The following is a 57,671-nucleotide window of genomic DNA, read 5'->3' as shown; positions in this document are numbered from 1 at the left end:
TTCAGGTTCTGACTTTGCTAACACACCGTTAAGAAAGATATCAGCAATCCCTTCTGCCATCTCTTTCATCGCGTGAGGCGGTGCATCGGATTCGACAATGGTATCGTTAGAAAATCCAGCAATGGTAAACATTCCTAAAAAGACTTGTGCTACTACTCTCGGGTTCATCCGACGATAAATCCCTCGTTCCATAGCCGTTTCAAAGAAGGCTTCTGTCACATCTGTCATTTTGGAAATTACTTCCGACTGGATACGTTCCCTCAGTTCTGGATGAAATTGGGCTTCAAAGAAACAAACCCTTAATAATTCCCCATTTTCATGCAGTCGAAACATCCGTCGTCTCATCACTTGGGCAACCGCTTTATAGCTTCCCATTTCACTTAACTCGGTGAGGAGATCGGTTAAAATTTCAATCCAGCCTTGAGTGGCGACTTCCACTAAGATTGCCTTTTTGTTCTCAAAATGTCGAAACAGTGTTCCTTCAGCAATTCCAGCTTCCGCTGCTAATTCTTTAGTCGTGGTTGCATCATAGCCACGGTTCGCAAAGAGACGCTGCGCTGTTTTGAGAACGCGATCGCGCACACTGGCTTCAGAGGGCGATTTTTGAGCAGAGGAGGCAGCTTGGGGACGGAACACTTGCATAAGACTTCGATCTGTGGCTTATCATTGATAGGGTAGCTTTGATCCACTAAAAAAGTTGACGATTTTCAACAAAATGTAACAGAAGTTTGCATTTTAGTTAACGGATCGATACGAGTAAATTCTAGAGGAAAATTGTGTTACGACTCATCATTACTATTAGCTGTCTCTTCCTATTTTGGGGTAGCCCAATGATTCCCTCTGCACAAGCAGAGAATCAGTCATCGCAGATTCAACCTTATCTGGAACGGGTTAAGGACCGTATTACAGAATATGAACTGGATAATGGGATGAAATTTATCATTCTTCCTGAAGAAGAAGCCCCGGTCATTTCCTTTGTCACGTATGCTGATGTGGGTGGCGCTAATGAAGAAGAAGGAAAAACGGGTGCCGCTCACTTTTTAGAACACCTTGCCTTTAAAGGAACCAGCGAAATTGGTACGAAAAACTACCAGCAAGAAAAAGTTTTAATTGAGCGTTTAGACCAAGTGCATCAACAATTGGAAGCTGCCCAAGAAAAGAAGAATCAAGAACAGGTTCAAGAACTACAAACCAAGTTTCAAAAATTGCAATCAGAAGCGGCTGAATATGTTGAGCAAAATGAGTATGGAAAAATTGTTCAAGCTGAAGGGGGTGTGGGCTTAAATGCTGCTACATCCGCTGATTATACCGTTTATTTTTATAGTTTTCCGGCGAATAAACTCGAACTTTGGATGTCTCTTGAATCGGAACGTTTTTTAGATCCGGTATTTCGAGAATTTTATAAAGAACAACAAGTCATTCTCGAAGAAAGACGACTGCGAACTGATAATTCCCCTGTGGGAAAAATGATTGAAGAATTTTTAGGCGCTGCGTTTACAACGCATCCCTACCAACGTCCGGTCATTGGTTACGAAGAAGATATTCGTAATCTCACTCGGGATGATATTCGTAATTTTTTTGAAACCTATTATGTTCCGGAAAAGTTAACAGTTGCGATGGTTGGCGATGTTGATCCAGAAGCAGTCAAAGCATTAGCTGATACTTATTTCGGTCGTTTTTCACCGCAGCCCGAACCCCCACAAGTAACAGCAGTCGAACCGCCGCAAAGTGAAACTCGGGAAGTGAATTTAACCCTTAATTCTCAACCTTGGTATTTTGAAGGGTATCATCGTCCAGCTATTACCGATGATGATCATGTGGTTTATGAAGTGATTTCTCGCTTACTCAGTGATGGTCGAACCTCGCGGTTATACCAATCACTTGTGCAAGATCAACAAGTTGCCTTATCCGCAAGAGGATTAAGTAGTTTTCCCGGAGATAAGTTTCCAAATTTGGTTCTATTTTATGCCTTAACGGCACCGAATCATAGCTTGGAAGAAGTTTCTGCAGCCCTAACTTTAGAAATTGAAAAATTAAAAACAGAGCCCGTTTCTGAAACAGAATTAGAACGTGTGAAAACGCAAATGCAAGCCAGTTTGCTACGCAGTTTAGACTCGAATAAAGGGATGGCACGACGCTTGGCTGAATATGAAGCAAAAACTGGCAGTTGGGAAAATTTATTTACAGAATTAGAAGCAATTAGTGCTGTCACTGCCGATGATATCCAGCGCGTGGCAAAAACGACGTTTACCGAAGATAATCGCACCATTGGACGAATTATTGCACAAGAATAAGCATTGGGAAATATGAAAAGAACTCGATTAAATATGAAGGCGATTAAATGGTTCGGGATTGGAATTTGTGTGGCTTTATTTGTGGTTTTAGGCAATAGCAATTTATTTGCTAAAGCAGCAACTACAGAAGCTAAGCACTACACTGAATTAGAATTTTCTGCTCCCCCAGAAGTGACCCTTCCTGAGTACGAAACGTATCAGTTGGAGAACGGTTTAAAGATTTATTTAATTGAAGATCATGAATTCCCTTTGGTTAGGGGAACGGCATTGTTTCGTACCGGATCGCGCTTTGAACCTGCCGATCAAGTTGGACTGGCTTCCCTAACGGGAACTGTGATGCGCAGTGGGGGAACCCAACAGCATCCAGCGGATGAATTAAACCAAATTTTAGAACAACGAGCGGCTTCCATTGAAACGGGAATCAATACGACTTCTGGAAGTGCTAATTTTGACTGTCTAACGAAAGACTTAGCTACAGTTTTTAACTTATTTGCAGAAGTGATTAAGACACCTGCCTTTGCCGAAGATAAAGTTGCTTTAGCCAAACAGCAGGCAAAAGGGGAAATTTCTCGCCGGAATGATGACCCAGGAGATATTGCCGATCGCGAGTTTCAAAAGTTAATTTATGGGGAAAGCAGTCCCTATGCCAGAACCAAAGAATACGCCACCTTAGCTAATATTGCACGGTCAGATCTGGTTGATTTTTATGAAAGTTATATCCGCCCGGAAGCAATGTTATTAGGCATTGTGGGTGATTTTGATGCGGCAGCGATGCGCGATCGCGTTGCAAAAGCCTTTGCAAATTGGCAAGTTTCAACGCCAAAACCCAACTATGATGTTCCCCCTGCTGAACAAGCCAAAACAGAAGGCATCTATATGGTTGAACAACCGCAACTGAGCCAATCTTATGTGGAATTAGGGCACCTGGGCGGGACCCTCGATAACCCGGATTATCCGGCTTTAAGAGTCTTAAATGGCTCGCTCAATGGCTTTGGCGGCACCTTAATGAATGATGTGCGATCGCGCGAAGGTTTAGCTTATTCAGTTTATGGGGTATGGAGTGCCCGTTACGATTATCCTGGCTATTTTATTGCCGGCGGACAAACCCGTTCTGAGGCGACGGTTCCCTTTATCCAATCCGTAATGGATGAAATTCAAAAAGTGAGAGAAACCCCACTTTCTGATTCTCAGTTGCAATACGCCAAAGAATCCATTCTCAACTCCTTCATCTTCAATTTTGAACAGCCTTCCCAAACCCTTTCGCGGTTGATGCGCTATGACTATTATGGCTATCCGGCAGACTTTATTTTCCAATTTCAAGAGGGGGTTAAACAAACCACTAAAGAAGATGTCCAACGGGTAGCCAACACTTACTTACAACCGGAAAAAATGGTGAAGCTAGTCGTTGGCAATTCCGACGGAATTACACCCAATCTCAGTCAGTTAGACGAAGACGTAACCACCGTTGATATCTCGATTCCCCAACCGATCTCAAAAAAACAACTGTTACCGACCCCAGAAAAGATCGATTAAAATTAAGTGGAACTTAGCTTGCTTGGTCGCGGAGGGTTAAAGCATTGGATGAACTGAGAACTGCTTTGGAACTTGCCACAGAAGACGAACTCCAGCAAATCATCGACATTTTATTCTGCCGTCGATTTAATCCCCTAGATTATTTTGGCACCCCAGAACCCGCAGAAATTTTGAGTAAAGAACATGCTGCTTGCTTAGACGCGATCGAGCATCGCTTTCGTTTTCTGGCTGCCGATGGGTTTACTGTTTTGCGGCAACGCAGCCAAGAGTTAAGTTATCGTCAAATCTTAGTTCGGGTTTGCAGTTACCTCAAACTCTCTTTCTCTCGCGACCTTTCCACCACTGATCTCGAAGCGGAAATTTTCCTCAATTTGATGACTCGGGCTTGGCAAGAGCTTCCTGACCCAGAAAAAGCCTCAATTACAGCCAAAGTTCAAGACTCTCTTGCCCAAAGCAAAGCCCCAGCCCCCCTGCCACCGCAAATTCAAAATAACCCCATGAGTTTTCTCCTGAAAGGCGGTAGTGTGGTTGCGGTGAGTTCTATTTTGCGTCCTTGGCTACTGCAACAGATTGCTCGTCAGTTTGCCTTCCACTTTGCTCGTTATCAAGTGGCAAAAAATGCGGTGATTCGGGGCGGAACGGCAGCAGCAGCCCAACTTCAAGGTCAAATTGCCCTGAAAAGCGCTCAGCATGGTATGGCACTCAGTGCTGCCCGGTATGGGGCAGTGCGAACTGTCTTTTCGTTTCTCGGACCCATTTTATGGGGCTGTTTAGCAGCCGATCTCGGGTGGAAAACGATTGCCACCAACTATGGGCGTATTATTCCCACCGTGTTTGCTTTAGCACAAATCCGCCTCCTCCGGGAAGATGACGCGAACTGGCAATTGGTATAAATGCTTTTTTCTGAACGTTGCCCCCAGTTATGGTATTGGGGACAAATCTTTTTTTTAATCTTGCCCTTACTCCCGACTTGGGGCTCACTTGGGCTGCTCGCGATCGCGCTCCTTGCGATCAAACAAGCCCCTCGAGAACTACTGAAACGGGGGTTGACTTGGGGATTACTCGCCCTATCATTTTGGCTATTGTTAACTGCTGCCGCAGCAGAACATCCCACAGAAGCCTGGTTAGGAGTTGCCAATTTTATCCCTTTTTTTATTGTCTTTCTCGGCTTTAATCTGCTCTTAGAAACACCTCGTCAGTTACGACGATTAGCCGAATTAGCGGTCATCAGTGCGGTTGTCGTTGCCGTTTTAGGGATTGGACAAGTGAGGTTCGGTTGGCACACCTCAGATGCCCTACAACCTTTTTTGGGATGGGTATTAATGCCGGGAGGACATCCCTCGGGTCGCTTAGCCTCTGTATTTATGTATACCAATATTGCCGGGGCTTATTTATTAGTCATGCTAACTTTGACCATCGGGTTATGGGTTGAGGTCTATCGCTGGCGACGACAACAGGTGTGGCGCTGGTTCGGATTAACCGGCGCCATAATCTTCATCGCGATCGCGCTTTTTCTGACCGCTTCTCGCAACGCTTGGGCACTTGCCTTGTTCGTGATAATCGTTTATGTCATTTACTTGCGATGGTACTGGCTACTAGCAATGGGAGGTGTAATCCTCAGTGCCGTGCTGGGCGCAGCTTTTGCTCCTTCTCCCCTTGATCAAGGGTTACGGCAAGTGGTGCCGCGTTCGATTTGGGCTCGTCTTAACGATCAAATGTATGATCGCCCGCTTGCGACCCTCCGCACTACCCAATGGCAGTTTACCTGGGACTTAATTCAAGATCGTCCTTTACTAGGCTGGGGATTACGCAATTTTACTCCTCTTTATCAAGAACAAATGGGAATTTGGCTGGGACATCCTCATAACTTCCCCTTAATGTTGATTGCAGAAATCGGCATTCCGGGGGGGTTATTGTTGTTTGCCTTAATTGGCAGTATCATTACTCGTGCCAATATCCTACTGAGCATTTGGCATAAGCTTACCCCCACTCCCGGTGCTGAGCAATGGCAAAAAGACCAGCTTATTTTCTTGACCTTCATTATTGCCTTTTGCGCCCTTAGCCTTTTTAATTTACTCGATATTACCCTCTTCGATCTCCGCTTGAATCTTTTCGCATGGCTCCTCTTGGCTGGAATTGACGGCATCAGCCATCATTATCGTCAGTTACGATGGGGAGTCAAACTAATACGCTAAGCGATTTTGAATGGCCCAGCGTGCGAGTTCAGTGCGATTATGAAGTCGGGTTTTATTCAACATATTAGAGACATGAGACTCAACCGTGCGTTGGCTCACATTGAGCTTTTCTGCAATTTCTCGATTCGCTAATCCTTGGGCAACAAACTGGACAACTTTCGTTTCAGTACGGGTGAGAGTAACATCTGCCGGGACTTGAATTTGTTCCCCCTGACTCCCATTAATCCCCCCGCCACTTTTCTCCATGAGACGTTGCGCTTGCTTGAGGGAAGATTCCACCTGAGCGACTAATTCTTCTGGTTCAAACGGCTTAACTAAATAAACATCCGCACCTGTATTTAAACCCTTGACCCGGTCTGTGGTTTGTCCTTTTGCTGATAAAAAGAGAACTGGAATCCAGCTAATCCGATCATCTTGGCGAATTTGTTCTACCAATTCATACCCATCCATCTCAGGCATCATAATATCACAAATAATGAGATCCGGAGTCTCATGTTCTAAGATAGCAAGAGCATCTTTTCCATTATCTGCAGTGAGCACTTGATATCCTTGAAATTCCAGATAGTCTTGTACTAAAAGGATTAAATTGGGATCATCGTCAATGAGGAGTAGCTGCTTGGTTTCGTCATCTACGTGGTTATCTTTCATTTGTACTTGTTTCATTTGTATCATTTGTACTTGCCAATTCGTAGGAGTAGATTTTTCAATTTAATCGAAAAAAGTCGCAAACGTCTCTAAGTATTTTATCGCAAATCATCTCACATTTCTTGTTGCATAATTCACATTTTTTAATTCGGTGTTGGTAAGGCATGATTGAAAAACAAATGGTCTTCCACCACTTGATTTTTCAGTAAATGTTCTTGAATGATCCGCTCGATCGCGCTGGGAGTTACGCGATGATACCAGATCCCATCCGGGTAAATTAACAAAATCGGTCCCGAACAACACACCCGTAGGCAATTTGCTTTAGTCCGAAAGACCAAACAAGATGAATCCGCCTTGGGATCATCTAATCCCAGTTCTTGTAACCGTTGCTTCAAGTAATTCCAAGTAGCTAACCCCTCTTCACGAGAACAACACTTCGGCTTCGTTTGGTCGGCACATAAGAAAAGATGCCGTTGAATTTTTTGCAGTCCTAAACGCTCCACTGTTGTTTGTAGCGTTTCTAGACACTCCTTATTCACATTTGCTGTTTCTTCCATTATTACTATCCCAGGGATAATCCCCAACGAGTATATTTAATCACAAGGTGAACCGATCTTACTCAGGAATATCTTAACTAGAAAAATTAGGTACGGGAACCCACACTCACCCATTAGTTGCCAAGCATCAGTTACTTCGGCTAAATTAGCACTCAGAACTAGAGAGTGCTAAAAACGAGGAAATTAATTTATGGCAACTGTATCCCTTAGTGTTTCTACTGTCAAACCCCTTGCAGACCGCGTCTTTGTCAAAATTAGTCCGCAAGAAGAAAAAACGGCCGGCGGTATTCTTCTCCCTGATACCGCAAAAGAAAAGCCTCAAGTTGGAGAAGTTGTGCAGGTCGGTCCTGGCAAACGCAACGATGACGGTAGTCGTACTGAACCGGAAGTCAAAGTTGGAGACAAAGTTCTCTATTCCAAGTATGCAGGAACCGATATCAAACTCAGTAATGAAGATTACGTTCTCCTGAAAGAAAGCGACATTCTCGCCATTGTTAACTAAGTCAACCATTAAGGATTAATCAAAAGGGAAACTACTATGGCTAAATCCATCATTTATAACGAGCAAGCCCGTCGCGCTTTGGAACGTGGTATTGACCTCCTCGCTGAATCTGTTGCTGTCACCCTCGGACCTAAAGGACGTAACGTGGTTCTCGAGAAGAAATTTGGCGCACCGCAAATTATCAACGACGGTGTAACGATTGCCAAAGAAATCGAACTGGAAGACCATGTTGAAAATACGGGTGTCTCTTTAATTCGCCAAGCGGCATCCAAAACCAACGATGCTGCGGGTGACGGAACCACTACCTCAATCATCCTTGCCCATGCTTTAGTCAAAGAGGGGTTAAGAAACGTTGCTGCTGGTGCCAACGCGATTTCTCTCAAACGCGGTATTGATAAAGCCGTAGCCTTCTTAGTGGAAAAAATTAAAGAACACGCCACTGATATCAGTGATCCGAAGGCGATCGCGCAAGTGGGAACCATCTCGGCTGGTAACGACCCAGAAGTCGGTGAGATGATTGCCCAAGCGATGGAAAAAGTGGGCAAAGAAGGGGTCATCTCCCTCGAAGAAGGGAAATCCATGACCACCGAATTGGAAATCACAGAAGGGATGCGCTTTGATAAAGGCTATATCTCTCCTTATTTCGCCACTGATACTGAGCGGATGGAAGCCGTTTTAGACGATCCTTATATCCTGCTCACCGATAAGAAAATTACCGTTGTTCAAGACATTGTTCCCGTTTTAGAACAGGTTTCTCGTTCCGGTAAGCCCTTACTGATCATCGCTGAAGATATCGAGAAAGAAGCGCTTGCCACATTAGTGGTGAACCGTCTCCGTGGTGTCTTAAACGTTGCTGCTGTCAAAGCGCCCGGATTCGGCGATCGCCGTAAGCAAATGTTAGAAGACATTGCCGTCTTAACCGGTGGTCGAGTCATTACCGAAGATGCAGGCTTGAAACTGGAAAACACCACCCAAGATATGCTCGGAACCGCTCGTCGGATCACGATTACCAAAGACAACACCACAGTTGTCGCTGAAGGGAACGAAGAAGCGGTTAAAACCCGTTGTGAGCAGATTCGTCGTCAAATTGAAGAAACTGAATCCAGCTACGACAAAGAGAAGTTACAAGAGCGTCTGGGTAAACTCTCTGGCGGTGTTGCTGTGATCAAAGTGGGAGCAGCCACCGAAACGGAAATGAAAGATCGTAAGCTGCGCTTAGAAGATGCGATCAACGCCACCAAAGCGGCGGTGGAAGAAGGAATTGTTCCCGGTGGCGGTACCACTTTAGCCCACCTTGCTCCAGACTTAGAAAAATGGGCCAAAGACAATCTGACGGGTGAGGCTCTCACCGGTGCCATGATTGTCATGCGCACCTTAACGGCTCCGCTCAAACGCATTGCGGAAAATGCCGGAGCTAATGGTGCAGTGATTGCTGAACGGGTGAAAGAAAAAGACTTTAACGTCGGCTACAACGCTGCTGATGATACCTTCACTGACTTGTTAGAAGCAGGAATTGTTGACCCGGCAAAAGTCACTCGTTCTGCCCTGCAAAACGCTGCCTCAATCGCATCGATGGTTCTCACCACTGAGTGCATTGTTGCTGATAAACCTGAGAAAGAAAAAGCAGGTGCTGGCGCTGGTGCTGATGATTTTGATTACTAAAATCTAACACCACTCATTCATTAAGAGTAGGGTAGGGCATTGCTCTGCCCTGCTTTGTTGTTGATTGACCAAGCATTGACTTAACTGTAAGACCAAAATCCACTGAGTTGACGGAGGCAAGATTCAGCCCAAGAATCCAACTTCTTCAGATTTTGGAGCGTCAAGAATCACTGCACTGATGAACGCGCCGTAGCTTGAGCACATCACTCATCTGCTTAATTTGATTAAAGGAGTGTTGCATTTGCTGATGATCCTTCACTTCAATGGAAAGGCTAATTAAGGCAGGTTTGCCTTTACCCGTTTTCACACTGGCATTACTAACATTGATATGTTGATCGCTCAAGCGAGCCAGAATATCTCGGAAAATCCCAACGCGATCAATCACTTCTACTTCTAAATCTACCGTATAAGTGGGAGCACGACCCTGATCATTGCCATTAATGGGATTCCAATCAACTGGAATGACACGATTGCTATCTATGTTTTCCACATTTGAGCAATCTTGGCGGTGAATCGTTACGCCCTTAGTACGGGTTACGACACCGACAATCGGTTCTCCAGGTAGCGGACAACAACAGCCGGCGCGATGATACATTAAGCCTTCTACACCAGCAATCGGCGACTTACTGGCTTTGGGCGAAGACGTTTGACGAGAAGTAGTTGTCGGTAGGCTTTGAACTGCTTCTTCTCCTAAATGACCAATCCCTTCAGTTTTCCCTAATTCTTCTTCCTGTAACGATTCTTCTCGTAGCTTGCTGGCAACTGAATTGGTTGTGATTTCACCATAGCCAATGGCAGCAAGTAAGTCGTCCACACTTTGATGATTACATCGTTCTGCAACCCGCTGCATTCGCTCGGATTTCATTAAGGAGTCCGAACCGGATTTCCCGATCACTTTCTCCAACATACTGCGTCCGCGAGCAATATTTTCTTCCCGATGGGAGCGTTTATACCATTGGCGAATGCGGTTTCGGGCACTGGGCGTAACCACAAAATTCAGCCAATCTAAACTGGGATGGCTATTTTTGCTGGTGATAATCTCAACAATATCGCCATTGTGTAACGGTGCATCTAAAACGGTCCACCGTCCATTCACCCGCGCCCCTTTCATGTGGTTTCCCACTTCGGTGTGGATATGGTAAGCAAAATCAACAGGCGTCGCCCCACGGGAAAGGGCGACCACATCCCCTTGGGGGGTAAAGACAAAAACATCATCTTCAAAAAGATTATCCCGGATGCTTTCGATGTATTCTTGGGCATCTTTAAGGTCGTTTTGCCATTCCAGAAGTTGCCGTAACCAGGTAAATTTTTCATCTTCGGCAGTGGGCTTAAAGTCGCTAGATCCCCCGGTTTCTTTATATAACCAGTGGGCGGCAATCCCGTATTCGGCAATGTGGTGCATTTCCAGGGTCCGAATTTGCATTTCGATGGGCTTGCCATAAGTGCCAATCACTGTGGTGTGGAGGGATTGATAGCGATTTGGTTTCGGTAAGCCAATATAGTCTTTGAAGCGACCGGGAATGGGTTTAAAGGCATCATGAATCACAGCAAGAGCGCGATAACAATCTTCTCGCGTCTTGAGAATGACTCTCACCCCAGCTAAATCATAAATTTCTTCAAAGGCCTTTTGCTGCTGCTGCATTTTCTGGTAAATGCCATACAGGTGTTTGGGACGACCTTTCAATTCTTCAACTTCAATCCCGGCTTGAGCAAAGCGTTGGTGTAGAATTTGGATCACGTTTTCGATCCGGGCTTCGCGATCTGCGCGTCGATCAGCCACCAGTTCTCGAATTTCCTGAAAGGCTTCTGGTTCGAGATATTTGAAGGACAAATCTTCTAATTCCCATTTAAAACGCCCGATTCCTAAGCGGTTGGCAAGAGGAGCAAAAATTTCTCGGGTTTCGAGGGCAATTTGTTTCTGTTTTTCCGGTTTCAGGTGTTCTAGGGTTCGCATATTATGAAGTCGATCAGCGAGTTTCACCACAATCACCCGAATATCTTTTGCCATTGCTAAGAACATCCGCCGGAAGTTCTCTGCTTGGCGTTCAGTTTTACTGGAAAAGTTAAATTTAGAGAGTTTAGTCACCCCTTCAACGAGATGACGCACCCCTTCCCCAAATTTTTCTTCAATTTCCTCGCAGGTAATTTCCGTATCTTCCACAATGTCATGGAGGAAGCCAGCGGCTATCATAGCACTACCTCCCCCTAGGTCCCGAATTAAACCGGCAACCGCTACTGGATGAGCAATGTAGGGTTCGCCCGAACGGCGATATTGACCCTCATGCAGTTGGTAAGCAAACTGAAAAGCATGAGCAATCAGTTGGGCATGCTCATTCTCTTGACTCGGATCATTCGCAATTTCAATGCAATCTGCTAACCACTGCGGTAAAGGTATGTTATATTCGGTGGGGGTTTTTTGCGCGTAGAGCAAAGCTCGTGTCGAAGACATCGCGTCCATAATTGGGTTCGCTGTTCGTGTTCTACAAATAGGGTGTGACTAAAATTGAAATGGCTCCAATGACCAAGTTTCCTTGGTAACTGGCTTCGGAAAGGGCAATTTAACCTGCTTGGTTTTTCGGCAGTCAACGAGCAAGCCTAATTTAAAAGAAGGCAAGCGTCCTGACTGTTACGCAAAAGTTAAGTTAAGGGTTTTTAACATAGCCGTTAATTTCAGAAATTGTAACGTAAATTCAGCACATCATGTTACCCCTATCTTATCGGAACGCTTACCAGAGGTTTTTAGAGAAGTTAAATCAGTTACAGAGACAGCTTCAAGAAGAGGCTAATCCCGTAACGTTGAAGTCTGTTTTTTCGGAATTGCAGCAACAATTCCAGGAAGAAATTATGTCTTTAACGGGAGAAGAACTCACGGGTGAAACCTTATCTCGTTGGCAATCTTCCCAAACGGAAGTTCATCGTCTGATGCGCTTATTACAAAACGAGATGATGTTCTTGCAAACCTCACAGAGGAGTGAGACTTCTCAACAACGTTTAGCCAGAGTGCGCGATCGCGTGGCAAAATTAATTCATTTCGCGACTGCATTTACAGAAGAATGACAATTAACACGATGTCTGAGGCTCTACTGTCTCTGAAGCACCTAAAAATTAGTTACTCCACTCGCTTATCTTCTAGTGTAACAACTGCCGTTGATGATGTTTCCCTTTCTTTACAAGCAGGAGAACGATTGGGATTAGTAGGAGAATCGGGGTGTGGCAAATCAACCCTAGGACGGGCGGTCATGCACTTGTTAAGGAATGCAACAGTAGAAGGGGATCTGCGATTTCAGGGCGAATCAATTCTCAAGATGACGCCGTCACGCCTGCGCAAATTTCGCGGGGAAGCAGTTTCCCTGGTGTTCCAAGATCCGATGACGCGCTTAAATCCTTTGATGACCATTGGCACTCACTGCTTGGAAACCCTGCAAGCCCATCGTCCCCAATTATCGCAAAAGGAAGCAAAAAAAAGCGCGATCGCTGCTTTGGAAGCGGTGAAAATTCCGGCGAATCGCTGGTCACAATATCCCCATGAATTCAGCGGGGGAATGCGTCAACGGGTTGCCATTGCTTTAGCCTTATTACTAGAACCAAAATTAATTATTGCCGATGAACCAACGACAAGTTTAGATGTTACGGTTTCGGCAGAAATTTTACAAGAACTGACCCGTTTATGTCAGGAAAAAAATGTCGGGTTACTGTTAATTTCTCATGACTTAGCCTTAGTGGGAGAATACTGCGATCGCGTGGCAGTCATGTACCAAGGAAAACTAGTGGAAGAGGGCAAGGCAGAACAAGTTTTATCCCAGCCAGATCATAATTATACACAGTCACTATTAAACGCCGCGCTTCATCTTCACGTTAATCCTCAACAAGCATCCAACTCAGCAAAAGAAATCCCGCTTTTACGAGTAGAAAATCTCGTTCAGCACTACACCTTAGAACAAAATTTAATTCAACAATTACTAAAAAAAGAGCCGACAATTATCAAAGCTGTCGATGGGGTCAGTTTTGAATTATTTCCAGGAGAAATTTTAGGCTTAGTGGGTGAGTCGGGTTGTGGCAAAAGTACTTTATCTCGGAGTATTTTACAGTTGGTCCGTCCTACTTCCGGAAAAGTTGATTTCAGCGGAAAAGATTTAACGACATTATCAGATATTACTGTACGAAAATTTCGTCGTCACATTCAGATGATTTTCCAAGATCCCTTAGCTTGCTTAAACCCATTAATGAAAGTGGGAGAAAGTATCGCTGATCCCTTATTTATTCATCAGCTAGCCACTGCCAAAGAAGCAAAAGAAAAAGTAAAAGCGATTTTAGAAAAAGTGGGATTAACACCAGTCGAAGAATACTATCACCGCTATCCAAAAGATTTATCAGGCGGTCAACAACAACGGGTTTCCATTGCGCGATCGTTAATTACCAATCCACAACTGATGATTTGTGATGAACCAGTGAGTATGTTAGATGCAACGGTACAAACACAAGTTTTAGACTTAATGCGATCCCTCAAAGATGAGTTTAATTTGACCTATCTATTTATTACTCACGATCTCTCAGTTGCGAGATTTTTATGTAACCGCATTGCTGTAATGAATCAAGGAAAAATTGTAGAATTAAGAGAAACCGAAGCCCTTTTTAATTCCCCTCAACATCCTTATACAAAAACACTACTTAAAGCTGCCCCACAGTTAAAAGTGAGTTCTTCTTAAACTGTTACTATGTTAACGTTTCCCTTAACTTTAAATGTCAAACCGGTTAATCTCAGTGATGAGCAATTTTATCAACTTTGTCTAGCCAACCCAGACATTCCAATGGAACGATCGCGCAATGGAGAATTAATTGTTATGAGTCCGGTTGGCGGATACAGTGGGAATCAAGAACTTGAATTAGGGGCTGATTTAACTTTATGGAATCGTCAAACGCAACTGGGAAAAGTGTTTAGTTCTTCCACCATTTTTAACTTACCCAATGGCGGTGATCGTTCTCCAGATGCAGCCTGGGTGGAATTATCCCGCTGGCAATCTTTAACACCTGAACAACGAAAAAAATTTCCCCCAATTGCCCCCGATTTTATTTTAGAGTTACGTTCTCCTAGCGATACTTTAGCGAGTCTCCAAGGAAAAATGGCAGAATATTTAATCAGTGGTGTGAGGTTAGGGTGGTTATTTAATCCTCAAGATCAGGAAGTAGAAATTTATCGTCAAGGGAAAGAAAAAGAAGTGCGCCAATTACCAACAAAACTATCTGGAGAAGACGTATTGCCCGGCTTTGTTTTATCAATTGAACGATTTGAAAATTATGCTTGAAGAGGTTTTCCGGCTTTGTTAAATTCAGTCTTAATGTTTTCTTATTTGCAGTTTAAAATTTAAATCACCTTAATCCTTGATTGACTAAAATTAAATCTAGAACATTGAAGATTAAACTTGCTTTTCATTCCATCATTTTAGCTTGCTTTACTTTATCGCTAACCAATACCAAGGTATTAGCAAACAATAGTGATTCCAATTCAGAAGCTTTTTGTCCACAACAGTTACCCGAAAAAATTGATCAGATTATTGAAGAGACTACAGAGGGTTCTCGCTGGGGAATGATCATTCAATCTTCGCTTTCTGAAACGATCTTATATCAACGCAACCCAGATCAATTTTTTATTCCTGCTTCTAACGTTAAATTATTGACAACTGCAGCGGCTTTAAATGAATTAACCCCTCAATTTAAATTGATAACGCCTATTTTTGCTCAAGGGACCGCACCGGAATTGCAAACATTACAGATTATTGGTAAAGGAGATCCTTCTTTAAATAGTAATGATTTAGAGCAACTGGCAAAGACATTAAACCAAAAGGGAGTTCGTTCTATTGCAACCCTCATTTTAGAAACGGGATATTTTGATTCTCCTGCGATTAATCCCACTTGGGAATGGGAAGATGTTTATGCAGCTTATGGAACCGCAGTGAATAGTTTAATCTTAGATGAAAATGCGGTCACATTAACCTTACGTCCGCAAAAGATTGAGGAAGTGGCAAAAGTGGCTTGGGATAATGATATTGCGGCGTCACAATGGCAATTGCAGGGAGAAGCAATGACCGCGCCACCTCATACCGATTATCAAGTTGAATTACAACGAAAGTTTGGCACTTCACAACTTAATTTAAGCGGAAAACTCCCCCAAGATATTGAAACTGATGTTTGGCAATTAGCGATTCCCAATCCTGATTATTATTTTCGAGATGTTCTCCTAAAAAAACTCGGAGAACAAGGAATTAAGGTTAATCAAGTCCAATTTTCAGATGCAGCCTTGGTTCCAGTCGCGGGTGAACCTATTATAGAACTTGATTCTCCTGCTGTCAGTAAATTGATTCAAGAAGTGAATCGTAATAGTAATAATTTATATGCAGAAGCCTTGTTAAAAGTGTTAATGGCAGAAACCCAAAAAGAAGTAATCAAAGAACAATTAACACAACTAGGTGTTTCTCCGAACAGTTATTATTTAGCAGATGGATCCGGACTTTCGCGACGGAATTTAGTAACTCCTCGCGCGATCGCGCAACTATTGCAAGGAATGTTGAGTAGTAAAAATGCAGCAAGCTTTCAGTCTTCTCTCGCCGTAGCTGGTGTAAACGGAACTTTAGAAAATCGGTTTCAAGGAACACCATTACAGGGCAATTTAAAGGCAAAAACAGGAAGTCTTACTGGTATTTCTGCTTTATCCGGCTATCTTAACCTACCCAATTATCAACCGTTAGTCTTGAGTATTTTTCTCAATCATTCTCAACGTTTAGCATCGGAACAGAGGGCAACTATTGATCAACTGCTCTTGTTATTAACACAATTAAAAAGTTGCTAATGAGTAAAGCGCGACAATTTGTGATTTTTGTAGCGTCTAGGGTTTCTGCATCTTGACAATTTCCAAAAACAAGACAATGGTCAGGATCGCTAATTTCATCGCCTTCGTACATTGCTGATCCGACCTCTTACGACAAAAATCAGCCTTTGGTTACCCTCACTGTAGACATACCCAGCAGAGAAGGGTACCTTATATATTAAACTTATCGTAATTCTGCTGGCAAAATGAGAATCTTAGTAACTGGCGGTGCTGGTTTTATTGGCTCCCACCTCATTGATCGTTTAATGTCAGAAGGACACGAGGTTATTTGTCTCGATAACTTCTACACTGGACGCAAAGATAATATCAAACATTGGTTGAGCAATCCCTACTTTGAAGCAATCCGTCATGATATTACAGAACCGATCCGTTTAGAAATCGATCAAATTTACCACCTTGCTTGTCCCGCTTCTCCGGTTCATTATCAGTTTAACCCGGTCAAGACGGTCAAAACCAATGTCATGGGAACTTTGCATATGTTAGGGCTCGCCAAACGGGTTAAAGCTCGATTTTTACTGGCTTCCACCTCCGAAGTTTATGGCGATCCGGAAGTGCATCCCCAACCGGAAGAATATCGTGGCAATGTGAGTTGTACAGGGATTCGCAGTTGTTACGACGAAGGAAAACGCATTGCTGAAACGCTAGCATTTGACTACCACCGGGATAATGGCGTTGAGATCCGAGTTGCCCGGATCTTCAATACCTATGGACCTCGAATGTTAGAGAATGACGGTCGTGTGGTCAGTAATTTTGTTGCTCAATCGTTGCGTAATGAACCGATTACGGTTTATGGAGATGGCTCACAAACCCGTAGCTTCTGCTATGTCTCAGACTTAGTGGATGGGCTAATTCGTCTCATGAATGGCAATTATATGGGACCGGTGAATTTAGGGAACCCAGGAGAATATACGATCTTAGAACTTGCTCAGATGATCCAAGGCATGATTAATCCTGATCTCGGAATTGCGTATAAACCCTTACCTCAAGATGATCCCAAGAAACGGCAGCCCGATATTACAAAAGCGAAAGAAATTTTGGGCTGGGACCCCCATGTTCCCCTAGAAGCTGGGTTAGAATTCTTGATTGAAGATTTTCGCGATCGGTATGCTTTCCATTCTCAATCTGTCACCCAATCCTAACGGAACAATTGCAGACAGATTTGAATCATTAGGGTAATCTAGAAGAAATCAACTAAGGAATTACACTTATGCGTGTTTGTGTTATTGGAACAGGTTACGTCGGCTTAGTGACGGGTGTCTGTCTATCTCATGCTGGACATGACGTTATTTGTGTTGATAATAACGAAGAAAAAGTTAAATTAATGCAAGGGGGACAACCGCCGATTTATGAGCCGCAACTCTCAGAATTAATGCAGGCTTCAACGCAAGCAGGTCGTCTCGAGTTTACGACGGATCTAGGCAAAGGGGTCGAGCATGGCGAAATCCTTTTTATTGCTGTGGGAACGCCAGCACTGCCCAATGGCGAAAGTGACACTCGCTACGTCGAAGCAGTTGCAAAGGGGATTGGCTATCACCTAGATGGCAGTTACAAAGTAATTGTTAATAAATCAACCGTTCCTATTGGTTCGGGTGACTGGGTACGGATGATTGTTCTTGATGGGCTCAATGAACGTCTCCAAGAATTAGGACAGGGCAGTAACCTGAATTCAGCGAGAGACGCTGAGTTCGATGTGGTTAGTAATCCCGAGTTTTTACGGGAGGGTTCTGCCGTTTATGATACCTTTAACCCGGATCGGATTGTTTTGGGCGGCAATAGTGAGAAAGCTCTGATGATGATGCAAGAGTTATACAAACCGATTGTCAAACGCGAGTTTGCTGAGGATTCCTCGAGTTCCCCTGTGGATGTGGTTGTAACCGATCTCAGTTCTGCAGAAATGATTAAATATGCAGCCAATGCGTTTCTCGCCACAAAGATTAGTTTTATTAACGAAGTTGCTAACATCTGCGATCGCGTGGGCGCGGATGTCACCCAAGTCGCAAAAGGGATTGGTTTAGATTCTCGGATTGGACATAAATTCTTACAAGCAGGAATCGGCTGGGGGGGATCCTGTTTTCCCAAAGATGTTTCTGCCTTGATTCACACCGCGGATGATTACAATTATGAAGCAGAACTTTTAAAGTCAGCAGTTAGTGTTAATAAACGACAACGCCTTTTAGTGGTTGAAAAACTGCAAAAAGAACTGAAAATCCTAAAAGGAAAAGTGATTGGCTTACTCGGACTGACCTTTAAGCCAAATACCGATGATATGCGGGATGCTCCGGCTCTAAACATTATTACCGAGTTAACTCGTTTAGGGGCAAAAGTGAAGGCATACGACCCGATTGTTTCTCAGTCAGGGATTCGTGACGGGTTATCAAACGTAATTGTCGAGACTGATGCTGAACGCCTCGCTGATAATTGTGATGCCTTAGTTTTAGTAACGGATTGGCAGCAATTTTTATCCCTTGATTATGAAAAAATGGCAGGATTAATGAATAGTCCAGTTATGATTGACGGGCGTAACTTCTTAGATCGAGAAGCGTTACAGGGAGTTGGTTTTCATTATCTTGGCATGGGGCGTTAACTTTTAAATGTCCTTTATTACCGGCAAACGGTTGCTGCCATTGATGTTAGTAAAAAGCCAAAGTTGATTTGACTATGGCATTTAATTACTCATTCTTTTGGCAGCACCATTTATTTAAATTTACAGTTACAAGCATCCTCAGAAAGCAAATAATTGTGAAACTCACTTCACCTCAACTGTAGATTGTGTTTTAAATTAAAGATAGGAGGAGAAATTATACCAATTCTCAAAAGTGGCTAGAGAGATCCTTAATTGAACCTCCCTACAAACTAGGGCTAAGTTTCCAGTGACTTTTGATAAACGGTATTATCCACTTAAGCTGCAGTTGAACAAGGAGGTTTGGTCATGGCTACATACATCATTTTGAGCAACCTGACTGATTCTGGAGCTGAGACAATTAAAAAAAGACCCGGGCGCATCAAAGAGGTCAACAAGGAATTAGAAGCTCATGGGGTGAAAGTCGTTTCTCAATACGCCCTATTAGGCCCTTATGATTTCCTCAATATTGTCGAGGGACCCGACAACGAAACGATGGCACGAGTGGCTGCTGAGTTGTCGTCACGAGGTAGCGTAAAGGTTCTCACGATGGCTGCTATTCCCATTGATGATTTCATCTCTCGTTTCGAGTGAAAAGACAGGGAGTTAGAAAGAACTGCTCCTTGCTCCTCCTAGTCTTCTTCTCCCTATTCTTCACTTAGCGAGTGTGTTTCTTAAGAGCCTGACTTTGAATAATCGTAATCGCGACCGTATTAATGATGTCATCAACCGTGCAGCCCCGGGAGAGGTCGTTGACCGGTTTGGCTAAACCTTGAACAATGGGACCGATCGCGAGGGCACCGGTTTCTCTTTGCACGGCTTTGTAGGTATTGTTTCCGGTGTTTAAGTCAGGGAAGATAAGAACTGATGCTTGTCCTGCCACCTCCGAGTTCGGAATTTTCTGAGAACCGACGGTAAAGTCCACCGCTGCATCATACTGAATCGGTCCTTCTAATTTTAACTCCGGGCGTCGTTGGCGCGCGATCGCGGTTGCGGTTCTGACTTTTTCCACTTGTTCTCCTTTACCGGAAGTCCCGGAAGAATAAGACAAGAGAGCGATTTTGGGTTCAATGCCAAAGGCAGTGGCGGTATCTGCCGAAGCAATGGCAATTTCTGCTAACTGTTCTGCATCGGGATTGGGATTAATGGCACAATCACCGTAGACTAGTACCCGATCTTCTAAACACATAAAAAAGACAGAAGAAACCAGATCACAACCGGGCTTCGTTTTAATGAGTTGCAACGCCGGTCTTAGAGTATGCTGAGTTGTATGAACGGCACCAGATACCATGCCATCTGCTTCCCCGGCATAGACCATCATCGTGCCAAAGTAAGAGACATCGAGTAAATATTCACGAGCCAGTTCTGGGGTGATTCCCTTGTGCTTTCTCAATTGATAAAACTCTTCCGCATAAGATTCAAATTGTTCAGCCGTTGCCGGATCGATAATTTTGACCTGACGGGTGTCCAAGGAGATGCGATTTTGATTAATAAGTTGCTCAATTTTTTCCGGTTTTCCTAACAGCGTTAGATTAACAATATCTCGACTGCTGAGAAACGCTGCTGCTTTGAGAATTCTAATCTCTTCTCCTTCTGGCAAGACAATATGCTGTTTCTGGGATTTCGCTTCTTGTAATAGATTGTAAGTAAACATCTTGGGGGTAATCCCCTTGATTTTAATCGTATTGATTTGCTCTTCGAGTCGGCTCAAATCAACATAATCGTCAAATAAATGAATACTCAAAGCAATTTTCTCCCGATCCACTTTCACAGAAGGGGTAACATCATCGTTACTGACTAAGGAGGTATGAACTTGTTTGACTTGCTCAGAGGTTTCATAAGTATTAGTAGTAACCGAGAGAATTGGGATTGGGTCATAAAGACCATCAATGAGCTGTCGAATTGAGGAGTCGGGTTGCAAGTCCCCTGAGAGTAAAATGCCTGATAAATGAGGATAGTTCACCGACTGATGGGCTTGGAGCAAACCGACAATAATATCGCTGCGATCGCCGGGCGTAATAATTAAACAATCTTCTTTGAGCCAAGTAATGGCATGTTCTAACCTCATCGCCGCAATCACATAGTCGAGGACCAAATTATCGAGCCGATTGTGTCCATAAAGCACTTTCGCTTGCAGCTGTTGGGCAATTTCTTTCACTCTTGGACTACTGAGCCTGGGATCATAAGGAATAACAGAAATTAAATAATTCGTATTCTCAAATTGATTCTCTAACGCAATTGGGAGTTGTACCGAGAGTTCCGGACTGGCTTTATTAAAAACGATGCCAGCGACTTGACAGTCCCGAGCCAGATAAGATTCAAGAGACATTTTAACCGGAGCAACTGCCTCTTCCACACTTCTGCGATCAGCATTTCCTAAAATCAGAATCGGACAACCTAAATTTTTAGCAATTTCTGTATTCAAATTAAATTCAAAAGCAGAAACTTGTCCTAAATAGTCAGAACTTTCACATAAAATAAAGTCATAATCTTGCTGTAATTTTTTATATTTGACAATAATTCTGTCTAAGACCTCGTTATAGTTACTCCGATTCATTAGGGCTTGCACTTCTTCGACATATAAGCCAAAAGATTGCTCATAGGCTTGATTAAGATTAAAATAAGTCAGAATTAAACTAATATCTTCATCTTGCTTGCCTAGAGGCTCTTTTCTAATGACCGGTCGAAAAAAAGCGACCTTATTGGTTTTTCTGAGAATGAGTTCCATAATTCCCAAAGAAATCAGAGCTTTTCCACTCCCGGCTTCAGTCGTACTGATATATAGAGAACTTGTCATGATGAGGCGTTCCTAGATTTGAAAGGTTGAACTCTGATTAGTAATTAAGGTACCACACAACTATTTTTTCAGAGCTTTTCAAAGCTAAAGTTAAGTTAAAGTCTGATGACGAATTTTCTAATGATTATCGCAACGATTTCCCTCAGTAGACTTAATAAAAAAAGCGAAACTTTCTGTTTGGGTTACCAATCAGCAAGTGATTGGTCAGAGAAAGTTCGCTTTACGATCTAAGTATCTCTTTTAACGCTTTTTTTGTCCTCCTGGTTCCTTCGGTTTATGTTTCCTGGCGTAACTGCTCTAAAACACTGCGATCTTCTAGCGTTGAAGTATCACCAGCGACTTCTTCCCCTGCGGCTAAATTACGTAAAAAGCGACGGATAATTTTACCGGAGCGGGTTTTTGGCAGGGCATCAGTGAACCGAATTTCTCCCGGGCGCGCGATCGCGCCAATTTCTTTCACCACATGCTGTCTCAACTCCGCCTTTAACTGATTATTAGCTTGATAATCTCCTTCTAGGATGACAAAAGCGAAGACTTCTTCTCCTTTTACTTTATCGGGTCTGCCTACCACGGCTGCTTCCGCGACTGCCGGGTGAGACACTAAAGCCGACTCAATCTCCATGGTCCCCAGGCGATGTCCCGAGACATTGAGGACATCATCAACCCGACCCATTACCCAGAAATAACCGTCTGGGTCGCGACGGGCACCATCCCCAGAAAAATAGAAGTATTGCCCATCTTGCGGGGGAATTTGTTCCCAATAGGTCCGACGATACCGATCATCATTGCCGTACACCGTCCGGATCATACTGGGCCAAGGGGACTTAATAACTAAATAACCCCCTTGATTATCGCCAACGGAATTGCCTTGGGCATCCACCACATCCGCGATAATTCCGGGGAAGGGGAAAGTGGTTGAGCCGGGTTTGGTCGGAGTTGCCCCTGGTAAAGGGGTTAGCATACAGCCGCCGGTTTCCGTTTGCCACCAGGTATCAACAATCGGACAACGTTCGCCGCCAATCACTTTGTGGTACCACATCCAAGCTTCCGGGTTGATGGGTTCGCCCACTGTCCCTAGAATGCGCAGCGACGATAAATCCCGTCCTTTTGGATACCGATCTCCCATTTTCATTAAAGCCCGAATTGCGGTGGGAGCAGTATAGAAAATCGTGACACCATATTTTTCAACAATTTCCCAAATGGCATCGGGTTTAGAGGGGCGGGTCGTCCCTTCATACATCAAAGTGGTTGCCCCGTTCGATAAGGGACCATAAACAATATAGCTGTGTCCGGTAATCCAACCGACATCGGCGGTACACCAATGAACGTCAGTCTCTTGTAAATCAAAAGCCCACTTAAATGTGACATGGGTGTAGAGGTTATAGCCGCCAGTGGTATGCACCACGCCTTTCGGTTTCCCGGTTGTTCCAGACGTGTAGAGAATGAAGAGCATATCTTCGCTGTCCATCACTTCCGCCGGACACTCAGCAGACGCTTGGGGTTGCAGGTCGTGCCACCAATGGTCTCGTCCGGGTTCCATGTGAATTTCGGCTTTGGTTCGTTGGACAACCAGTACCTTTTCGACACTGGGCGCCCCATTATTAGCTAAGGCTTGATCAACTTCCGGCTTGAGGGCAACGACTTTATCCTTCCGAAAACCGCCATCAGCAGTAATCACTAGTTTTGCTTTGGCATCGACCAAGCGATTGCGCAAGGCATCGGCACTAAACCCGCCAAACACAACCGTATGGGGTGCGCCAATGCGGGCACAAGCCAACATTGCAATGGCTGCTTCAGGGATCATGGGCAGATAAATCCCCACTTTATCGCCTTTTTTCACACCCAACTGTTTCATCACATTTGCCATCTGGCACACTTCGCGATGGAGTTGGGCATAGGTTAAAGTCCGGGAGTCGCCGGGTTCTCCCTCCCAAATTAACGCGGTTTTATTCTTGCGCGAGGTTGTGAGATGGCGGTCTAAGCAGTTATAGGTAATATTGATTTTGCCATTGACAAACCACTGGGCAAAGGGGGGTTGCCAATCAAGGACTTGGTCCCAAGGTTGAAACCAATCTAGCTCTTGTTCAGCCAATTCTCCCCAAAATTTCTGGGGGTCAGCTTTGGCTTGTTCATAAAGTTTTTGGTAAGCTTCTAAACTGTTGACATGAGCATGGCGAGATAATTCTTCCGGAGGCGGAAACAAGCGCTTTTCTTGTAAGACTGATTCAATGATTGTGGGTGACATAATCTAAAATTTAGCTCTGCTATCGGTACGTGTTATCGGATCTAAATCGAAGAGGTAAATGATCGATTAAATGCCATAACAGTCTCTGTCCAAAGCTTCCGGGTTTTTCACTGACTCCAATGCCCGCAACAATCTTTGACTTGCCACACAAATCGGGTTGAGGGGTTAGCGACGATACCCAAGAGAATGATGGGCAGGGTCATTGGCTGGGTTGGGAGTTAGGGTCATGTTGCGCTCCCTCCCTTTACCTCTCTACCCTTAGTTTAAGTCAAACGCAACCGCCTCACTCTTAAGTTTCGTGAATCCTAGTGGGTAAAATGATTAGTGCACAAATCATTTTTAGGGATGATATTTTAGACAGTTTATTCTCTCAAGATAGTGAACTGAAATTAAGCTTTAAATTGGTGTTTTTGAGAAAAAATGAGGTTTAGTAACTTTCCTTTTATGCTATTAATTTTGATAGCATAAAAGGAAAGTAAGTAGGAGAGTTTGATCTCCTACTGCATCTAATTCAAAATTGCAGGATATTCTAAGAATTTGAATCAAGATTATAATGACTTTTTTACAGTGTGATTTTAAGTAAACAATTAAGCTTAAAATTCACGAACACTGGCTTCATTGCCTTTAATTTCTCCAACTAACACAAGATCGGCTACACCAACAAATAAACCATTTTCTAATACGCCGGGAATATTATTAATCTCTCTCTCTAATTTTCCCGGATTTGGAATTTCTTCAAATTTAACATCAATGACTAAATTCCCTTGATCGGTTACGACCGGACCCGCTTTTTTTACCCCCATTCGTAACTCGGGCTTTCCTCCCAACTGGGTTAGTTTTCGCATTACTGGCGTCACTGCCATGGGAATCACTTCTACTGGTAAAAGGAAGGTCGAACCCAGTTTATCCACTAACTTCCCGCTATCAACGACCACAATAAACTGATCCGCTAGCGCATCAACCACCTTCTCGCGGGTATGGGCTGCACCGCCCCCTTTAATTAAATTCTTGTTGGGATCGACTTCATCAGCCCCATCAATAGCAATATCAATATGATCCACGGCATCCAAATTAGTTAAAGGAATACCATACTGTTTTGATAACACTTCCGCCTGAAAAGAGGTGGGAATGCCTTGAATATTTTTCAGTTCTCCCTTTTGCAACCGTTCCCCAATATACTGAATCGCATAGGCTGTAGTGGAACCGGTTCCTAAGCCGACAATGGAATTGGATTGCACGCGATCGGCTGCTGCTTTGCCCACTTCTTGCTTCATCACTTTCGAGAGATCTGGATCTGCCATAGTTTCCTCCGTGTAAGGTTTTGACTTTTTCACCTTTAGCACTTTACCACTAATCCCTAACGCTCCGTCGATTGAGTCGCCAATTCTTGTATCCTCATTTCGGCAGCTACTGAAAGTAATAAAAAAGCGATATTTTTTAATAATTCCTGCTTCCAGACTCTTGCAAAAATTAAATTAAAAAGATTGATATTCTAATTCAGTCGTTGCAAAAAAATTACGAGTGTATTCTACTGCTTGAATCGTGTCAAACGTTTTGCAAGTAAAGAGGACAGAAGCAAAGAAACGGGCAGCCGTCCAAACGTAAAGTGAAATTCCTGAATCAATTAGGGGAATAAAAGCATCAAACCCTTGATTTTCTGCTTTACCAGTTCCTCCAGGCGTATGAATCATTGGTTTGCCATACGTTGCCAGGTTAAGTTCGGAAGCATACACAATAGCTTTGGTAGATTTGGTAGAGCGATTTAAATAACCGTTAAAACACATAAATAAAACGCTTCACTCCACTCCACTACTGCACCGTAACTATCGCCAGTATGCCCGCCCAGCCGATAGTTAAACCAGCCACTGACCATTAAGGGAATGGCGGTTCCGGCACCTAAAAAAAGGAACACGATCGCGCCTAAATTCAGCAAAAAACAGCCCCCAATTGCAATCAAAACTAAAATAATCCAACCCAATAAAATATCTTGTGGAAACTGAAATGATGCTTTGTGAAAACTGCCTTTTCCTTCAGCTCTTAAATAAGGATACAGCGCGATCGCGCTAACTTGCGCCCACCGTCCCCAACCGGTCGTTAACATCAACATTAACCAGCGATATTCAGTAATTTCGCTAAGGGCTCCCACCTTTAAAAGCACAACAACAATCGCTGCGATGACGCCAAAGGCGCCAGTTGTACTCTCTTTCATCACCTCTAATCGCCGTTGGGGATCCAGCACCGCCAGACCATCAGCTGCATCAATCACGCCATCAAGATGTAACCCACCTGTTAAGGCAATTCCACTGGCGATTACCAGCAGAGAACGCGTTAAAATCGGCACGTTTAACAGGCTTAAACCCCAGTCCTCAATGCCTAAAAGTCCACCGATGATAATGCCGATCAGAGGTGCAAAACGGGCAATCTGCCCCAGTTCAAGCGACCAAGATCTCGGCAAAGGAAACACCGTATAAAAAACCACTGCCCCCCACCAAGATTTGGCAAGCTCATCCATAAAACTCATAAATTTTTTCATCGTTAAGGTGAACAGAAAGAAAAAGTTGGGCTAAGATTGTGTCGTAGCTAAAATAAACTGAATTTGATCTAAACCTGAGTAAAGTTAAATAACGAGTGCTGAACTTGATCCCTAATTTTTTCAATTTGATCCCCAACCTTAGAGCGTTGGGAAGTGTTCACCTTTTTTTCCCTTGAGCAACGGTTAGAGCAGGCGCCTTCCGTTTAGAAAGGCGTAATCTCTGACCCATGGTTAGCCACAGGTTACAGGATCAAATTCCGGGGAATGGCCAACTTGAATTTTCCAGTTAATCTAGCAATTTCCATCGACCCATGAGTAATAATAAACCTTCTCCACAAATCCTTGCTCCCTGTATCATTGATGATGGCTTAATTGTCAATAAAGAAGATATGTATCGTTTACTGAACGATTTAGGTCATGTGCGCTATTATCATTACCTCGATGGTAATTGTAGCGGAGAGGGAGAAGGATATATTGTTGAGGTATTTGATACACCGTTGCAAGCCACATTAATTGCGAATCAAACCATTTATTTAAACCTATCTAGCTTCGACTATCTCAAGTTAGAAACAACCGCAAATGAAACCTACTTTGATTTAGTGCAAGAGCAACGGACCTTACGCTTAGTTCCAGTCAGTAATCCGCTGAATTATCATGAGGCGAATGCCAACTTAGATGCGGCTACCTTAGAAGCGATGGTGACCGATGTACTCTCAGCCCGTCATGATGTACGGCTGGATGAGGAGGATGACGAATATTTCTTTTAAGTTTCGGTGTGAACATACTTGTCCTCAAACCCAAGCACGAGCAGGAATTTTTGAAACCCCTCACGGTCAGGTCGAAACGCCTCGTTTTATGCCAGTGGGCACAGTGGCAACGGTTAAGGGATTAACGCCAGCCCAGCTTGAAACAGCGGCAGCCCAAATGATTCTGGCCAATACTTATCATTTGCATTTACAGCCTGGAGAAGCCATTATTGAGCGAGCCGGCGGTTTGCATTCCTTTATGGGTTGGAAGCAACCGATTTTAACCGATTCAGGCGGTTTTCAGGTTTTTAGTCTCAGCGATTTACGGAAAATTAACGAAACTGGCGTCACCTTTCGTTCGCCTCGGGATGGGCGATATATTGACTTTACCCCGGAACGGGCAATCGCAGTGCAAAATGCCCTCGGTGCTGATGTCATCATGGCATTTGATGAATGTCCCCCTTATCCGGCGGATTATGAGGCAGTGCAATTGGCAACTGAACGTACCGAACGCTGGTTAGAACGGTGTATTGAAGCTCATGCTCGTCCCCAGGAACAAGCCCTATTTGGCATTGTGCAAGGGGGAATCTATCGGGATTTGCGAACACAAGCCGCAAAGCGGTTAGTAGAGTTTGATTTACCCGGTTATGCCATTGGCGGCGTTAGTGTCGGAGAACCAGCAGATTTGATTCATGAGATTGTTGCCGTAGCCACGCCTTTATTACCTTGGGATAAACCCCGTTATTTAATGGGGGTGGGCACGTATCGGGAAATGGTCAACGCGATCGCGCACGGGGTTGATTTATTTGACTGTGTTATTCCCACACGTCTCGGGCGACATGGTACTGCGTTAGTTAAAGGCGACCGCTGGAACTTAAAAAATGCCCGCTTTCGTGAAGACTTTACCCCCCTCGATGCCGATTGCCCCTGTTACTGCTGCCAGAGTTTTTCTCGCGCCTATTTGAGCCATCTGGTCCGATCGCGCGAAATGTTAGGGTATCTCTTACTTTCTTTACATAACGTTACAGAATTAATCCGGTTTACTCAGACGATTCGCACCGCGATTTTAGAAGATCGCTTTGCCACTGAATTTGCAGATTGGTTGAATGATCAGTGACCAGAACTCCCCCTCACCCTGTCTGCAATGGGATTAATCATGTTAAGATACATAGCGATATCTTAAGTAACTGCGTTGGTAAGGAATCCTTAAAATATGCAAGCCGCTTTATTATTTGCCAAATTACCGGAAGCCTATTCAATTTTTGATCCCTTAGTGGATGTTCTGCCGCTCATTCCTGTGTTTTTTCTCCTACTCGCCTTTGTTTGGCAAGCTGCAGTGGGATTTAAATAAGTCTTTACTAACTTTTGCATTTGGCATTGCAACCACCTACTTGTATTTGAGTAGGTGGTATTTTTTCGGCAGGAATTTCACTGGTCTTACGGCGCTACTCTTGATTCCTGCACAAGAACCATAGATAATCAATAAGTGTTAATCAGTTTCTGGGTTGAGCCGGTGCTATTACTCTGCTTTTCCGATTTATTAGCAAGTTTCAATTGTTGGAAAAATGTTATTGCTTAGTGCAAACCAAGTTCGGTATTGTCAGGTCGCGCGAAAAGTTCAAAATGGTGAAGTAGAAGTAATTCCCGGTATTGCATATTACGGTAAAGTGTTTGTTCGGGGAGAAACTTTCCCCATTACTCAGAAAACACGAGCAATTGAATATAGTCGGCAACGATTTACAGAATATCAAGAACAAGTTTATATCTTGATTGTGGAAGATCAAGATCGACTAACCCTTTGGTATGAAAATTCAGAAGTAACTCGTCTCGCGTCTGAAAACAGTGAATATTTTTCCGATTTTATTTCTAGTATTGACCTTAAACAACTGGTTACCCAAATGCGCTCCTCTTCTAATCTGGTTACTAAAACCAAGCGTCGGGGTTTTCGGACATTCCGAGATTGTTTTTCCGCTCGCGACGCCATTAACTGGTTAGAATATAATCTACAAATTAGTCGGGCTGATGCGATTCGCCTTGGACAACGGTTACTGCAAGAAAACTGGATTGTTCCCCTTACCAATAATTCTTTATCCTTTCAAGAGGGAGATGCCCTCTACAATTTTGAAACGTCAGTTTGATGAAGATTAGGAAAGACTCGTGCTGATATGACCAACGGTTAGAGCAGGCGCCTTCCTAAACGGAAGGCGTAATCTCTGACAAAAAAAAGAACCTGTAACGGACAGCGAGAAAAATTGTCCTATCATAAGTAGGCAAAATAATGGGATTTTTCAACCAAGATGAAACTGCTTGATCGCGCTCGTTTAGGCTTGGCGGTTGCAATTACAAAAATTGTGACTGCCCTGGTCCAAAAATTACGTTTAGGTGCAGGAAGTGTTCTCCCTGGAGAAATTTCCCGGCGTCTTCATCCTAGACTCTTACCCCTGTTATGTGAACAAGTTCGAGAAGGGATTATTTTAATTGTCGGGACCAATGGCAAAACCACCACTTCTCTCCTGTTACGGAGTATTTTAGAAGTAAATGGGGCAAAAGTAACCCACAATGCCACAGGTGCTAACTTAATCAATGGTTTAATTACCGCCCTCTTAGCCGATACGAACTTATTGGGAAAATTGAATGCCGATTATGCCATCTTAGAAGTGGATGAAAATATTTTCCCGCTATTGCTAAACGAATGCCAGCCCCAAATTATCCTCGGCTTAAACTTATTTCGTGACCAGCTCGATCGCTATGGAGAAGTCGATATTATTAGCGAGAAATGGCAGCACGCGATCGCGCCTCTTCCTCAATCAACGGTTGTGATCTTGAATGCTGATGATCCAACCCTGTGTCATTTAGGACAAAGCCTACCGCAAACCGTCTTATTCTTCGGTCTTAATCAACCGCAACTCTATCTCGAAGAAATTCCTCATGCGGTGGACTCTATTTATTGTCCGGTGTGTGGGGCATCTCTCCATTACGAAGGAGTTTATCTGTCTCATTTAGGAGATTACCACTGTTCCAGTTGCGACTTTACGAAAGCAAAACTGGATATTAACAGTCAAGAATGGGGACAAATTTTAGTTGGAGTCTATAACAAATATAATACGTTGGCAGCGGTCTTAACGGCGCAAACCCTCGACATTTCTCCTGCCTTGATCAAAGAAACGATTCAAAATTTTCGTGCTGCCTTTGGACGAGCAGAAGAACTAACCGTTAAAGGAACACCCATCCGCATTTTATTATCAAAAAATCCAGTGGGCATGAATGAGACGATTAGGACGGTCAATGAAATTAAAGCTCAAGGTCAAGCCGAAACCGTCTTAATCGTCTTGAATGATCGCGCTCCCGATGGCACCGATGTATCATGGATTTGGGATGTGGATACGGAAAAGTTAGTGGCCCAAGGCGGTACCATTGTTATCAGCGGCGATCGCGTTTATGATATGGCACTACGGATTCAGTACAGCAAAAAACTTCTGCACCAATCCGATCTCAGGCTGATTATTAAAGAGAACCTCAAGCAAGCCATTGATACTGCCCTCAAAGAAACGCCTCCTCACCATACCCTCCACATTCTGCCCACCTACTCCGCTATGTTGGAAGTACGACAACTGTTAACCGGACGAAAAATTCAGTAGATGCAAACTTTAAAACCCAACTCTTCGCGTCAAAGTGTGCAACGGACCACTCTTGACAATGGCATTACCCTAATTGTTATTGAAAACCCCACTGCAGATATCATTGCTGGGAGACTTTACTTTAAAAATGCTGGAACGCGAGTCGAACCGCTTGCCCAAGCCGGGGTTTCTCATTTACTCTCAACGGTAATTACCAAGGGAACTGCTGATCTCAACGCCACAGCGATCGCCGAACAAGTTGAATCGGTTGGGGCGGGTTTAAATGCGGAAAGTACCAATGACTACTTTGCCCTCAGTCTGAAAACCGTATCTCCAGATTTTCCTGAGATTCTGCAATTGCTAGGAGACATGATCCGTGCGCCCAGTCTACCCGAAGCAGAAATTGAATTGGAACAAGCCCTGACCCAACAAAATATCCTCGCCCAAAAAGAACAGCCCTTTAATCTGGCATTTAATCAACTGCGGGCGCAAATGTATCCCCAGCATCCCTATGGGGTATCTGTCTTAGGAACGGAAGAAACGGTTGCCCGCTTAACCCGTACCGATCTCGAACACTATCATCAAACTTATTTTCGCCCTGATCAGTTAGTGATTAGTCTTGCGGGTCGCATTACGCTTGAACAAGCGGTGACAGAAGTAACACGAGTCTTCGGAGACTGGCAACGCCCGACGACCCCCCTACCGAAACCCTCTCTTCCCCAACTGATTGCCCAACCCTCTGAGAAATCTCTCAATCAAAACACGCAGCAAACAATCATTATGTTGGGTTATCTCACTCCTTCCATTCAAGAGGCTGATTACCCGACGCTGAAATTAATCAATACTTATCTTGGTAATGGTTTATCCTCCCGCCTCTTTGTTGAACTACGGGAAAAACAAGGACTGGCTTATGATGTCTCTGCTTTTTATCCCACCCGCCTCGAACCTTCTCATTTTGTCACCTACATCGGAACCGCACCGCAGAATGTGGAAGTCGCATTACAAGGGTTACGCCAAGAGGTGCAACGGTTATGCGAGGTCAATCTGACGGCAGAAGAATTACAAGCCAGTAAAAACAAATTGTTGGGGCAATATGCACTGGCTAAGCAAAGTAATGGACAGTTAGCGCAATTGTTTGGCTGGTATGAGACGCTCAACCAAGGCATTGAATTTGATGATATTTTCCAAGCGAGTGTAGCGGCACTCAGCAGTGACCAGCTGCAAACGGTTGCCCAAAAATACTTAGCCATTGAGCCTTATATTTCTTTAGTTGGTTCTCAATAGCTTTCTTTTTAGTGATTAGAGTTTTTAATTGATAGCGTCTGATGTGAATTAAACGGAGAACACACGAAAAGTTAAAACATCAATCCCATATTGACAGCGTAAAAGGATTCGTCAAGTGTGAGTTAGAAGCTTTGTTCTTTTCAACAAACTAATGAGGATTGCCCAGAAGACAATCCCTAATGCTTTCAATATAAACTTTTACTTCTTAAAATCAAACTTGATAACGCCTATGCTGCTGCTGGAATTTCACTTTCCTTTTTTTCTTCTACAACTGCCGCTTCATCCTCCGACTCTTTCACAACTAGACGAGAACAGGGGATCTGGTCTGAGAGAATGGCACTTGCCATCATTCCAGTATGAATTTCGAGAAGGCCTTCTGGTAGTGCTTCAAAGACTAGACGTTGTCCGGGAAATACGACCCGCTCAAAATACCAGTTTTCAAGATTTGTAATTCTTACCACTTGGATAGAGCTGGTGGCATTAAAATAGCAACAAAGGATCGGAGCGGAGGGGGTGTTAGGAACGGGATCAAGGATTTGAGCCATGACTGAATAGATAAGGATTTTTACTAAACGTTACATTTCTAAATTAACACTAGCTGATCCCCAGTCGCTGTTAATCCTAATACAAATTGCCAAATTAAATTACTTCTTCTTGATTGTTAGAAGAAGTGCAATCCTAAAATATCCGATAACGGTAGGCATTTCAACCATCAGCCATGAATTTGATCCCGATTATTTTTTTGATCCCCTCCTTAGTTTTAGTCGTCACTTCCGCAATTCTACGAACAAGACATTAAGATATATGACAGCAATGAACGCATTGTCCGCAGCACTCAGTTAACTTTCCTGAAGCAAAGATAAAAAAGCTGTAAAAATCAATATACCATAACATTTTCCAAAATCCTACTTAAATCTGACAGCAAATGACTCCATTTTTGATTGATGTCAATCCCTGTATCATCTGACTGACGTTGATTTGACGCTCATTAGCAGTAATGCTGAACTCGAACCACAAAAGAAGTTCAAAAAGCGCTGGGGTAAATCTACAAATCCAACTCATGCTTTTTGCTCATTTAACTTTGCTTGAAGATTCGGAAAAACAACTTGACTGTCAATCACTTCACCGCGATTAGAGGCTTCAATCCCTTGTAACACTTCTTGGCGGAGTTCCTCATATCGCCCTTGATATATCTTTTCAACCTGATCCAGCAGCTTGACTCCTGTATAAATGATCTCAGCAACAGATTTATAGCACCCACTATCCACTTGCTGTTGAATGATTTGCTCTAATTCAGGGGTTAACTTTCTCCCACTCTCTCTTGAATATCTTACTGTAGCTTTGATCAAGTGAGAGACGTGAATAAATAATGGAGCACGATGTAGCAAAAGCAAAGCTACCGCCCTTCGGGCATCGCGCTACGCTAAGTTTGGTAATATGGATTTTGATGTTGGATATGAGCTTAAATTTTCTCGAAAGTAACAGAATCAATTATTCAACTCCTACTTCTTAAGAGCAATCCTTAAGTATTAAAAGGATACGACTTCACTGTTAACTAAATTTATCGTATGAATCTTAAAGTGAGAGAGTTTAAAGTTAATTCAAATAAAAAATTATTAATTTCAATTGTTATCAGATATGTAAGGATGCTCTTCATTAGATTTAGATCCATTACTAATTTCAACATATTTAGCTCTAGTCAAAGCATATCTTAGTGTAGTTAAACCAATTGATAAAGAAGCAAGCAGTCCCCAAGAAAACAAGAAAGCAAAAATAATAAATAGATAAGTTCTTTGAGTTGATGCATCTACTTCTTCTAGAAAGAGTGTAATCATATATACTTTGCTACCATTTTCCCATTCTAGAGTGCCAATATTACTAAAAGTCCAATATGTTTTAACTAAGTGATGGGTAAAGCTACTCTCTATATTAGAAGGCTCAGTTAATGTCCTATAAATAAAATTTTCCTTATCATTTCCATAATAATTTTTGTTATAGTCTACGTGAAGGCGCGCAAAATAATATTTCTTATTACGAGACATTACTTCTTAAAATGATTACAAAGTGATAATGATGTACCAAGTTATTTTATCTTCTTTAGCAGAAAAGAGCAAAGATTTTCTCGGTTAAAATAAAAAATTATTGTTTTTAAGTAATGCTATAGTCAATTAAGTATAGCAATCAGATGTAAAAAACGATTCTCTATGCTTCTTGCTTATTTTTCGCTATCATGACAGTTGAATTTATTATCTCTTCACTCTTCTTCTGGATGGGTAAAAGCAACCATTAACTCCCAATCATGAATCAAAATCCTTCCCCCACGGCGATAACTGACAGCGGTTTCCATCTTCTTCAATAAACGGGTACATTCTTCATAAGTAATCCCGACCATTCGCGCCATTTGATAATAAGGAAGTTTTACATTTAAAACCTCGCCTTCCTTTTCCTGTCTTGTGCCATATTCTTGCGCTTGATAGAGAATTAAACGGGCTAACCGCACCGTTGCGCGTTCGGAAATTAAACCATGTACCGTTTCATGTAAATGCTGTAACCGCTGATTAAAGGTGGCGAGAATTTGCAATGCGATTTCTGGGGTTTCCTGAATCGCATCAATAATGGCGTTTTTATCGATCATTACCACTACGCATTTTTCTTGACACACCACAGTAGCGGGTGCAAGTTGATTGCCAAACATGGCGGGGGCTGCGAACATTTCTCCCGCGTGAATCATCCTCACAACCGTTTCTTTTCCCGTTGTTGCCGTTTTTTGAATTTGTAACGTCCCCTCGACTAAGGCAAATAAACAAGCTGGCAACTGATCCTCCTCAATCATAACCATCTCTTCTTTCTGAAACGTCCGAATTTCAGCGTGAGCTTGGAGTTGCGATAAGTTTTCTTCAGAGAGAGTGCGGAGAATCCAAAGCTGTTGCAGTTGTTCAATCGTTGCCAACATAAAGGCGAAACTGAGCTACCTCAGAGAAATAGCTGAAAATTTTTGTCATCTTAAAACTATAGCAATTTCCCAGACAGGGATTAGCAACTAATCTCTCCCTCTCGATGAGGAATCAAATCATGAGTACCACAGCATCAAAAATCAATTTCAAAACTGCCCCTGGACATGAAGTGCTTGCCAAAGCTGGCAAAACCGTCTTGCGCCCTGGTGGGCTAGAAGCCACGAGTCAACTGCTAGAGTGGGCTGATTTTCAACCTGGAGAAACCGTCTTGGAATTAGCCGCAAGTTTTGGTAAAAGTGCCATTTGGCTAGCGCAACGTTACGGCGTACGAGTCGTTGGGATTGAACGCAATCCTGAAAGTGTCCGCATCGCGCAAGAAAACATTCGTCAAGCGGGATTAGAAGGACAAGTGGAAGTTCGTGAGGGCAATATCTTTAACCTTGCAGAAATCACTGAAACCTTTGATTATGTCTTTGCTGAAGCCATTTTGACCATGCAGTCAGCCAGTGGGAAGGCAAAGATTTTAGCAGGGATTGAGAAGGTGCTGAAACCAGGAGGAATTTTCCTCTCTCATGAAATGATTGCCGGTGGAAATCGAGAAGAAATTGATCGCGCTCTTTCGCAAGTGATTCGGGTGAATGCTCAGCCTTTATCGGAAACGGAATGGGAACAAGCCTGCGCAGAAGCTGGATTAACCGTCCAACAAGCCAAAACTGGAGAAATGGGCTTACTCAACCCCAAACGAGTGATTGAAGATGAAGGATTATTTCCGGCGCTGAAAATTGCTTGGAATGTACTCACGCAAGCGGAAATCAGAGAGCGTGTTTTCCAAATGAGAAACACCTTTAATCAATATTGTGACCAACTCGGTTACATTGCTTTTTCGGCAATTAAGGAGTAATTAATCATGGCTGCAACGATTACTAATGCTGACACCAGCTATCACAATACGCTTAAAAATCTCATTGAATATCCTGAAACGGGAATTTTGAGCAAAGTTTTTGTCAAAGATGACCACAGTCAACAAAACCTCTTTTGTCTGGCAGCAGGAACGACGTTAGAAGAGCATACTTCGTCTAAAAACGCCACTGTGATGGCAATGGAAGGGGAAGGAACGTTAACCCTCAATGGTGAAGACATCACGCTAACGCCAGGTGTAGTGGTGTATATGCCAGCGCACGCCCCCCACGCTTTAGAAGCAACGACCAATTTAGCCTTTTGGCTGATCTTATCCGCAGTAGAAACCCAAGGAACATCAATTGAAAATTAGGGAGAATAACTCATGTTTTGCGAACAGTGTGAACAAACAGCCAGTGGCGACGGATGTCATCAATTTGGAGCTTGTGGGAAAAGCCCAGAAGTGAACGCGATCCAAGATTTATTGATTCATTGTCTGCAAGGGTTAGCGATAGTCACCCTTGAGGCAAAAGCAAAAGGCATTGAGACTTACCGCACCGACGTTTTTACCTGTGAAGCCTTGTTTGCTACCATGACCAACGTCAATTTCAATCCGAGCCGATTTGAGAATTATATCACCCGCGCGATCGCGCACCGTGAAACCCTGAAAACTCAAATTGAAGCAATCAATCCTTCTATCAACTGGTCTTCGATTACTAACTTTGAACCCGACTTTCAAGAAAGCCTCGTTGAACAAGGAGCAGAGGTTGCCTTAAAATTTATTAGCCAAGTGGGGAAAGATGCCGTTGATATCTTTTCTCTCAAACTTACCGTCCTTTATGGCATTAAAGGAGTTGCGTCTTATACATTTCACGCTCATGAGTTAAGCCAAGATGATGAGGAAGTCTATCGCTTTACCCATCAGGCTCTCGCTGCATTGTCTGATACAACCTTAAACTTAGAACAGTGGGTCAACTTAGCCCTAGAGGTGGGAAAACAAAATCTGCGGGCAATGGAACTTCTTGATGCTGGACATACTCAAACTTATGGTCATCCTGTACCAACCACCGTTCCTCTCAATCCTAAACCCGGTAAAGCAATTTTAGTCTCGGGTCATGACATTCGACAGTTATCGGAAATTCTCAAGAAAACAGCAGGAACAGGAATTACCGTTTATACTCATGGAGAACTGTTACCGGCTCATGGCTATCCGAAACTAAAAGAGACCTATCCGCACCTTTACGGACATTATGGTACGGCGTGGCAAAACCAGACGAAAGATTTTGCTAAATTTCCTGGTGCCATTATTGTCACCACCAATTGTTTAATGCCTCCTCATGATCACTATACCGATAAACTCTTCAGTCTTGGTCCAGTGGGATATCCTCATCTGAATCACTTACAAGAAGGTGAAGATGGCTTTCCAGACTTCTCGCCAGTGATTGAAAAAGCATTATCCTTGCCTGGCTTTACAGAAACAGGCGTGCCAAAAACCGTAAAAGTTGGCTTTGGACATAATGCGGTTTTGAGTGTTGCTGACACCGTGATTAATGCCGTCAAGGAGGGTAAGATTCGACACTTTTTCTTAGTTGGCGGTTGCGATGGTGCTAAACCAGGGCGGACTTACTACACTGAGTTTGTGGAAAAAGTTCCAGAAGATTGTGTTGTTTTGACCCTCGCTTGTGGAAAGTTTCGTTTCTTTGATCAAAATTTGGGAGAAATTTCCGGTTTACCGCGTCTGATGGATGTCGGACAATGCAATGATGCTTATTCGGCGATTCAAATTGCTCTTGCTCTTGCCAATGCTTTTGAAATGGATGTTAATGATCTTCCGCTGTCCATGATTTTATCTTGGTATGAGCAAAAAGCGGTTGCTGTACTATTGACTCTGCTTCATCTTGGCATTCAAAATATTCGTTTGGGTCCGACTCTCCCTGCGTTTATTTCCCCAAATGTGTTGAAACTTTTATCTGATACTTATGGCTTACAGGCAATTAAAACTCCTGAAGAAGATTTAGCTGCTTGTCTATCTTAAATGGCGCAAAGCGACTTTCAACCCTGTCTTGAGTGCATCTTACATTCTGGAGGGGTGGGATAGCGCGATCGCATGGTGAAGTAATCACACTAACGCCAGGGGTGGTGGTTTATATGCCAGCACACGCACCCCACGCTCTCGAAGCAACGACTAATCTAGCCTTTTGGCTGATTTTATCCGCAGTAGAAACTCAAGGAGAATAATTTAGGAATGAATCCACAAGCAACTGTCGATACGTTTACCCAACATCTCAACCTTTCAGAATCCACAGTAGAAAACTTACTCACCTTAAATGCCAGTGAGTTACCGAAACAAGACGAGTTTCAAACGGAATTAGGTACCTTGGATCTCTCACTATTGCGAGAAACGCTACCAACCGCCAAGTCTGTGTTAGAAAATCAACTCCCTGCTTTTTACGTTTGGCTCAAACAAGAACTACAAATCAAGCGAGTTCCCGATAATCCGAACCATACAACAACGTGGGTGGCGAATTTTCTCAATAACCAAGAAAGTATCCAACATTTAGTGGAATTGCATCGTCCTGTTCCTCCAATTGCCTTAGAACAAGCGATTCCACGCCTTGTCAGCTTATTTAATCAGGTTGAAGATACACAAATTCGTCAACAATGGCAAAGTGCAGTTGCTTTATTATGTTTAGTTTTAGCTGCAGACGCACGAGAACAGTTACGTTTCTAGAAAGCGTCAAATTTCAAAAACAGTAGTTGCTGATTCCAGCTTGAGGAGGGTTAGAGAATGATCTCACCTGTTAAAACCAACCGCAAACCAACCCTAGAAACGTTAGCCAAACTATACATCAATGGTCAGCCTGTCGAGGTTTCTGAGAAGCCAAAAGCGGAATTTTGTGATTGGATTTTTGAGCAATTCCAACAACTCCCTTTTGCGGTACAAGCCAGTTATACCCTCTATTACGATCGCGCTGAAGATATGTTTGCTGATATTGCCAATGAACATCTCTGGGTTTCGATGGAGGGGTATGATTCAGAGTTTTATCAGAATACCTTCTGTGGGTTTGCACTGCTAGCAGTTCACGATTACGACCACTATCAAGTGCAAAGTCATTTTACCCTAGACGGGGAAATCCAAGCCTATCGAAAAATTGCTGCTCGTGCGCCCAGCTTAGACATCCAAAAAATTCTCTATTCGGAATTGGTCTTAAAGTCCGCAGCGCATTTGTATCAGGGAGAAAAACCAGACCCGAAAGTCGTTTTCCCTTAATTCAAGGCAAGATCAGGAGTTCTAACCATGAGTTCAACGACAAAGCCTCATTTCCCAACTGCGTACAAACCCATCATTTCTCCTGAACATGGCGTATATGTGGTGTTACTGGTGTCTTTTCTGGTTGGCGTTGCCTTAGGGCAACAGTGGACGTGGGAAAGCACCCTGGCTCTCATTTGTGCCTTTTTGGGATTTCAAGCCGAACATCCCCTGGTTTTACAAATTAAACAGCGCAAATCTTGGCAGCCTCGGTTTTTGTTTTGGGGTGGCGTTTATGGAGGTATTGCTGGGGGAATTGCCCTCTATTTTGCCTTGACGGCGACTGAAACACTATTGCCCTTACTAGCAGTTTACCTTGGTGCAGGATGTGCCTTGCTGGTGGATGCAGTTGCTGTCTTCCGACGCGGACAAAAATCAATCCTCAATGAAATGGTAACGTTTGCTGCAGTGTGTTTAGTCGTGCCGTTTGCCTACATCGTGACCACAAATAGTTTTACACCGACTGCGATTGGGTTATGGGGATTATGTACCCTTTATTTTTCGGGAACCATCTTCACCGTAAAGTTACGCAAAATTCGCAAAGGAGACTCGCTAGGAAATGCCCTAAAACGGTTAGGGATTTATTGCATCGTTGCGCTTGCAATCATCATCCTCCTTTACTGGACAAATCTCCTCCCCTTGATTCCTGCTTTTGCCTTCTCAGTACTTTTGTTAAAAGTATTTTTCATCCTGATCCGTTTATCCTGGTATCGCACCGCCCCCATTCGTCAAATTGCCAGCTTAGAAACTACATCAGCCCTGACTTTCGGCATCATTACCCTCGTCTCTTTACTCCCTGTAACCCTGTAAAGACTTGCAAATATTGCATGAAGAGATGAAGAACGTTCGTTAGCTTGATTGAAAAGCGATTAGAAATTTTATACAACAAGGAAATTCATTATGACCAGTCCATCTACGGGCGTGGTGGAAAAAACACGCCTGCGCTTAAAGAACTTTAGCCTTCCTGTTTGGCTCGTTTTGATCTGTCTTGTTACCTTTAGCGTGCTTTTGGGGGCTGGGGCTGCCATTTCTAAATATGCCCCACCGCAACCCGCAACTATCTCATCTCCCCAAGAAGAAGTGTTATTAACCGGTGAAGAAATTCAAAACGGACAAGAAACTTATCTGGGTAGAGGTGGACAACATATCGGTAGCATTTGGGGTCATGGTAGCTATCTCGCCCCCGATTGGACTGCGGATTTACTGCACCGTTGGGGCTTAGCCACGGCTGGAGTGATCTATGCCAATGATCCGACCTTTACCCAAGCCGATCTCGAAGCCCTGCCTGAACCGGAACGCGCGAGTTTAGAAGCCCGGGTGAAGCAACAATTTAAGCCCAATCGTTATGAACTAGAAGCAGACCGTCTCTTATTGACGAATGCGCAAACTCAGGGCTTACAGGAAGTTTTCCGCCAGTATGAAGACTTACTCGCCCAAGGTTCCCCCGAACATTCCATTCCCCACGGTTGGTTCCATAATCCCCAAGAAATCCATGATGTAACCGCATTCTTTACTTGGACCGCTTGGGCTGCTTCGGCAAACCGTCCCCATGCCCCCTTTTCTTATACCGCAAATTGGCCCCATGATGACTTAGTTGGGAATGAAGCACCGGGTCAGTTTCTGGTGTGGTCAATTGTTTCGGTTATTGTCTTAATTGCTGTCATTGGACTGTTTCTCTACGTTTATCTGCGCCAAGAAGATGCAGAAGAGGTGCAAGCCGTGCCTAAACGTCCTGCGATGCGGTGGGCAACACCGAGTCAAAAAGCAACCACGCTCTTTTTTGGCGTTGCCATGGTGCTGTTTGGGGTGCAGATGGGTAGAAGGTTTCTTTGAAGTCTTTGCCACGGTTGCGATTGCCTATTTGTGCAGTGAGTTAGGCTTCTTGAAAAAATCCTCGGCATTACGCGCCACCTATTTAACTACCATTCTCTATCTGGGTAGTGGGGTGATTGGCACGCTACACCATCTCTACTTTGCCGGTACACCGTCGTTTATTGCTGCGATGGGGGCCGTGGCTTCGGCATTAGAAGTGGTACCTTTAACCCTAATTGGCTTTGAAGTGGTGAAAACCCTCCGTCTCTCCCAACAAGCAGAAGGCTTCTATCGCTGGCCCCTCCGTTTTTTCCTTGCTACTTGTTTCTGGAATTTAGTGGGCGCTGGTGTCTTCGGTTTCCTGATTAATCCCCCGATTGTCCTCTATTATTCCCAAGGACTAAATACCACCCCGATTCATGCTCACTCCGCCTTATTTGGGGTCTATGGCTGTCTCGCGATCGCGCTGATGTTGTTTGCCCTGCGCGAAATTGTCCCGGATCGCGCTTGGAATGAAAAATTACTGCGCTTTTCCTTCTGGAGTCTCAATGGCGGTTTAGGCTTAATGCTAGTATTAGGTTTGATTCCCAATGGCTTCTATCAACTGATGGAATCGGTCAATCATGGCACTTGGTACGCCCGTAGTGCGGAAGTGATTCACTCCCCTTGGATGGAATGGACCGTCTGGTTACGCATTCCTGGGGATATTGTCTTTAGTCTTGGCGCGATCGGCATGGTCTTATTTACCATCCGCGCGATCTATGCGGTCTTTCAACAACCCACTGATCTAACCTCTGAAAAAGCAACAGAACCGCAACCCTCGGAATTACCCTCTGCTTAATTCTTAACGATCAACTTCAATGAATTCCCTGAATTCCCTGTTGTTAAAACGGCAGGGAATTTATTGATGGGACAGCATTCTGAGCAGCCTCTCCCTAGTATGACGAGTCTGTCGTTAATAGACCGTAAATATATTGATTGAAATCACATTAATTTTGTACTATTATTCAAATATGAAATGACGAATTGGGTGATTGCCATGTGTGAAATGAGTTTGATTTTGGATGTCTTACAGTGTTGGTACGACGAGCGGCTTTCGAGAGACCAATCTCTGGAAGTCCTTGTTACCATTGCCAGAAGTGCCCGAGGCCGAAGAATGATCGAGCAAGTGCAAGAACTGCTTGGGCAAGCGCTTGCAGACATCTAGTCTTTAAAAGATCATGATTTTAGTTTTTATTTAAAAGTGATTTAAATTAATGATATAAAAGACTTAGTTCATGCTATGTGGTTCTTATGTTACTCACGTGAGTGCTGTGTGTCCGGCACAGCACTTTATCCTCTGAGCCTTGTGAAAGTCCCTATTGAACTGGTTTTAAACACGATGGCTTCGCCGGTTCCTGAAGGGAACATCGCGCAGGCAGTTTTGTCTAAGTCCCGTTACTTAATTGATGCTTGCTCTTGTTGAAATGCAGACAATCATGAGTCAAGACTAGAGCGATGGAAGAGCTGATTCAAGAAAATTCGCTAGATATACTTAAATATAGTGATCTAATCGCCTGCATATTTCACTAAAAAATGCTTGAATATACTTAAAAGAGATCAGTATTTGCATGAGGAGTCAGCTTTAGTACCTAAACTTGCAGAAAAAAGCAGATTAATATTGCTTTCGACACTGACTGACTAGAGAAAGTGACAAGATGTTTTTAAGCGGGCAAGAGGGAAACAAGTTGCTTTGAAAAAAGTGTATTTGTGTAAGCCAATTGATGAATCAGTGCTTTAATGAACCACTATAACTATGGAGTGCTTGTAATTACTTGTTTTCATAACAGTACAAATATTTACAAGCAGCTCCTGCAAGATCAGAGCAAGGGACTATATCAAGTTGTTAGTGCAGAATCTAGTCATTCAAGCGTGACTCTATGCCGATCGCAGCGAATTGACACTATTCTTTTAGACGCCTCCGCTACAGAGAACTGTACTGTTGAGGTGCTCGAACAGCTGCAAATGGAGATGGGAGAAGAATGTCCGCCGATTATTGTCGTGGATCGGGACGATGTTAAGCTGGCAGTGCAAGCGATGAAAGCAGGAGCCGCGGATTATCTCATTCGTGATGACATCACCAGTAACACTCTCACCCAAGCCATTGCAAGTGCTATTGCTCAGGCTCAGCGAGCTTCAAAATCTAGTAAGAGGATGCAAGTGTTAGAAACTCATCAAGAAGAGGTGGAAACGGAACTCGCTGATGCGCAACTCCTCCAACAGATTAGGACCCAACTCATTCAAGGGGATAATCTGAACGCTTTTTATGAGCAAGTTTTGGATGCCGCGATCGCGCTGATGAGCTCAGATATGGCAAGTTTACAGTTGTTTGACCCTCAAGAAAATGCCCTGCATCTCCTCACCCACCGTATGGTTTCGACCCATTGGCATGAACCCCATCATCAACCCACGGGGCGAGAACTGTATTTTCTAGATTTGCTTGCTCGCCAGGCTGCAGATCTCATTGAGCAACGACAACTCTTAGAAAGAGAACAGGCAGCCCGAGAAGAAGCAGAGCGCAATAACCGCATCAAAGATGAATTTCTCTCGATCCTTTCCCATGAGTTACGTACTCCTCTCAATCCCATTTTGACTTGGGCACAATTGCTACAAACTCGGCAGTTTGATCGCATCAAAACAGCAAAAGCTCTTGCCGCCATTGAACATAGTGCTAAAGTGCAAACGCGCTTAATTGACGATCTTTTGGATATTGCTATAATTTTGCGAGGCAAACTCAACCTTAACTTAACCAGCGTTGATTTGTCTGGTGTGATTGATGCTGCCATCGAGACCGTTAAAAGTGCAGCAACCGCTAAATCGATTACTCTCAATTTAGAATTATCTCCTATTCCCACCCTATATGGCGATCCAGTGCGACTACAGCAAGTGATTTGGAATTTATTATCCAATGCCATTAAATTTACTCCGCAAGGGGGGCGAGTTGATATTTGTCTCGAAGGCGTTGAAGAGGAAGCGCACCTTACCGTTAAAGATACTGGACAAGGCATTTCTCCTCACTTTCTCCCCCATATCTTTGAGTCTTTTCGTCAGCAAGATGCCTCTCTTACCCGTAATTTTGGAGGACTGGGTTTAGGCTTATCCATTACGCGGTACTTAGTAGAAGCCCATGGCGGAACCATTACTGCTGAAAGTGCAGGGGCAGGACTGGGAGCAACGTTTACTGTGAGACTACCGTTAGTTCATGTGGCATCCGAGCTCACCTTAACCGAGAAAGAAGAATCAAGCTCAAAAGCTGACCTGACCGGAATACGGATCTTAGCAGTGGATGATGAAGTGGATGCTCGCGAGTTACTCAATGTAGTTTTAACTGCTTACCATGCAGAGGTAAGAGCTGCAAGTTCTGCGAGGGAAGCCTTAGCTTTGCTGGCGTCTTTTCAACCCGATATTTTGATCAGTGATATTGCCATGCCAGATAGGGACGGTTATGCTTTAATTAAACAAATTCGAGCCTTACCTGCAGAAGCAGGAGGACAGATCAGCGCGATCGCGCTCACGGCTTATGCCCAAGTTGAAGACCAACAACGGGCGATTGCTAGCGGTTATCAAACTCATCTGGCAAAACCAATTGATATCAAACAATTGGTGCGAGCTATAGCAAATTTAGCGGGTAATTGTAGAGAAACTCAAGGGTTAACAAGCCATTCCAACCATTAAGAAAGTACCCTACACTAAAGAAGAGAATACGCCTAGCGCAACAGTTGGTACGAGAATTAACAATGACGGACACAAGCAGTCTTGACTGGGAACGCCTCCATAAAGCCCTCGCCGTCGAAGCGAAAGCGGGATATTCTGACATCGTCGGTAAACAGTATCGCTTCAGTGAGTTTCTCTGTTTAACCTTCGGGAAAGTACCGCCCCAAGCAACCCGCGAACAAAAACAGCGCTGGCAAGCCCTAGCTCAAGCCTTTGCCCATTATGGGGAAAAAGACCATGCCGAACGTCAGCAATTGGTGGTGAAAGCCAGTCGTCTGCTCAAAGATGTCCAGCAGGGAAAACAACCTGAATCTTCTCCCCAACCGCAAGTGAAGCCGAAAACACCGGTTACTCCCGGCAGTCATTATCTCGAACCCGAACAACCCCTCACTGAAGCCCCTGGCATTGGCAGAAGTTACACCAAAAGTCTCTATCGTCTGGGATTGGAAACTGTAAGAGATGTCTTGTTTTATTATCCCCGAGAACACATTGATTATGCCCGGCAAGTCAATATTAAAGATTTAGCGGCAGGAGAAACGGTGACGATTGTGGGGATAGTGAAAAGTTGCAATTGTTTTACCAGTCCGAAAAATAAAAAACTGAGTATTTTTCAACTGACGCTTAAAGACCGCACCGGAGAAGTAAAGTTGAGTCGGTTTTTTGCCGGAACTCGCTTTACCCATCGCGGTTGGCAAGAGAAACAAAAGAAATTATATCCCAAGAGCGCGATCGTGGCAGCATCTGGGCTCGTGAAAAAAAATAAATATGGGATTACCCTCGATAACCCCGAAATTGAACTCTTAGACTCTCCCGGTGGGGAAATTGACTCCGTGAAGATTGGGCGGGTTTTACCGGTCTATCCTCTCACCGAAGGCGTCTCCGCTGATGTGATCCGTAAAGCAGTGATGACCGTTTTACCTGCAGCCCAAAAACTTAAAGATCCCCTCCCCTCTCACCTGCGTCAACAGTATGGCTTCCTGTCCCTACCGGAAGCCGTGAGTAACCTCCACTTTCCCTCGGATCATGATACCCTCGCCCACGCCAGACGGCGCTTAATTTTCGATGAATTCTTCTTCTTGCAACTGGGCTTTCTCACTCGCCGTCAGCAGCAAAAAGAGACGCAGCAAAGTGTTATCCTTAACCCTACCGGCAAACTCATTGACCAATTTAAGGCAGTTCTGCCCTTTCAACTCACCAACGCCCAGCAGCGAGTCGTTAGTGATATTCTCCAAGACTTGAATTCCGAAACTCCCATGAACCGGCTGGTACAAGGTGATGTCGGGTCAGGGAAAACCGTGGTAGCTGTTTTTGCGATTCTTGCCGCGATTCAGTCGGGATATCAAGCGGCGTTAATGGCACCAACCGAAGTTCTCGCCGAACAACATTATCGCAAACTGGTCGGTTGGTTTAACTTACTGCATCTACCCGTCGAACTGCTCACCGGATCAACAAAAACCGCAAAACGACGGGAAATTCATCAACAGCTAGAAACCGGGGAACTCCCTCTCCTTGTGGGAACTCATGCCTTGATTCAAGATCCGGTGAACTTCCAGCGGTTAGGGTTAGTGGTCATCGACGAACAACATCGCTTTGGGGTGCAACAGCGCGCGCGATTATTAGATAAAGGTCATTCTCCCCATGTCCTGAGTATGACCGCAACCCCCATTCCTCGCACTCTTGCCTTAACCCTGCATGGCGATTTAGATGTCTCTCAAATTGATGAACTGCCCCCCGGACGACAAGACATTCAAACCACAGCTTTATCAGGAAAAGACCGTCGTCAGGCGTATGAGTTAATTCGGCGAGAAATTGCCCAAGGAAGACAGGCATATATTGTCTTACCCTTAGTCGAAGAATCAGAAAAATTAGATGTTCGTTCCGCCATTGAAGAACAGAAAAAACTCCAAGATAGCATTTTTCCCGAGTTTAAAGTGGGTTTGCTCCATGGGCGGATGAGTTCCCCAGAAAAAGATGAGGCGCTGAAGGCCTTTCGGGATAATGAAACGCAAGTGATTGTTTCCACCACCGTCATTGAAGTGGGAGTGGATGTTTCCAACGCCACCGTGATGCTGATTGAAAACGCAGAACGCTTTGGCTTATCGCAACTGCACCAACTGCGCGGAAGAGTGGGACGGGGAGAATATAAGTCTTACTGTATTTTAATCAGTGGCTCCAAAACCGATACAGCGAAACAACGCTTAGGGGTGTTAGAACAATCGCGGGATGGCTTTTTCATTTCCGAGATGGATATGCGTTTTCGTGGACCTGGGGAAGTATTAGGAAAAAGGCAATCAGGCTTGCCAGATTTTGCTTTGGCGAGTTTAGTCGAAGATCAAGAAGTGTTAGTCTTAGCCCGAGAAGCAGCAGAGAAACTCATTTTTACCGATCAAAATTTAGAGGACTATCCTCGTTTGAAGAAAGAATTAGAACGGCGCTATTTGAAGTTAATGGGCGGTACAATTTTGGCTTAGAGGTAACGGGGGCTAAAGTTGCAGTTGATATTGTTCTTGTAAAGCCAGTAATTTTTGACTGGCGGCTTCAGCATTATTAGCGAGTTTGGCAAATTCGAGAAAGCGTTTTAATTCTTTACGTAATAACTTCCGTTCCACTTCCCAGGTGTCGCGATCGAGCTGCGGCGGAATTACAATCATATCAAAGATCGTGGCTTCCGTTTTTCCGGGATGAGGGCGTAAGACTCTCCCTCGCCGCTGGATAAATTGGCGGGGATTACTCGTGCTAGCGAGAATAACGGCATGACGCACGGCAGGAATATCGACTCCTTCGTCTAAACAGTGAATGGCAACTAAGCCTTGTAGTTCGCCTTGTTCAAGCTGGAAACGCAACTTTTCTCGTTCTTTCATCGGAGTTTGGGCCGTATAGCGATGCACCCGAAAGCCTAGTTCATTGCCAAGTAAACGGGTTACAGCAGCGACCTGGCGATGAATGCCATGAGAAACTGTTTCCATCGTGCCCTCTCCGCAATAGAATAGGGTGTGGCTGGTGTTTAAGCGGGTGGACATTAAACGGGCGAGAGTGGGCAGTTTATTTTCGGCAGTTCCCACTAAGCGCGATCGCTGCATCAGCAGTGATGTGAGTGTTTCATTAGTTTGGACATTCGGATTGTCAGCTAATGCCCAGCCAATGCGTTGGGTTAATTTTGCATAAGCTAGGGCTTCTGCCGCCGTTAATTCCACAAACAGCGGATGGTAAGCATAGGGCACTAACGCGCCTTGCGCGATCGCGTCGGCAAGGGTAAACTGTGGAGTTAAGGTCTTGCCAAAGTACTCAAACACAGCATCCGTTCCCGTTTCATCAAAATACCGCTCTGGCGTGGCCGATAATCCCAAGCGTAAGCCAATCTGGGAAGGTAAACTGGCGAGTAAGCGGGGTGCTCCTAAATGATGTGCTTCATCACCAACAATTAAAGTTTTTTCCGGCAAATAATTAAGTTGAGATTGAAAGCCTTCTGTCATCAGCATGGCGTTCGTCGTAATAATTGTTAAAAACGCCTGCGTTCCCTTATTAAGATGATAAAGCTGATTGGATAAGTCCCGTTGCCACTGTTCAACACTTTCAAACGCTAAAACCGGTTGCAAATTAAACTGTTGACATTCCCGTGCCCATTGCGTGACCAGATGACGATAGGGACACACCACTAATAAAACTTGTAAGCTAATCTTCTCATAGAGTTCGGTGGTAATGGCAAGGGCCGTAATCGTTTTGCCACTTCCCGTTGCCATTTTCAGCATTCCTCGTCCCCGCTGACGAAACCAACTGACCACAGCTTGGGTTTGATAGTTTCTTAAAACTAAAGTAGAAGGAAGAGAAGGTGCCCCATCGCGTCGAAACTGATACTGTCCTCTACCTTCCCTAACTTGCTGCTGACGGTGGCGCTGTTCGTAAGCAACTGCTAGGGCTTCCCAGTTAATCGCTGGTTTAATTTCAATCATTCCCAAACCTCACTCTATTTCTTCAATTTACTGTTTTTGAAGCCGTTGCAACCACTAACAAGGAGTCATTTTTTGAAAAGAAGCTCTAATATTTACTCTCTTTATTCACCCAGAAAGATAGTCCTAAAAAAACGATGTTAAACCCGTAAAATTGCCATATCCTGAGAAGCAATTTATACTAGTTATTAACGTCTAAGCGAATGAATTAACGTTTGGCTTTCTTGTCATACAAGATAGTAAGAAAGTTGGCAAGATTTGCTCCCTTACCGATTTCTTTTCATTCCCGGAAAGAGATTATTAAATTGACGATCTACCTTAGGGAAGGGGCGAGAGAAATGATTTATTCCTAAACTAACAAGCAAATTATAAAAATTAATTATTAGAATGACTGTTCAAAATGTCTCGATTCTAATTGCTAAAAAAAGTAAGCCCTTTCTAGGAATACTGTTACTCAGTAGTGTGCTCATTCCTGGTTTGATCGGATGCGGAGAGCGGTTGGATTCGTCGGCACAAGCCCAACCGGAAAATAGCAGTGAGGAAACTTCACTACCTAATGTTCAAAGCGCGATCGCGCAAGTCAAATCTCTCAACTCTGCCTTAATCGTAAAAGGAGATACAGCTCCGCAGCAAGTAGTGTCCTTACGGTCACAAGCAGAAGGACGGCTGCAAGAGTTAACGGTTGATGTTGGGGATAGGGTGGACAAGGGACAGGTTTTAGCCCAACTGAATGATAATCTTCTCCAAACCAACATCGCAGAAGCCGAAGCCGAACTAGCAAGCCGTCTTGCGGAAGTGAAGCAAGCGCGCAATCAAGTTAAAAATGCCCAAATTCAACTCGAACAAGCCCAAGCTGAAGCCGAACAAGCCCAAGCCGATGCTCAACGCTTAAAAAATCTTGCTGAACAAGGCGCAATTGCCAAGCAAGAGGCAGAAGTGGCGCAAACAGAAGCAACGGTTGCTCAAAAACAAGTCCGTGCCGCACGAGAACAAATCCAGATTGAACAAGATGCAGTGGCAACGGCTCAAGAACAAGTGCGGGTGCAACGTTCCATTATTGACCAAGCCCAAGAGCGTCTCTCTTACAGTACGCTGAAATCTCCTATTGCAGGGGTCGTTTTAGAGCGAGTTACTGATCCGGGAAACTTAATTCAACCGGGAGATGAAGTGCTCACAATTGGCGATTTTCAAACGGTAAAAGTGAGAGTTCTAGTGTCTGAACTGGCGTTAGGGAAAATTCGTCAAGGACAATCGGTGCAGGTGAAACTGGATGCCTTTCCGAATGAGTCTTATCAGGGAACGGTAAACCGCATTTCTCCGGCTGCCAACCAGGAAACACGGCAAGTGCCGGTAGAAGTAACACTACCCAACCCAGAAGGACGCATTGGCAGTGGTTTGCTTGCTAGAGTGTCTTTCCCGCCCCAAGGCAGCGAACAAGTGGTGATTCCTGAAAGGGCATTACAAGAGGAAACGGAAAATAACACAGCAACGGTATTTACCTTGAATCGAACAATGGAACCGCCAATCGTAGAAGCGCAAACTGTGCAACTCGGCGATCGCGCCAACAACGAAGTAGAAATTCTCTCAGGATTAGCGCCAGAAACAGCTTATATTGTTCGTAGTAGTCGTCCGCTTAAATCTGGGGAAGCAGTGCAATTGAGTGCCCTTTCCTCAACCAATACTCAATAATCACCCAAAAACTTATGACTGGATTTAGTATTAGCGTAATTAGGCAAGTAGAAAGGATGATTACTCAAAAACAAGTTAACCCAATTTTACGATTCTATTCTGCTTTTAAATACTTATTGATAAATTCCCTTGGAGTCAGACATTCAAATGTAGCAATTGCTTTGATTAGTTCTCGATTAGAAGAAACAAAACAATCGGAGTTTCCTAATTTGGCTGTTAAATAAACCTCTATATCTTCATTAGGAATTTCTCCATCTGTCATAACTTTTTCTAATTCTTGATTCCATTCCTGACTATAATTGACATAATGGATATTTAGCCGTGATCAAATCAAGCCAATTACAAAACCAGCTTTATCTTTATTCCACAAATATTTACCGACGCGCCTAACTTGATCAATGATTTCATCTGATAAAATAATTTCTGCTCCGATTTGAATTACTATGTCATCGTAGTAACCAATTGCTCTTAAAATTTTTGCTTCTGGAGAGTTAATTTCTTGAGTCCCGATGATATAAATATTTGTATCAAGGCACAAACGCTGAAGATCGGAACTCACTGGGTTCTTCCTTTTTCTTCTAATTTTTCTAGTTTGACTTGATGAATTAAATCAAGGATTTTCTCACGAGAATCATAACCTTTATCTTTAGCCAATTTTCGCATTGTTTCTAATGAATTAGGCTCATTTCTAGCAACAATAACAATATCAACGTCTCCATCACTTAAATCTTCTGGTGCAATTGCTCTTAATTCTCCTTTTTCTATTTTGCCTGTAGTTTGTACAATCTTCATAATATTCTCCCAACCTTTTGATTATCTTTACTTCTTCTAATAACGAATATAACTCATGACTGGATTTAGTATTAGCGCGATCGCGATCCGAAGACATATTGGCACCCTTGCCATTACTGTTGCTGTGTTAGTTGTGGGAACCATTTTTCTCCTGCAAATTCCAGTCAACTTACTCCCGTCCATTACCTATCCCCGCATTCGCGTGGAGTTAAGTGCCCCTGGCGTCTCACCGACCGTTGCTGTGGAAGAAGTGACCAAACCCTTAGAAGAAGCCCTGCGCGCTACAGAAGGGGTTGTCCAACTGTACTCGGAAACCGAAGAAGGGGAAGTCGAGGTTGACTTGTACTTTGAAGCGGGAGACGATGTGGATCAGGCGTTAAACGAAACCACTGCTGCCTTTAATCGGGTGCAAGGACGATTGCCGGATATTGTGGAAGATCCGCGCATTTTTAAGTTTGAACCCTCCCAGCTACCGGTTTATGAGTTTGGTTTGCAATCGCAGTCGCTTCGGGATGTGGACTTGCGGGTCTTTGCCGATGAAGAATTAGCGCGAGAGTTAAGTATTGTCCCCGGTGTGGCGTCGGTGAATGTCTCGGGTGGGGTGACCGAAGAAGTCCGCATCGAAATTGATCCGATTCGCTTGCAGGCGCTGGGCTTAGGGTTAACGGATGTTTTAGATGAATTGCGCGATCGCAATGTGGATGTAGCAACCGGACGCTTATCAGGAGAAGACACAGAACCGCTGACGCGAACGATTGGTAAGTTTGACAATGCTGAGGAGATTCGCAATTTATCATTTGCGGTGGGCGATGCCGATATTCCCCTCACCGAGTTTGCCACGGTTATTAATGGTACGGCGGAACAGCGCGTGTTTGTCACCCTCAATGGCGATCCGGCGGTAAAAGTCAGTGTACAAAAACAGCCCACAGCCAACACCATACAAGTCGTCGATCAAGTCAAGCAGCGCATTAACCAACTCAAGGCAGTGGGAACAATTCCGGAAGAGATGACGTTGGTCACAACCCAAGATGAATCTATTTTTATTCGCAATTCCATTCAAAATGTTGCCGTTGCTGGGTTAACCGGGGCAACTTTGGCAGCGGTAGCCGTATTGTTATTTTTGGGGTCGCTGCGCCAAACCTTCATTATTATTGTTGGCATTCCCCTGGCGACCTTTACGGCAATTTTATTGATGCGCGGGTCTGATATTTCCCTCAATGTCTTTAGTTTAGGGGGACTGGCACTAGGAGTAGGCATTGTGGTGGATAACGCGATCGTGATGCTGGAAACCATCGCCGAAGGGGTAGGGATGACTCCCGGCTATCCGGTTGCGGAAGAACGACCGAGTAACAACTATATTATCGAACAAGCGGAGAACAGCAGTCGCAGTATTGAATCTGCGTTACTAGCCGCAACGAGTACGAACTTAGTTTCCGTTGTGCCTTTTTTACTGATTGGTGGCTTTTTCTCGCTGTTGTTTAGTGAGTTAATTCTGACGATTAGTTTTGCGGTAGCGTCTTCGATGTTAATTGCCTTAACCGTTGTTCCTATGTTGGCATCGCGACTTTTAGCCATTCCCCGCAGTAGTGGTTTATCTCATTTTTGGTTCTTACGTCGCTTTAACGAACAGTTCCAAGCCGCAATTCGCCGGTATCAACAAGGCTTAAAACAAGTGTTACGGTATCGGCTTGTGGTCATTAGTGGTGCCTTTCTGATTTTAGGGGGCGGGAGTTTTTGGCTAGCCGGACAATTGCCCCAAGAGATTTTACCGGAAATTAATACTGGACAAGCGCAAATGTATGTGCAGTTTCCGACGGGAACCAGTTTGACCGAAAACCGGCAAGTAATGCGGTTGATTGATCAAACCTTGTTAGAACAACCGGGAACGAAAAGTACCTTTACTACTGCGGGTGGTTACTTATTTGGAACCAGCACGTCCCCAGATGTTTTAGGGGGATCCAGCACCATTGAATTAGAATCAGGGGTCGATGTGCAATCCTATATCGCCAGGGTACAACCGAAACTGGATCAACTCAATTTAGTCGATACCCGCATTTTTATGCGACCGCAAGATGTTCGAGGGATTAGTTTTAATAATTCGCCGACTCGTGGGGATTTGAATGTCATTTTACAAGGCAATGATTCAACCGCTTTACAACAAGCAGGAGAACAGGTGCTCGCCGCCCTGGATGAAAATGTGCCACTGGCAAGTTTTCGTCCTGATCCTGAACCGCCACAGCCCGAAGTACGCATTCAACCCGACTGGCAACGGGCAGAAGAATTTGGCTTAACCGTCAATGAAATTGGGGAAGCGATCCAAACGGCGATTGATGGGGCTGTTCCCACTCAACTGCAACGCGGCGATCGCCTGGTGGATATTCGCGTACAACTACCAGATGCCACATTAACCTCAATTTCAGAATTGGAACAAGTGCCCCTATTAGTCGGAGAGAATCAAGCTTTAAAACTCAGCGATATTGCCGATATTGAGTTTGGGCTTGCCCCCGCCGAAATTCAACGACTGAATCAGCGCCAAGTTTATATTCTCGAAGGCGATTTAGTGGAAGGGGCAACACTCGATTGCGCGATCGCGCAAACCCAATCCATTTTCCAACAACTGGATCTCCCTGAAGGTGTCAGTATTGCCCCCAGTTCTGCCGAAGAAACCAATACTGAATTGCAAAATGCCTTGAAACTCTTAGGCGGACTTGCTGCCTTCATGGTGTTTGTGGTGATGGCAGTGCAGTATAACTCCCTCATTGACCCACTGGTGATTATGTTAACGGTGCCCCTTGCCCTCGCCGGTGGGATTGTGGGGCTTTATGTCACGAACACCCCTGTCGGTGCAACAGTCTTAGTCGGGGCTGTCTTACTGGTGGGGATTGTTGTTAACAACGCGATCGTCATGGTGGAGTTTGCCAACCAAATTTACACGCAGCAAAATGTGAGTCGTCGCCAAGCCATCTTACAAGCTGCCCCTCAACGTTTACGTCCGATTTTAATGACCACCATTACCACAGTTTTAGGGATGTTTCCGTTAGCTTTGGGGATTGGACAAGGGTCAGAGTTTTTACAACCGCTGGGTGTCGTGGTGTTTTCCGGGTTATCCCTAGCCACTTTCCTCACCTTGTTTATCATTCCCTGCTTCTACACCCTCTTGCATGATCTATTCAGTTCTGAACCCCCACCAAGCGATCCAGAGAAATTAGAAGCAGTTTTTCAAGAAGAACCTTCCTATCCAGAAACGCCCACTTATTAACCAAAGCCCAATCAAGGGAATTGCCCAAAGGATCTGACCGGTTGATTCTCTTGGAGGGAGATCGGTGTTGGAATCAGTTCAGCAATTGCTTCGAGTTGCGCTTCCCACCGAGCTTTTTCTTTCTTTTCTCCTTCAATGGAATTGATTTTTCTTGCAGTAAGAATGATAAGGGAAGGGTTGATGCCTACAATTGATCAAGGAAAACTACCCCTTGTTAGACAAGCTGATGTCACAACCTACAATTGAGTCCATATTACAAGAAAAACGTTTATTTACTCCCTCTCAAGAATTTGCCCAACAAGCTCATATTAAAAGCCAAGTCGAATACCAAGAACTTTATACAGCGGCGAAAGAGAATCCAGAACAATTCTGGGCTGACTTAGCCGAACAAGAACTCGACTGGTTTGAAAAGTGGAATCAAGTTCTTGATTGGAACCCACCTTTTGCCAAATGGTTTGTCGGTGGCAAACTCAATATTTCCTATAACTGTTTGGATCGCCATCTCACCACCTGGCGCAAAAATAAAGCCGCTTTAATTTGGGAAGGAGAACCAGGGGATTCTTGTACCTATACTTATGCACAGCTGCATCGGGAAGTTTGTCTGATGGCAAATGTCTTAAAGCAATTAGGGGTGCAAAAAGGCGATCGCGTTGCAATTTACCTGCCGATGATTCCCGAAGCCGCGATCGCGATGTTAGCCTGTGCTCGAATCGGCGCGCCCCACAGTGTTGTGTTTGGCGGATTTAGTGCCGAAGCCCTGAAAACCCGTCTCGTTGATGCGGAAGCGAAATTAGTGATCACCGCCGATGGTGGCTTCCGTAAAGATAAAGTGGTTTCCCTCAAACCGGAAGTGGATAAAGCAATCGCGCATAATGGCGCTCCCAGCGTGGACAATGTCCTCGTTGTCCAACGCACCGAAGAAAAAGTCCACATGGAACCGGGGCGCGATCACTGGTGGCATGACCTCAAAGCGGGCGTTTCTGCTCATTGTCCCCCTGAAATCCTGGACAGTGAAGATATGCTTTTTATCCTCTATACGTCCGGTACTACGGGTAAACCGAAGGGGGTGGTTCATACAACCGCCGGTTACAATCTTTACACCCATATCACCCTCAAATGGGCGTTCGACCTCAAAGAGACAGATGTTTATTGGTGTACCGCTGATGTCGGCTGGATTACTGGACATAGCTATATTGTCTATGGTCCCCTCTCGAATGGTGCAACCACTGTCATGTATGAAGGTGCCCCTCGTCCTTCTAATCCCGGTTGTCTCTGGGATGTCGTGGAAAAATATGGGGTAACGATTTTCTACACAGCACCGACGGCAATTCGTGCCTTTATTAAACAGGGAGAACATTATCCCAATGCTCGTGACCTCTCGTGCTTACGCTTATTAGGAACGGTAGGTGAACCGATTAACCCGGAAGCCTGGATGTGGTATCACCGCATTATTGGACAGCAAAAATGCCCGATTGTGGATACCTGGTGGCAAACGGAAACCGGCGGCTTTATGATTACCCCCCTTCCCGGTGCAACGCCCACAAAACCCGGATCAGCCACGTTGCCTTTTCCTGGAATTCTTGCGGATGTCGTTGATTTAGATGGTAATTCTGTTAACCCGAATGAAGGGGGGTATTTAGTCGTTAAACATCCTTGGCCCGGTATGATGCGCACCGTTTATGGCGATCCGGATCGGTTTCGTCGCACCTATTGGGAACACATTGCCCCGAAAGATGGACAATATTTCTACTTTGCCGGTGATGGCGCGCGTCAAGATGATGATGGCTACTTCTGGGTCATGGGGCGTGTCGATGATGTGATTAGCGTGGCTGGACATCGTCTCGGCACCATGGAAGTGGAATCCGCCTTAGTGTCTCACCCGGCGGTTGCCGAAGCGGCTGTGGTTGGACGCAAAGATGAGGTAAAAGGGGAAGAAGTGTTTGCCTTTGTTTCCCTAGAAGGCGATTATGAAGGCAGCGATGCCTTGAGTAAAGAGTTAAAACAACACGTTGCCAACGAAATTGGCGCGATCGCGCGTCCTGGAGAAATTCGCTTTACTGATGCACTACCAAAAACCCGTTCTGGTAAAATCATGCGCCGTCTCTTGCGGAATTTAGCTTCTGGCGAAGATGTGGCGGGAGATACTTCCACTTTAGAAGATCGCAGCGTTTTAGATAAACTCCGCGGTGGGTAAATCACTAAAACCAACTCCCCTCCAACGGGAGGGGTTTACCTTAAAATGCGATTAAACGACTTGATCAACAATTTATGGTAACTGCTACCAGCCAGCTTTTAGAAATTATCGGTGATCATGATGCTGAAGAATTGACGGTGATAACAGGAGTCAATTGGAAAAGTTATGAAAAGCTGATTCATACCTTGGCAGACAATAGCACTGATCGCATTAGTTATTTAGATGGAACACTGATTATTTTGTCTCCTAGTCGCGCTCATGAAGCAATCAAGAAACGGATCGCAATTTTATTAGAAACTTATTTGATTCAGCAACAAATTCCTTTTTATCCTCTTGGTTCGACTACTTTCCGACAACAAAGTAAACGAGGTGGAAAAGAACCCGATGAAAGTTATTGTATCGGTATGGAAAAGGATTTTCCTGATTTAGCCATTGAAATTATTACCACCAGTGGTGGACTGGAAAGTTTAGCAATTTATGAGCGTTTAGAAATTCCAGAAGTCTGGTTTTGGCAAAATAATTCTCTAGCCATTTATGTTTTGATGAATCACCAGTATCAGCAACAACCGCAAAGTCAACTTCTGCCAAACCTGGATTTATCTTTATTTGTTCGTTGTGTGCAAGAGAGTGAGATTAGCAGGGCGATTACCCAGCTTCATCAAAATATAGAATAGTAAAATTACTCCTCCAATTTCAAGCATTTCAAGAATGTTTTCCGAAAGTCACTTGAATAAGGTTTCATAGACAACTTTATACAAAAAAACTCCCTCCCGAAGGAGAGAGTTAATCTTATTTAGCTATCTATTGAAAATTAGCCGTTGATTTCAGGCGCTTGCATCGCTACGGGAGTCGCTTCACCTGCCGCTAAGTCTAAGGGGAAGTTGTGCGCGTTCCGTTCGTGCATAACCTCAAACCCTAAGTTTGCGCGGTTTAAGACGTCTGCCCAGGTGT

48 protein-coding genes and 3 pseudogenes (1 of these 51 running past the window's edge) are annotated in these 57,671 nt (G+C 44.2%); 34 read left to right on the top strand and 17 right to left on the bottom strand.

What is annotated here, in order from left to right; genetic code table 11:
* A protein-coding gene (locus GVY04_17935; protein NBD17935.1) for a TetR family transcriptional regulator crosses the window boundary here: on the bottom strand, nucleotides 1-642 show its 5' portion. 15 nt of this gene lie to the left of the window's left edge; 642 of the gene's 657 nt are visible here — the first part of the coding sequence; it begins with the start codon at nucleotides 640-642; its stop codon lies beyond the left edge, outside the window.
* A gap of 134 nt (nucleotides 643-776) precedes the next feature.
* Here GVY04_17935 and GVY04_17930 point away from each other — a divergent pair, with 134 nt between their 5' ends.
* The 4 genes from GVY04_17930 to GVY04_17915 are packed head-to-tail and all read left to right on the top strand — an operon-like array spanning nucleotide 777 to nucleotide 6,022.
* A complete protein-coding gene (locus tag GVY04_17930; GenBank protein NBD17934.1) occupies nucleotides 777-2,294 on the top strand; it encodes an insulinase family protein in 1,518 nt (505 codons plus the stop codon).
* A 33-nt stretch (nucleotides 2,295-2,327) separates the two neighbouring features.
* The gene (locus tag GVY04_17925) at nucleotides 2,328-3,827 is read left to right on the top strand and encodes an insulinase family protein (protein ID NBD17933.1); all 1,500 of its coding nucleotides are present in this window, start codon (nucleotides 2,328-2,330) and stop codon (nucleotides 3,825-3,827) included.
* A 44-nt stretch (nucleotides 3,828-3,871) separates the two neighbouring features.
* Complete coding sequence (locus tag GVY04_17920) at nucleotides 3,872-4,720, top strand: hypothetical protein (GenBank protein NBD17932.1); 849 nt, start codon at nucleotides 3,872-3,874, stop codon at nucleotides 4,718-4,720.
* Complete coding sequence (locus GVY04_17915; protein NBD17931.1) at nucleotides 4,721-6,022, top strand: O-antigen ligase domain-containing protein; 1,302 nt, start codon at nucleotides 4,721-4,723, stop codon at nucleotides 6,020-6,022.
* On the opposite strand, the gene GVY04_17910 is transcribed toward GVY04_17915, so the two are convergent.
* Complete coding sequence (locus GVY04_17910) at nucleotides 6,011-6,685, bottom strand: response regulator (protein NBD17930.1); 675 nt, start codon at nucleotides 6,683-6,685, stop codon at nucleotides 6,011-6,013. The two genes, GVY04_17915 and GVY04_17910, sit on opposite strands and share 12 nt — an antisense overlap.
* Before the next feature lie 125 nt (nucleotides 6,686-6,810).
* Complete coding sequence (locus GVY04_17905) at nucleotides 6,811-7,224, bottom strand: ferredoxin (GenBank protein ID NBD17929.1); 414 nt, start codon at nucleotides 7,222-7,224, stop codon at nucleotides 6,811-6,813.
* A 190-nt stretch (nucleotides 7,225-7,414) separates the two neighbouring features.
* Between GVY04_17905 and GVY04_17900 the strand changes: the two genes are divergently transcribed.
* Both GVY04_17900 and groL read left to right on the top strand, forming a co-directional pair.
* Entirely contained in the window at nucleotides 7,415-7,726 is a 312-nt protein-coding gene (locus tag GVY04_17900) for a co-chaperone GroES (protein NBD17928.1), read from the top strand.
* 36 nt (nucleotides 7,727-7,762) lie between these two features.
* Complete coding sequence (gene groL, locus GVY04_17895; GenBank protein ID NBD17927.1) at nucleotides 7,763-9,388, top strand: chaperonin GroEL; 1,626 nt, start codon at nucleotides 7,763-7,765, stop codon at nucleotides 9,386-9,388.
* 160 nt (nucleotides 9,389-9,548) lie between these two features.
* Here the strand turns inward: groL and GVY04_17890 are convergent, their stop codons facing one another.
* The gene (locus tag GVY04_17890; protein NBD17926.1) at nucleotides 9,549-11,837 is read right to left on the bottom strand and encodes a RelA/SpoT family protein; all 2,289 of its coding nucleotides are present in this window, start codon (nucleotides 11,835-11,837) and stop codon (nucleotides 9,549-9,551) included.
* A gap of 251 nt (nucleotides 11,838-12,088) precedes the next feature.
* Here GVY04_17890 and patD point away from each other — a divergent pair, with 251 nt between their 5' ends.
* The 7 genes from patD to GVY04_17855 all read left to right on the top strand — a co-directional run bounded on the left by patD (nucleotide 12,089) and on the right by GVY04_17855 (nucleotide 19,485).
* Complete coding sequence (gene patD / locus GVY04_17885) at nucleotides 12,089-12,445, top strand: heterocyst frequency control protein PatD (protein ID NBD17925.1); 357 nt, start codon at nucleotides 12,089-12,091, stop codon at nucleotides 12,443-12,445.
* Nucleotides 12,446-12,456: 11 nt separating this feature from the next.
* A complete protein-coding gene (locus tag GVY04_17880; protein NBD17924.1) occupies nucleotides 12,457-14,094 on the top strand; it encodes a dipeptide ABC transporter ATP-binding protein in 1,638 nt (545 codons plus the stop codon).
* A gap of 9 nt (nucleotides 14,095-14,103) precedes the next feature.
* Entirely contained in the window at nucleotides 14,104-14,691 is a 588-nt protein-coding gene (locus tag GVY04_17875) for a Uma2 family endonuclease (protein NBD17923.1), read from the top strand.
* A gap of 134 nt (nucleotides 14,692-14,825) precedes the next feature.
* The gene (dacB, locus tag GVY04_17870) at nucleotides 14,826-16,232 is read left to right on the top strand and encodes a D-alanyl-D-alanine carboxypeptidase/D-alanyl-D-alanine-endopeptidase (protein NBD17922.1); all 1,407 of its coding nucleotides are present in this window, start codon (nucleotides 14,826-14,828) and stop codon (nucleotides 16,230-16,232) included.
* Between the two features lie 224 nt (nucleotides 16,233-16,456).
* Nucleotides 16,457-17,410 (top strand): NAD-dependent epimerase/dehydratase family protein, encoded by a 954-nt coding sequence (locus GVY04_17865; GenBank protein ID NBD17921.1) that lies wholly within the window; start codon nucleotides 16,457-16,459, stop codon nucleotides 17,408-17,410.
* Nucleotides 17,411-17,478: 68 nt separating this feature from the next.
* Nucleotides 17,479-18,855, top strand: a complete 1,377-nt coding sequence (locus GVY04_17860) for a nucleotide sugar dehydrogenase (GenBank protein NBD17920.1) — start codon at nucleotides 17,479-17,481, stop codon at nucleotides 18,853-18,855.
* 345 nt (nucleotides 18,856-19,200) lie between these two features.
* Nucleotides 19,201-19,485, top strand: a complete 285-nt coding sequence (locus GVY04_17855; protein NBD17919.1) for a GYD domain-containing protein — start codon at nucleotides 19,201-19,203, stop codon at nucleotides 19,483-19,485.
* A 64-nt stretch (nucleotides 19,486-19,549) separates the two neighbouring features.
* On the opposite strand, the gene GVY04_17850 is transcribed toward GVY04_17855, so the two are convergent.
* The 5 genes from GVY04_17850 to GVY04_17830 all read right to left on the bottom strand — a co-directional run bounded on the left by GVY04_17850 (nucleotide 19,550) and on the right by GVY04_17830 (nucleotide 26,466).
* Nucleotides 19,550-21,688 carry a phosphate acetyltransferase gene (locus GVY04_17850; GenBank protein NBD17918.1) on the bottom strand — a complete coding sequence of 713 codons (2,139 nt, stop codon included), beginning with the start codon at nucleotides 21,686-21,688 and terminating at the stop codon, nucleotides 19,550-19,552.
* 274 nt (nucleotides 21,689-21,962) lie between these two features.
* A complete protein-coding gene (acs, locus tag GVY04_17845) occupies nucleotides 21,963-23,933 on the bottom strand; it encodes an acetate--CoA ligase (GenBank protein ID NBD17917.1) in 1,971 nt (656 codons plus the stop codon).
* A gap of 593 nt (nucleotides 23,934-24,526) precedes the next feature.
* Nucleotides 24,527-25,234, bottom strand: a complete 708-nt coding sequence (rpiA, locus tag GVY04_17840) for a ribose-5-phosphate isomerase RpiA (protein ID NBD17916.1) — start codon at nucleotides 25,232-25,234, stop codon at nucleotides 24,527-24,529.
* Between the two features lie 174 nt (nucleotides 25,235-25,408).
* The gene (locus GVY04_17835) at nucleotides 25,409-25,666 is read right to left on the bottom strand and encodes a hypothetical protein (GenBank protein NBD17915.1); all 258 of its coding nucleotides are present in this window, start codon (nucleotides 25,664-25,666) and stop codon (nucleotides 25,409-25,411) included.
* 29 nt (nucleotides 25,667-25,695) lie between these two features.
* Complete coding sequence (locus tag GVY04_17830) at nucleotides 25,696-26,466, bottom strand: adenosylcobinamide-GDP ribazoletransferase (GenBank protein ID NBD17914.1); 771 nt, start codon at nucleotides 26,464-26,466, stop codon at nucleotides 25,696-25,698.
* 311 nt (nucleotides 26,467-26,777) lie between these two features.
* Between GVY04_17830 and GVY04_17825 the strand changes: the two genes are divergently transcribed.
* The 6 genes from GVY04_17825 (at nucleotide 26,778) to GVY04_17800 (ending at nucleotide 32,113) form a co-directional block, all read left to right on the top strand.
* Nucleotides 26,778-27,233, top strand: coding sequence for a hypothetical protein (locus GVY04_17825; GenBank protein ID NBD17913.1), 456 nt, complete (start codon nucleotides 26,778-26,780; stop codon nucleotides 27,231-27,233).
* Nucleotides 27,223-28,329, top strand: coding sequence for a tRNA guanosine(34) transglycosylase Tgt (gene tgt / locus GVY04_17820; GenBank protein NBD17912.1), 1,107 nt, complete (start codon nucleotides 27,223-27,225; stop codon nucleotides 28,327-28,329). Before GVY04_17825 ends, tgt begins: the two co-directional genes overlap by 11 nt.
* Before the next feature lie 96 nt (nucleotides 28,330-28,425).
* Nucleotides 28,426-28,563, top strand: a complete 138-nt coding sequence (locus GVY04_17815) for a photosystem II reaction center protein K (protein ID NBD17911.1) — start codon at nucleotides 28,426-28,428, stop codon at nucleotides 28,561-28,563.
* 220 nt (nucleotides 28,564-28,783) lie between these two features.
* Nucleotides 28,784-29,350, top strand: a complete 567-nt coding sequence (locus tag GVY04_17810) for a hypothetical protein (GenBank protein NBD17910.1) — start codon at nucleotides 28,784-28,786, stop codon at nucleotides 29,348-29,350.
* 159 nt (nucleotides 29,351-29,509) lie between these two features.
* Nucleotides 29,510-30,850, top strand: a complete 1,341-nt coding sequence (locus GVY04_17805; protein ID NBD17909.1) for a DUF1727 domain-containing protein — start codon at nucleotides 29,510-29,512, stop codon at nucleotides 30,848-30,850.
* Nucleotides 30,851-32,113: an insulinase family protein gene (locus GVY04_17800; GenBank protein NBD17908.1), complete on the top strand. Its 1,263-nt coding sequence runs from the start codon at nucleotides 30,851-30,853 to the stop codon at nucleotides 32,111-32,113.
* A gap of 227 nt (nucleotides 32,114-32,340) precedes the next feature.
* Here the strand turns inward: GVY04_17800 and GVY04_17795 are convergent, their stop codons facing one another.
* The 4 genes from GVY04_17795 to GVY04_17780 form a co-directional block, all read right to left on the bottom strand.
* Entirely contained in the window at nucleotides 32,341-32,658 is a 318-nt protein-coding gene (locus GVY04_17795; protein NBD17907.1) for a DUF1830 domain-containing protein, read from the bottom strand.
* Between the two features lie 513 nt (nucleotides 32,659-33,171).
* The gene (locus GVY04_17790; GenBank protein ID NBD17906.1) at nucleotides 33,172-33,459 is read right to left on the bottom strand and encodes a type II toxin-antitoxin system ParD family antitoxin; all 288 of its coding nucleotides are present in this window, start codon (nucleotides 33,457-33,459) and stop codon (nucleotides 33,172-33,174) included.
* Between the two features lie 276 nt (nucleotides 33,460-33,735).
* Complete coding sequence (locus tag GVY04_17785) at nucleotides 33,736-34,155, bottom strand: hypothetical protein (GenBank protein NBD17905.1); 420 nt, start codon at nucleotides 34,153-34,155, stop codon at nucleotides 33,736-33,738.
* Nucleotides 34,156-34,367: 212 nt separating this feature from the next.
* Nucleotides 34,368-35,066: a cyclic nucleotide-binding domain-containing protein gene (locus GVY04_17780; protein ID NBD17904.1), complete on the bottom strand. Its 699-nt coding sequence runs from the start codon at nucleotides 35,064-35,066 to the stop codon at nucleotides 34,368-34,370.
* Nucleotides 35,067-35,185: 119 nt separating this feature from the next.
* Between GVY04_17780 and GVY04_17775 the strand changes: the two genes are divergently transcribed.
* The 11 genes and pseudogenes from GVY04_17775 to recG all read left to right on the top strand — a co-directional run bounded on the left by GVY04_17775 (nucleotide 35,186) and on the right by recG (nucleotide 47,310).
* On the top strand, nucleotides 35,186-35,968 hold the full coding sequence (locus GVY04_17775; GenBank protein NBD17903.1) for a methyltransferase domain-containing protein: 783 nt from the start codon (nucleotides 35,186-35,188) through the stop codon (nucleotides 35,966-35,968).
* Between the two features lie 6 nt (nucleotides 35,969-35,974).
* Nucleotides 35,975-36,337, top strand: a complete 363-nt coding sequence (locus tag GVY04_17770) for a cupin domain-containing protein (GenBank protein ID NBD17902.1) — start codon at nucleotides 35,975-35,977, stop codon at nucleotides 36,335-36,337.
* Nucleotides 36,338-36,349: 12 nt separating this feature from the next.
* Nucleotides 36,350-37,999: a hydroxylamine reductase gene (gene hcp, locus GVY04_17765; protein ID NBD17901.1), complete on the top strand. Its 1,650-nt coding sequence runs from the start codon at nucleotides 36,350-36,352 to the stop codon at nucleotides 37,997-37,999.
* 74 nt (nucleotides 38,000-38,073) lie between these two features.
* Nucleotides 38,074-38,202: pseudogene (locus GVY04_17760) on the top strand (cupin domain-containing protein).
* A gap of 7 nt (nucleotides 38,203-38,209) precedes the next feature.
* Nucleotides 38,210-38,695, top strand: a complete 486-nt coding sequence (locus tag GVY04_17755) for a hypothetical protein (protein NBD17900.1) — start codon at nucleotides 38,210-38,212, stop codon at nucleotides 38,693-38,695.
* A gap of 57 nt (nucleotides 38,696-38,752) precedes the next feature.
* The gene (locus tag GVY04_17750; protein NBD17899.1) at nucleotides 38,753-39,235 is read left to right on the top strand and encodes a transposase; all 483 of its coding nucleotides are present in this window, start codon (nucleotides 38,753-38,755) and stop codon (nucleotides 39,233-39,235) included.
* Between the two features lie 27 nt (nucleotides 39,236-39,262).
* Nucleotides 39,263-40,084: a hypothetical protein gene (locus tag GVY04_17745; protein ID NBD17898.1), complete on the top strand. Its 822-nt coding sequence runs from the start codon at nucleotides 39,263-39,265 to the stop codon at nucleotides 40,082-40,084.
* Between the two features lie 90 nt (nucleotides 40,085-40,174).
* A pseudogene (locus GVY04_17740) lies at nucleotides 40,175-41,927 on the top strand (hypothetical protein).
* Nucleotides 41,928-42,104: 177 nt separating this feature from the next.
* Nucleotides 42,105-42,293: a hypothetical protein gene (locus GVY04_17735; GenBank protein NBD17897.1), complete on the top strand. Its 189-nt coding sequence runs from the start codon at nucleotides 42,105-42,107 to the stop codon at nucleotides 42,291-42,293.
* Between the two features lie 869 nt (nucleotides 42,294-43,162).
* Nucleotides 43,163-44,800: a response regulator gene (locus GVY04_17730; GenBank protein ID NBD17896.1), complete on the top strand. Its 1,638-nt coding sequence runs from the start codon at nucleotides 43,163-43,165 to the stop codon at nucleotides 44,798-44,800.
* Between the two features lie 62 nt (nucleotides 44,801-44,862).
* Entirely contained in the window at nucleotides 44,863-47,310 is a 2,448-nt protein-coding gene (gene recG / locus GVY04_17725; protein ID NBD17895.1) for an ATP-dependent DNA helicase RecG, read from the top strand.
* A 12-nt stretch (nucleotides 47,311-47,322) separates the two neighbouring features.
* On the opposite strand, the gene GVY04_17720 is transcribed toward recG, so the two are convergent.
* Nucleotides 47,323-48,789 (bottom strand): DNA phosphorothioation system restriction enzyme, encoded by a 1,467-nt coding sequence (locus GVY04_17720; GenBank protein ID NBD17894.1) that lies wholly within the window; start codon nucleotides 48,787-48,789, stop codon nucleotides 47,323-47,325.
* Nucleotides 48,790-49,173: 384 nt separating this feature from the next.
* On the opposite strand from GVY04_17720, the gene GVY04_17715 reads away from it, so the two are divergent.
* Nucleotides 49,174-50,475, top strand: a complete 1,302-nt coding sequence (locus GVY04_17715; protein ID NBD17893.1) for an efflux RND transporter periplasmic adaptor subunit — start codon at nucleotides 49,174-49,176, stop codon at nucleotides 50,473-50,475.
* Nucleotides 50,476-50,569: 94 nt separating this feature from the next.
* On the opposite strand, the pseudogene GVY04_17710 reads toward GVY04_17715, so the two are convergent.
* Nucleotides 50,570-51,034 (bottom strand): annotated as a pseudogene (locus GVY04_17710) (hypothetical protein).
* A complete protein-coding gene (locus GVY04_17705; protein NBD17892.1) occupies nucleotides 51,031-51,267 on the bottom strand; it encodes a hypothetical protein in 237 nt (78 codons plus the stop codon). Before GVY04_17705 ends, GVY04_17710 begins: the two are co-directional and overlap by 4 nt.
* Before the next feature lie 55 nt (nucleotides 51,268-51,322).
* On the opposite strand from GVY04_17705, the gene GVY04_17700 reads away from it, so the two are divergent.
* The 3 genes from GVY04_17700 to GVY04_17690 all read left to right on the top strand — a co-directional run bounded on the left by GVY04_17700 (nucleotide 51,323) and on the right by GVY04_17690 (nucleotide 57,394).
* The gene (locus tag GVY04_17700; protein NBD17891.1) at nucleotides 51,323-54,526 is read left to right on the top strand and encodes an MMPL family transporter; all 3,204 of its coding nucleotides are present in this window, start codon (nucleotides 51,323-51,325) and stop codon (nucleotides 54,524-54,526) included.
* Between the two features lie 226 nt (nucleotides 54,527-54,752).
* Nucleotides 54,753-56,720, top strand: a complete 1,968-nt coding sequence (gene acs / locus GVY04_17695; protein NBD17890.1) for an acetate--CoA ligase — start codon at nucleotides 54,753-54,755, stop codon at nucleotides 56,718-56,720.
* A gap of 74 nt (nucleotides 56,721-56,794) precedes the next feature.
* Nucleotides 56,795-57,394 (top strand): Uma2 family endonuclease, encoded by a 600-nt coding sequence (locus tag GVY04_17690; GenBank protein ID NBD17889.1) that lies wholly within the window; start codon nucleotides 56,795-56,797, stop codon nucleotides 57,392-57,394.
* A 137-nt stretch (nucleotides 57,395-57,531) separates the two neighbouring features.
* Here the strand turns inward: GVY04_17690 and GVY04_17685 are convergent.
* A partial coding sequence (locus GVY04_17685; protein ID NBD17888.1) for a photosystem II q(b) protein occupies nucleotides 57,532-57,671 on the bottom strand: 140 nt, incomplete at its 5' end.

It is taken from the genome of Cyanobacteria bacterium GSL.Bin1 (assembly GCA_009909085.1).
Lineage (GTDB): Bacteria > Cyanobacteriota > Cyanobacteriia > Cyanobacteriales > Rubidibacteraceae > Halothece.
The sequence above is the reverse complement of the archived record's forward strand: the minus strand, read 5'-3'. Positions and strand labels throughout refer to the sequence as shown.

Excerpts from the sequence above, each read along its gene's own strand:
- hcp (NBD17901.1), top strand. The coding sequence starts at position 36,350 with ATGTTTTGCGAACAGTGTGAACAAACAGCCAGTGGCGACGGATGTCAT.
- GVY04_17905 (NBD17929.1), bottom strand. The coding sequence starts at position 7,224 with ATGGAAGAAACAGCAAATGTGAATAAGGAGTGTCTAGAAACGCTACAA.
- GVY04_17735 (NBD17897.1), top strand. The coding sequence starts at position 42,105 with ATGACGAATTGGGTGATTGCCATGTGTGAAATGAGTTTGATTTTGGAT.
- GVY04_17795 (NBD17907.1), bottom strand. The coding sequence starts at position 32,658 with ATGGCTCAAATCCTTGATCCCGTTCCTAACACCCCCTCCGCTCCGATC.
- recG (NBD17895.1), top strand. The coding sequence starts at position 44,863 with ATGACGGACACAAGCAGTCTTGACTGGGAACGCCTCCATAAAGCCCTC.
- rpiA (NBD17916.1), bottom strand. The coding sequence starts at position 25,234 with ATGGCAGATCCAGATCTCTCGAAAGTGATGAAGCAAGAAGTGGGCAAA.
- GVY04_17890 (NBD17926.1), bottom strand. The coding sequence starts at position 11,837 with ATGTCTTCGACACGAGCTTTGCTCTACGCGCAAAAAACCCCCACCGAA.
- GVY04_17875 (NBD17923.1), top strand. The coding sequence starts at position 14,104 with ATGTTAACGTTTCCCTTAACTTTAAATGTCAAACCGGTTAATCTCAGT.
- GVY04_17775 (NBD17903.1), top strand. The coding sequence starts at position 35,186 with ATGAGTACCACAGCATCAAAAATCAATTTCAAAACTGCCCCTGGACAT.
- GVY04_17925 (NBD17933.1), top strand. The coding sequence starts at position 2,328 with ATGAAGGCGATTAAATGGTTCGGGATTGGAATTTGTGTGGCTTTATTT.
- GVY04_17800 (NBD17908.1), top strand. The coding sequence starts at position 30,851 with ATGCAAACTTTAAAACCCAACTCTTCGCGTCAAAGTGTGCAACGGACC.
- GVY04_17730 (NBD17896.1), top strand. The coding sequence starts at position 43,163 with ATGAAAGCAGGAGCCGCGGATTATCTCATTCGTGATGACATCACCAGT.
- GVY04_17690 (NBD17889.1), top strand. The coding sequence starts at position 56,795 with ATGGTAACTGCTACCAGCCAGCTTTTAGAAATTATCGGTGATCATGAT.
- GVY04_17855 (NBD17919.1), top strand. The coding sequence starts at position 19,201 with ATGGCTACATACATCATTTTGAGCAACCTGACTGATTCTGGAGCTGAG.
- GVY04_17785 (NBD17905.1), bottom strand. The coding sequence starts at position 34,155 with ATGTCTCGTAATAAGAAATATTATTTTGCGCGCCTTCACGTAGACTAT.
- GVY04_17715 (NBD17893.1), top strand. The coding sequence starts at position 49,174 with ATGACTGTTCAAAATGTCTCGATTCTAATTGCTAAAAAAAGTAAGCCC.
- groL (NBD17927.1), top strand. The coding sequence starts at position 7,763 with ATGGCTAAATCCATCATTTATAACGAGCAAGCCCGTCGCGCTTTGGAA.
- GVY04_17865 (NBD17921.1), top strand. The coding sequence starts at position 16,457 with ATGAGAATCTTAGTAACTGGCGGTGCTGGTTTTATTGGCTCCCACCTC.
- acs (NBD17890.1), top strand. The coding sequence starts at position 54,753 with ATGTCACAACCTACAATTGAGTCCATATTACAAGAAAAACGTTTATTT.
- GVY04_17700 (NBD17891.1), top strand. The coding sequence starts at position 51,323 with ATGACTGGATTTAGTATTAGCGCGATCGCGATCCGAAGACATATTGGC.
- GVY04_17755 (NBD17900.1), top strand. The coding sequence starts at position 38,210 with ATGAATCCACAAGCAACTGTCGATACGTTTACCCAACATCTCAACCTT.
- GVY04_17705 (NBD17892.1), bottom strand. The coding sequence starts at position 51,267 with ATGAAGATTGTACAAACTACAGGCAAAATAGAAAAAGGAGAATTAAGA.
- GVY04_17915 (NBD17931.1), top strand. The coding sequence starts at position 4,721 with ATGCTTTTTTCTGAACGTTGCCCCCAGTTATGGTATTGGGGACAAATC.
- GVY04_17910 (NBD17930.1), bottom strand. The coding sequence starts at position 6,685 with ATGAAACAAGTACAAATGAAAGATAACCACGTAGATGACGAAACCAAG.
- GVY04_17750 (NBD17899.1), top strand. The coding sequence starts at position 38,753 with ATGATCTCACCTGTTAAAACCAACCGCAAACCAACCCTAGAAACGTTA.
- GVY04_17780 (NBD17904.1), bottom strand. The coding sequence starts at position 35,066 with ATGTTGGCAACGATTGAACAACTGCAACAGCTTTGGATTCTCCGCACT.
- GVY04_17770 (NBD17902.1), top strand. The coding sequence starts at position 35,975 with ATGGCTGCAACGATTACTAATGCTGACACCAGCTATCACAATACGCTT.
- GVY04_17815 (NBD17911.1), top strand. The coding sequence starts at position 28,426 with ATGCAAGCCGCTTTATTATTTGCCAAATTACCGGAAGCCTATTCAATT.
- GVY04_17900 (NBD17928.1), top strand. The coding sequence starts at position 7,415 with ATGGCAACTGTATCCCTTAGTGTTTCTACTGTCAAACCCCTTGCAGAC.
- GVY04_17830 (NBD17914.1), bottom strand. The coding sequence starts at position 26,466 with ATGAAAAAATTTATGAGTTTTATGGATGAGCTTGCCAAATCTTGGTGG.
- GVY04_17745 (NBD17898.1), top strand. The coding sequence starts at position 39,263 with ATGAGTTCAACGACAAAGCCTCATTTCCCAACTGCGTACAAACCCATC.
- GVY04_17880 (NBD17924.1), top strand. The coding sequence starts at position 12,457 with ATGTCTGAGGCTCTACTGTCTCTGAAGCACCTAAAAATTAGTTACTCC.
- GVY04_17805 (NBD17909.1), top strand. The coding sequence starts at position 29,510 with ATGAAACTGCTTGATCGCGCTCGTTTAGGCTTGGCGGTTGCAATTACA.
- GVY04_17720 (NBD17894.1), bottom strand. The coding sequence starts at position 48,789 with ATGATTGAAATTAAACCAGCGATTAACTGGGAAGCCCTAGCAGTTGCT.
- acs (NBD17917.1), bottom strand. The coding sequence starts at position 23,933 with ATGTCACCCACAATCATTGAATCAGTCTTACAAGAAAAGCGCTTGTTT.
- GVY04_17825 (NBD17913.1), top strand. The coding sequence starts at position 26,778 with ATGAGTAATAATAAACCTTCTCCACAAATCCTTGCTCCCTGTATCATT.
- GVY04_17860 (NBD17920.1), top strand. The coding sequence starts at position 17,479 with ATGCGTGTTTGTGTTATTGGAACAGGTTACGTCGGCTTAGTGACGGGT.
- patD (NBD17925.1), top strand. The coding sequence starts at position 12,089 with ATGTTACCCCTATCTTATCGGAACGCTTACCAGAGGTTTTTAGAGAAG.
- GVY04_17850 (NBD17918.1), bottom strand. The coding sequence starts at position 21,688 with ATGACAAGTTCTCTATATATCAGTACGACTGAAGCCGGGAGTGGAAAA.